Origin of the sequence: Gillisia hiemivivida (genome assembly GCF_007997295.1) — a bacterium.
GTDB classification, from domain to species: Bacteria; Bacteroidota; Bacteroidia; order Flavobacteriales; family Flavobacteriaceae; genus Gillisia; species Gillisia hiemivivida.
In genome coordinates this window covers 288357-346027 of sequence record NZ_VORY01000002.1, presented here as the reverse complement: position 1 = coordinate 346027, position 57671 = coordinate 288357, and the positions used below count along the sequence as shown (strand labels likewise).

The 57671-nt window shown below is 35.4% G+C and carries 35 protein-coding genes and 1 pseudogene (2 of these 36 cut by a window edge); 12 read left to right on the top strand and 24 right to left on the bottom strand.

The window, feature by feature from the left end; translation table 11 throughout:
* From ES724_RS03780 to ES724_RS03740, 9 genes and pseudogenes are all read left to right on the top strand, one after another.
* Positions 1 to 2953: the 3' portion of a SusC/RagA family TonB-linked outer membrane protein gene (locus ES724_RS03780; RefSeq protein WP_146929752.1), read on the top strand. 179 nt of this gene lie to the left of the window's left edge; the window shows 2953 of its 3132 coding nt (coding positions 180-3132); its start codon lies beyond the left edge, outside the window; its stop codon occupies positions 2951 to 2953.
* A gap of 15 nt (positions 2954 to 2968) precedes the next feature.
* Positions 2969 to 4627: a RagB/SusD family nutrient uptake outer membrane protein gene (locus ES724_RS03775; protein WP_146929749.1), complete on the top strand. Its 1659-nt coding sequence runs from the start codon at positions 2969 to 2971 to the stop codon at positions 4625 to 4627.
* A 244-nt stretch (positions 4628 to 4871) separates the two neighbouring features.
* Positions 4872 to 8171: a VCBS repeat-containing protein gene (locus ES724_RS03770; protein WP_146929746.1), complete on the top strand. Its 3300-nt coding sequence runs from the start codon at positions 4872 to 4874 to the stop codon at positions 8169 to 8171.
* Positions 8172 to 8177: 6 nt separating this feature from the next.
* Positions 8178 to 11534: an FG-GAP-like repeat-containing protein gene (locus ES724_RS03765; RefSeq protein WP_146929743.1), complete on the top strand. Its 3357-nt coding sequence runs from the start codon at positions 8178 to 8180 to the stop codon at positions 11532 to 11534.
* The gene (locus tag ES724_RS03760; RefSeq protein WP_246136811.1) at positions 11518 to 14796 is read left to right on the top strand and encodes a VCBS repeat-containing protein; all 3279 of its coding nucleotides are present in this window, start codon (positions 11518 to 11520) and stop codon (positions 14794 to 14796) included. Before ES724_RS03765 ends, ES724_RS03760 begins: the two co-directional genes overlap by 17 nt.
* 1 nt (position 14797) lies before the next feature.
* Positions 14798 to 16144 (top strand): vanadium-dependent haloperoxidase, encoded by a 1347-nt coding sequence (locus ES724_RS03755; protein WP_146929737.1) that lies wholly within the window; start codon positions 14798 to 14800, stop codon positions 16142 to 16144.
* 4 nt (positions 16145 to 16148) lie between these two features.
* Positions 16149 to 17072: a GyrI-like domain-containing protein gene (locus tag ES724_RS03750; protein WP_146929735.1), complete on the top strand. Its 924-nt coding sequence runs from the start codon at positions 16149 to 16151 to the stop codon at positions 17070 to 17072.
* Between the two features lie 366 nt (positions 17073 to 17438).
* Positions 17439 to 19475 (top strand): glycosyl hydrolase family 95 catalytic domain-containing protein, encoded by a 2037-nt coding sequence (locus tag ES724_RS03745; protein WP_146929732.1) that lies wholly within the window; start codon positions 17439 to 17441, stop codon positions 19473 to 19475.
* A gap of 278 nt (positions 19476 to 19753) precedes the next feature.
* Positions 19754 to 21864: pseudogene (locus ES724_RS03740) on the top strand (Tex family protein).
* A gap of 402 nt (positions 21865 to 22266) precedes the next feature.
* Here the strand turns inward: ES724_RS03740 and ES724_RS03735 are convergent.
* The 4 genes from ES724_RS03735 to ES724_RS03720 form a co-directional block, all read right to left on the bottom strand.
* Positions 22267 to 24282 (bottom strand): alpha/beta hydrolase family protein, encoded by a 2016-nt coding sequence (locus tag ES724_RS03735; protein ID WP_146929729.1) that lies wholly within the window; start codon positions 24280 to 24282, stop codon positions 22267 to 22269.
* A 38-nt stretch (positions 24283 to 24320) separates the two neighbouring features.
* Positions 24321 to 25679, bottom strand: a complete 1359-nt coding sequence (locus ES724_RS03730; protein ID WP_146929726.1) for a M28 family metallopeptidase — start codon at positions 25677 to 25679, stop codon at positions 24321 to 24323.
* Between the two features lie 137 nt (positions 25680 to 25816).
* On the bottom strand, positions 25817 to 26104 hold the full coding sequence (locus ES724_RS03725; protein WP_146929724.1) for a YtxH domain-containing protein: 288 nt from the start codon (positions 26102 to 26104) through the stop codon (positions 25817 to 25819).
* Positions 26105 to 26276: 172 nt separating this feature from the next.
* On the bottom strand, positions 26277 to 28481 hold the full coding sequence (locus ES724_RS03720) for a bifunctional alpha,alpha-trehalose-phosphate synthase (UDP-forming)/trehalose-phosphatase (protein WP_146929721.1): 2205 nt from the start codon (positions 28479 to 28481) through the stop codon (positions 26277 to 26279).
* Positions 28482 to 28577: 96 nt separating this feature from the next.
* Between ES724_RS03720 and ES724_RS03715 the strand changes: the two genes are divergently transcribed.
* Positions 28578 to 30365: a glycoside hydrolase family 15 protein gene (locus ES724_RS03715; RefSeq protein WP_146929719.1), complete on the top strand. Its 1788-nt coding sequence runs from the start codon at positions 28578 to 28580 to the stop codon at positions 30363 to 30365.
* Here the strand turns inward: ES724_RS03715 and ES724_RS03710 are convergent.
* The 9 genes from ES724_RS03710 to ES724_RS03670 all read right to left on the bottom strand — a co-directional run bounded on the left by ES724_RS03710 (position 30362) and on the right by ES724_RS03670 (position 41783).
* A complete protein-coding gene (locus ES724_RS03710) occupies positions 30362 to 31405 on the bottom strand; it encodes a mechanosensitive ion channel family protein (RefSeq protein ID WP_146929716.1) in 1044 nt (347 codons plus the stop codon). The genes ES724_RS03715 and ES724_RS03710 overlap by 4 nt on opposite strands.
* Positions 31406 to 31560: 155 nt before the next feature.
* Positions 31561 to 32616 (bottom strand): zinc metalloprotease, encoded by a 1056-nt coding sequence (locus ES724_RS03705; RefSeq protein WP_146929713.1) that lies wholly within the window; start codon positions 32614 to 32616, stop codon positions 31561 to 31563.
* Between the two features lie 428 nt (positions 32617 to 33044).
* Entirely contained in the window at positions 33045 to 34853 is a 1809-nt protein-coding gene (locus tag ES724_RS03700; RefSeq protein ID WP_146929710.1) for an acyl-CoA dehydrogenase family protein, read from the bottom strand.
* Between the two features lie 141 nt (positions 34854 to 34994).
* Positions 34995 to 35207 (bottom strand): four helix bundle protein, encoded by a 213-nt coding sequence (locus ES724_RS17055; protein WP_449404200.1) that lies wholly within the window; start codon positions 35205 to 35207, stop codon positions 34995 to 34997.
* A gap of 87 nt (positions 35208 to 35294) precedes the next feature.
* A complete protein-coding gene (locus ES724_RS03690) occupies positions 35295 to 36485 on the bottom strand; it encodes an acetyl-CoA C-acyltransferase (protein ID WP_146929708.1) in 1191 nt (396 codons plus the stop codon).
* Between the two features lie 39 nt (positions 36486 to 36524).
* Positions 36525 to 36872 carry a four helix bundle protein gene (locus ES724_RS03685; RefSeq protein WP_026838245.1) on the bottom strand — a complete coding sequence of 116 codons (348 nt, stop codon included), beginning with the start codon at positions 36870 to 36872 and terminating at the stop codon, positions 36525 to 36527.
* Positions 36873 to 36921: 49 nt separating this feature from the next.
* Positions 36922 to 39327, bottom strand: a complete 2406-nt coding sequence (locus ES724_RS03680; RefSeq protein ID WP_146929705.1) for a 3-hydroxyacyl-CoA dehydrogenase/enoyl-CoA hydratase family protein — start codon at positions 39325 to 39327, stop codon at positions 36922 to 36924.
* Positions 39328 to 39386: 59 nt separating this feature from the next.
* Positions 39387 to 39839, bottom strand: a complete 453-nt coding sequence (locus tag ES724_RS03675; RefSeq protein WP_146929702.1) for a MarR family winged helix-turn-helix transcriptional regulator — start codon at positions 39837 to 39839, stop codon at positions 39387 to 39389.
* Between the two features lie 168 nt (positions 39840 to 40007).
* On the bottom strand, positions 40008 to 41783 hold the full coding sequence (locus ES724_RS03670; protein WP_146929947.1) for an AMP-dependent synthetase/ligase: 1776 nt from the start codon (positions 41781 to 41783) through the stop codon (positions 40008 to 40010).
* Positions 41784 to 42224: 441 nt separating this feature from the next.
* Between ES724_RS03670 and ES724_RS03665 the strand changes: the two genes are divergently transcribed.
* Positions 42225 to 42716, top strand: coding sequence for a DUF4136 domain-containing protein (locus ES724_RS03665; protein ID WP_146929700.1), 492 nt, complete (start codon positions 42225 to 42227; stop codon positions 42714 to 42716).
* Between the two features lie 149 nt (positions 42717 to 42865).
* On the opposite strand, the gene purL is transcribed toward ES724_RS03665, so the two are convergent.
* The 5 genes from purL to ES724_RS03640 all read right to left on the bottom strand — a co-directional run bounded on the left by purL (position 42866) and on the right by ES724_RS03640 (position 50602).
* On the bottom strand, positions 42866 to 46534 hold the full coding sequence (gene purL / locus ES724_RS03660) for a phosphoribosylformylglycinamidine synthase (protein ID WP_146929697.1): 3669 nt from the start codon (positions 46532 to 46534) through the stop codon (positions 42866 to 42868).
* A 318-nt stretch (positions 46535 to 46852) separates the two neighbouring features.
* Entirely contained in the window at positions 46853 to 47005 is a 153-nt protein-coding gene (locus ES724_RS03655) for a YqaE/Pmp3 family membrane protein (RefSeq protein ID WP_146929694.1), read from the bottom strand.
* A gap of 22 nt (positions 47006 to 47027) precedes the next feature.
* A complete protein-coding gene (locus tag ES724_RS03650) occupies positions 47028 to 48056 on the bottom strand; it encodes a hypothetical protein (RefSeq protein ID WP_146929692.1) in 1029 nt (342 codons plus the stop codon).
* A gap of 547 nt (positions 48057 to 48603) precedes the next feature.
* A complete protein-coding gene (locus tag ES724_RS03645; RefSeq protein ID WP_146929689.1) occupies positions 48604 to 49380 on the bottom strand; it encodes an endonuclease I family protein in 777 nt (258 codons plus the stop codon).
* 10 nt (positions 49381 to 49390) lie between these two features.
* Complete coding sequence (locus ES724_RS03640) at positions 49391 to 50602, bottom strand: RsmB/NOP family class I SAM-dependent RNA methyltransferase (RefSeq protein WP_146929686.1); 1212 nt, start codon at positions 50600 to 50602, stop codon at positions 49391 to 49393.
* Between the two features lie 73 nt (positions 50603 to 50675).
* On the opposite strand from ES724_RS03640, the gene ES724_RS03635 reads away from it, so the two are divergent.
* The gene (locus tag ES724_RS03635) at positions 50676 to 51719 is read left to right on the top strand and encodes a WD40/YVTN/BNR-like repeat-containing protein (protein WP_146929684.1); all 1044 of its coding nucleotides are present in this window, start codon (positions 50676 to 50678) and stop codon (positions 51717 to 51719) included.
* Between the two features lie 75 nt (positions 51720 to 51794).
* Here ES724_RS03635 and ES724_RS03630 read toward each other — a convergent pair whose 3' ends face one another.
* The 6 genes from ES724_RS03630 to ES724_RS03605 all read right to left on the bottom strand — a co-directional run.
* Complete coding sequence (locus tag ES724_RS03630) at positions 51795 to 52247, bottom strand: hypothetical protein (protein WP_146929681.1); 453 nt, start codon at positions 52245 to 52247, stop codon at positions 51795 to 51797.
* 3 nt (positions 52248 to 52250) lie between these two features.
* Complete coding sequence (locus tag ES724_RS03625) at positions 52251 to 52760, bottom strand: hypothetical protein (RefSeq protein WP_146929678.1); 510 nt, start codon at positions 52758 to 52760, stop codon at positions 52251 to 52253.
* Between the two features lie 38 nt (positions 52761 to 52798).
* Positions 52799 to 53344, bottom strand: a complete 546-nt coding sequence (locus ES724_RS03620; protein WP_146929676.1) for an RNA polymerase sigma factor — start codon at positions 53342 to 53344, stop codon at positions 52799 to 52801.
* A gap of 370 nt (positions 53345 to 53714) precedes the next feature.
* A complete protein-coding gene (locus ES724_RS03615) occupies positions 53715 to 55538 on the bottom strand; it encodes an ABC transporter ATP-binding protein (protein ID WP_146929673.1) in 1824 nt (607 codons plus the stop codon).
* 9 nt (positions 55539 to 55547) lie between these two features.
* On the bottom strand, positions 55548 to 57278 hold the full coding sequence (locus ES724_RS03610) for a phospho-sugar mutase (RefSeq protein ID WP_146929670.1): 1731 nt from the start codon (positions 57276 to 57278) through the stop codon (positions 55548 to 55550).
* 45 nt (positions 57279 to 57323) lie between these two features.
* On the bottom strand, positions 57324 to 57671 hold the 3' portion of the coding sequence (locus ES724_RS03605) for a glycosyltransferase family 2 protein (RefSeq protein WP_146929667.1). Its footprint extends 612 nt past the window's final position; the window shows 348 of its 960 coding nt (coding positions 613-960); its start codon lies beyond the right edge, outside the window; the stop codon is at positions 57324 to 57326.

Here is a 57671-nt window from a genome sequence, read left to right as displayed (position 1 = left end):
TACTATTAATAACGTGCCGGACGGTGGAATTCTGGTATTTAGTTTTATAGGCTACGAAACCCAAGAGATTGGTGTTAATGGACGTTCTACAATTAATGTGAATTTAGCGGCTGATGCCGCTGAATTGGAGGAAGTGGTGCTTATTGGATATGGTACAACAACCATTAAAGATGCAACAGGGTCTGTGGCATCTGTAACTTCAGAAGAATTTAATAAAGGGGTGATTGCATCACCCGAACAATTAATCCAGGGTAAAACTGCCGGGGTACAGATTTCAGAAACTTCTGGAGCACCTGGTGCGGGTATTAATGTGCGTATTAGAGGGTCCAACTCTATTCGTTCTGGTAACAACCCTTTGTTCGTAGTTGATGGGGTGCCACTTTCTTCTGGCTCAGCTCCTTCATCTAGCGTTGGTGGTATAGGTACTGCTGGTGGGCAAAACCCATTGAGCTTCCTTAATCCTAACGATATTGAGAGTATTTCCATTCTAAAAGATGCTTCAGCAACGGCGATCTATGGTTCTCGTGGCGCTAACGGAGTAGTAATTATACAAACTAAAGGGGGTAGAGGTGCTTCTGAGGGTAGATTTGAGTTCAATTTTAGTCTGGGTGTTGGAACCCCGGCGAGTGAATATGACCTTTTGAACAGCGCACAATATTTAGATGCTATCGCTTCCGTAGGAAATGATCCTGATGCTTTAGACTTTGGTTTTGATTCTGATTTTCAGGAATTTTATACTCGTACATCTTATTCAGAAAACATTGACCTTAGTTACTCAAAGAGTTATAATGGAGGAAATCTTCGTGCTTCTATTGCTTACAACGATCAGGAAGGTGTAGTTAAAAGCAGTTCTTTGGAAAGGCTAACAGCTAGGGTGAATGCCACCCAGCGTTTATTTAATGATAAATTAACCTTGAGCATTCAGGCTTCTATTTCTAAAGTTGATCAGGAAAGTGCTCCTATTAATGGAGAGGCGGGATCTACCGGTGATTTGATTGGTGCTTCTATTACACAAAATCCAACAGCACCTATAGACCCAACATTCAATCCGGGAGGTAATGTTTTGAATCCGGTAAGTATATTAAATAGTTTTCAGGGTCTTTCTGAAGTTGAAAGATTTTTAGGAAATGCTTCAGCAGAATATGCTTTTACCAGTGAGCTAAGTGCTAAAGTGACCCTAGGTATCGAAAAGGCGGAAACGGAAACTACTTCCGTGTTTGGTTCAGACGTAATCGGTCTTAATGGGGTTTCCGGTATCGGTAGAGGTAGATATGATACTTTCAACCAGGAAAATTCACTTCTTGAAGCTACCCTAAATTATAAAAAAGTATTTGACAACTCTGTTCTAGATGTGGTTGGAGGATATTCTTATCAGAAATTTGACAGGAATGGTTTCGGATCTCAAGGAGCAGGTTTTAATACCACGGATCTTAGACTAATGGCAACTCAGTTAAGAGATGCCTTTAATAGTGTTTCAGGAGCTATTGACGGCCCATACACTGTATTTGGATATGGAAATGACGGAACTTACCTAAATAATCTTTTACCATCATTTACAAGCGGAGAACTTCCGGGAGATTTTGATAGGCCTATTCCTGCTTATGTGGTGGACAATAATTTTGATAATTTTGATGAATTACAGTCATATTTTATGAGAGCGAATTATACTCTTGCTGAGAAATATTTATTTACTGGTACTTTTAGAGCAGATGGTTCTTCAACATTCGGTGAAAATAATAGATATGGTTATTTTCCTTCAGGAGCAGTTGCATGGCAGATTCATAAAGAAGATTTTATGGGGGATACATTCTCTACCTTAAAACTTCGTTTAGGTGCCGGTATTGTAGGTAGCCAAGAAGGCTTAGGTTATGGACGATTTGTTCAACGAGAACGTGCTGGAGGTAGAGGAATAAGTAACGATCTTAATGTACTACCAGCACCAGGAACCTTTATTGATGGAGACCCAAATCCAGACCTTAAATGGGAAGAAACTACAGATTATAACATAGGGGTAGATTTTGGAGTAAACAATGACAGATTTAATGGAACGGTAAACGTTTATCGTAAAGAGACAAATGACTTATTACTTCCAAGACCATCTGCTGCCCCAAGTAGTGGTTCTATTGTTTTTAGTAATCTTTCGGATGGTAAAGTGATAAACGAAGGTGTAGAACTTTCATTGGACTACGATTTTGCAAATACAAATGACTTTGGTTTTTCTGCTAATTTTAATGTAGCCTATAACTTTAATGAAGTGCGGGATACTAAATTCACAATTCCAACCGGTGCAATTAGAGGTAATGGGCTAACCAACGCTTTTGCTCAGCAATTAGAGGCAGGACAACCTTTGTTTTCATATTTTATGGCAGAGTTTACTGGATTTGATCAAGATGGGAATCCTACATACCTTGATGTGGATGGAAACGGAATAGGTGATCCTGATGCTGACAAATTTTTTGTGGGTAAAGATGCACAGGCAGATTGGAATGCTGGTTTATCTTTAAATGCGAGATACAAGAATTTTGATCTCTCTACTTATTTTAGTGGACAATTCGATTTTTACGTATATAATGCTACTGAGAATGCATTTTTTACAAAAAGTGCATTGTTGATTGGTAAAAACACCATACAGGAGGCAGCAGCAAGTAACGAGAATCCGGCTTCCACGGTAGCTGTTTCGACACGATTTCTGGAAAAAGGTGATTTTGTGAGACTTTCGTCAGCTTCATTGGGTTACAATGTGCCATTGAATGAAAGCAGTAAAGTGAATTCTGTGAGAGTAAGCGTAACAGGACAAAACTTGTTCTTGATTACCGATTATAGTGGACTGGATCCTGAAGTTTCTACTAATACTGGAAACTTAAATGATTCAGGAATCCCAACCGTAGGAATAGACTATGCTGCTTACCCAAGACCGCGTACTATATCTTTTGGTCTGAATGCATCATTTTAATAAAAAAAAAGGATAATGAAAAATAAAACAATTTTTAAAACTTCAGCCAGGTTAGTGTCGGGTTCGCTTATTTTAGCGACTATTTTCATGTCTTGTACAGATTTAGAGATAGAGGGTACTGACTCTATTATAGTAGATTCTAGCGAAGCAGGTTTTCAAGGTATTAGCGATCCAGATTCTTTTTTGGATAATTCTTATAATAGCCTAAATGGGTATATAGGGGATCAGGCAAACCTTTATGCTCTGAGCGAAGTAACAACAGATGAATCTTTGGTGCCTACTAGGGGTTCTGACTGGGGAGACAATGGGATATGGAGACAATTACATCAACATGATTGGACATCCAACCATGCCTTTCTTTTGAATGTTTGGAATCAATGGAATACATTGCATTTTCAAGGAGCTCAGGTACTTTCTGAACTAACGAATAGTACACCACAACAAGAAGCGGATGCTTATTTTCTAAGAGCACTTGGAATGTGGGTTATCCTGGATAATTTTGGTCAGGTGCCCGTACGTGATCCTGATGCTCCAATATTTGAAGACCCTATCGTAATAAGCGGACAGGAAGCAGTGGATCAAATAGTATCTGATCTTAATTTGGCTATCTCAAATTTACCAACAACAGGACCGGGAGCTGGAGTAGGAACAAGTGCTTCTCCTAACACAAGAGCGAGTAAAGCGGCTGGTAGATATTTACTAGCTAAGGTTCTTCTAAATAAGCATATTTATGTTGGGGGTGAACCAAGTGGAGCAGATATGACAGAAGTTATTAGCCTAGTAGATCAAATTACTTCAGAAGGTTATGCTCTTGAAGAAGGCTATTTCGATATCTTCAGGAACACTTTGGACAGGGAAACCATATGGTTTATACCTACTGCTGTAGGGAATAGAATTTGGAATGGACTTCATTACAATATGGCACCAGATCAAGCAGGTGGTGGATGGAATGGATTTTCTACCCTTTCCGAATTTTATGATATGTTTGAAGGAGATCCCAATTCTAATAGGGGAACCGCAGAGGGAGAGCCTCTTGACGGGCAGGAAGAACGTAGAGGATACGTTCCTCCGTCTGGATTACCGGCTGGATCATTTGATGGTTCAATTGATGAAAATGACGATGGATTCGCAGACGGTTCAAGTGTTGGTTTCGGTTTTCTTATTAATCAACAGTATGACTATGATGGGACCCCGTTAGAAGATAGAGGTGGAAATCCTTTAACTTTTAAAAGACAATTTACTGATGGGTCAGGGAATGTTAGCCTTATTAATAACAGTGAGACTACTGGTATTCGTACCATAAAATATAATCCTCGCTTTGGAGCATTTACAGAACATGAAATTTTCTTCAGATATTCTGATGCCCATTTGATGAAAGCTGAAGCAATGATGAGATCTGGTGGAGATCCTTCAGCAATGGTTAACGAGTTAAGGGTTCTTAGAAAAGCTGAGCCTCTTGCTAGTGTGACAGAAAGTGATCTTCTTGAAGAAAGAGGAAGGGAATTATATATGGAATTCTGGAGAAGAAATGATATGATTCGATTTGGTGAATTTACTAGGGATTGGTCTTTAAAATCTCCTGCTGCTGTAGGTGATCAAACAAGAACCTTATTTCCAATACCTGCAAACCAATTGATATTGAATCCTAATCTTACTCAGAACCCTGGATATTAATTTAAAGTTTTAATCCCTCATTGAGGGTTTAATTCCCCGAGGCCTGCCCGAAAAGAATTTCATTCAGGCGGGCTTGCCTCGAACCTTTAAAAGGATTTTCCAATTCATACCTCGTGGGCTTGCCCCGAGGTTCTTGATTCAAAAAATAAGAGGGCGAATTCGCCCTCTTATTTTTTTTCGAAAATATTTTAATTTAAAATTGATATTTTATTATAGCTTGCCTCAAAATACAGTTAAAGAATTCATGGTAAAAAATAAAAAAATATTCTTGATTTCTTTCTTTGCCATCCTGTTTTTTCAGGCTTGTAAAAAAGAAGAGTATCTTTTTGAAAGGATAAATGCTTCGCATTCAAATCTGTACTTCTCTAATGAACTTGATTCAAATTCAGAATTAAATATATTTAATTATCTGTATTATTATAATGGCGGTGGCGTGGCTGCCGGGGATTATAACCAGGATGGCCTAATAGATTTGTATTTCACATCTAATGAGCAAGAGGATAAACTTTTTTTAAATACCGGTAATTTTAAATTTGAAGATATTACTTCGGACTCTAAAATTGATAACTCCAAAGGATGGACTACAGGAGTTAGTAATATAGATATTAACGGAGATGGTTTACTGGACCTTTATATTTGTAAAGTAAGTGGTTTTCTTAATCTGACTGGGCATAATTTGCTCTATGTTAATCAGGGACCTAATGAAGATGGGATTCCCGTTTTTGACGAACAGGCTGCAAAATATGGACTTGATTTTTCAGGTTTTTCTACTCAGTCTGTTTTCCTGGATTATGATCTGGATGGGGATCTTGATATGTTCTTATTAAATCATTCCGTATATCCTAACAGAAATTACGGAAGAGGGGAAAAAAGGCAAAGTTATGATCTAAAATCTGGGGACCGTTTGTTTAGAAACGATAATGGATTTTTTACTGATGTCTCTTCGGAATCAGGAATATTTCAGGGAGTGATTGGTTATGGACTGGGTGTGGCAGTTGGAGATCTTAATAACGATCTGTATCCTGATATCTATGTTGGGAATGATTTCTTTGAAAATGATTATTTATATATTAATCAGAAGAATGGAAGTTTCCATGAGCTTATTTCCGATAAACCGGAAAAGTTGGGCCATACTACCCATTTTTCCATGGGAAACGACATTGCCGATATAAATAATGATGGCCTTGCAGATATCTTATCTCTAGATATGCTTCCTGAAGACCTGAAGGCTTACAAAACCTCCGGACTGGAATATCCATTTCAAACTTATGCGACCTATTTAAAGAATGGGTTTTCACCACAATACATGCAGAACACCCTACACATCAATACAGGAAATCTGAATTTTTCGGAAACTGCATTTCTTAGTGGTATTTCGGCAACAGATTGGTCTTGGGGAGCCCTTATCGCCGATTTTGATAATGACAGCCACAAGGATGTTTTTATTACCAACGGAATAAAAGGCGCTACCAACGATATGGATTTTATCAAGTATATTTCAAATGAAAAAATTCAGAAACAACTAAGCCAAGGAAATTTTAAAAATTATGATGATCTTATAAAAGAGCTACCTCAAAAGAAAATATCCAATTACATATTTCAGAACCAGGGAGACAATACTTTTGCAAATCGAAAAAATGAATGGCTAAATGCGGAACCTAGCTTTAGTCACGGTGTTGTATATGCCGATCTTGATAATGACGGGGACCTGGATTTAATAGTGAACAACACAGATGAGAATGCCGGGATTTTTAAAAATAATTCAGAGAAAACTATTAAAAACAATTTTCTTAAGGTTCAGCTTAAAGGAGATAATTCCAACAAATTTGGTATTGGTGCAAAAATCATTTTATATTACGGAGATAAAATTCAGCAACAGGAACATTATTTAAGCAGGGGTTACCTTTCTTCTCTGGCTCCGGGATTGCATTTTGGTCTCGGTAGTCATTCTCTAATAGATTCATTAAAGGTAATCTGGCCGGGATTTTCAACTGAAACCAAATACAAAATTAAAACCAATAGAAGTATTGAACTCAATATAAACGATGCCGACAGCCTTATTTTCAAAAAACCTCAAATCAGTTCTATTTTTACTAGAAGGGATTCTTTGATAGATTATAAACATGTCGAACAATCTACATTGGAATTTAATCGTGAACCTCTAATTCCTTTTGGTTATGCTAATCAGAGTCCACGTGCCGCAGTAGCCGATATCAACAAAGATGGTCTTGACGATCTCGTAATTGGCGGAGGAAAAACACAGATCTTGAATTTGTGGTTGCAAAATATAGATGGGAGTTTAGAGAAATCTAAGCAAAAAATATTTGAGGAAGATGCTATATCAGAAGATACCGATCAATTGTTTCTGGATGTAGATGGTGATATGGATCAGGATTTAATAGTGGTTGGGGGGGGTAATGAATTTACTAAAGGAAAACCTTTACAACCGCGATTATACCTAAATGAAAACGGAAAATTCTGCTTGGATGATCAACAATTTAAGGGAATCACCCTAAATGCTTCGGGCGTAACCACGGTAGATTTAAATGTAGACGGCTTTCCCGACCTTTGTTTTAGTGCAAATATAGTCCCGGGGGAATACGGTAAAACTCCTGTGCAATATTTATTTTTAAACGATGGCAATGGTAACTTTACAGAAGTAACCAGTCAATATTCTGAATCCTTCAGGAATGTCGGAAATATTCAGGATATCATTTGGATCGATATAAATAAAGATAATATTGAGGATGCCATAATGGTTGGTCATTGGATGCCTGTCACTATATTTCTGAATAATGGGAGGAAGCTCAGCAAACTGGATGTCGGGCTTGAAGATACGAACGGATGGTGGAATGCGGTGATTGCAGAAGATTTTGATGGCGATGGGGATATAGATATTGTTGCAGGAAACTGGGGGCTTAATTCCAGGCTTAATGCTTCCTTAGAAAAACCTTTAAAGCTTTATCTTGGAGATTTTGATGGAAACGGATCTATAGATCCAGTAGTGAGTTATTTTTATGAAGATAAGGAAACAGCTTTTGCTTCTAAGGATGAACTTGACCACCAAATGCCATTTTTAAAAAAGAAATTTCCTAGTTACAAAGATTATGCAGATGCCGATTTTTCTGAGATTCTAACCCGGGAAAATCAGAAGAATGCGGAAGTGAAACAGGTTTTTGAATTAGCCAGTTGCTATTTTGAAAATAATGGAGATAATACTTTTACAAAGCGTGTTTTACCTTTTGAGACACAGGTTTCGGCAATCTTTGGTATAGATACACAGGATTTTAACAGTGATGGCTTTCCCGATCTTTTTTTGGTAGGAAATAACTATGAAATTAGCACTCAATTGGGTAGATTAGACGCCAGTCATGGAACTGTTCTTATCAATGATAAGAAGGGTTTTTTTCAAACTTATAAAAAGGAAATACCTGATATTTCAGGGGCTGCCCGGGATATTCAGGAAATCTGTATTAATGGTGAGTTACATCTTATTGTAACATTTAATAATAGTACTCCAACTATTTTGAAAATTAATAATTAAATAAAAATGAAAGCCCTATCATATTTGTCAATTATCAGCCTAATTCTTTTTTCAGCACTTATCTCCTGCAACAATAAGGAGAAAAAAGAAGAAAAGTTAGAGGTAAATAAAAACACACTTTTTTCTTTAATGCCATCTGAGGAGACCGGAGTATATTTTATAAATGAAGTAAAAAATAGCCCCGATTTTAATATTTTCAAGTATCGTAATTTTTATAATGGGGGTGGAGTAGCTATTGGTGATATAAATAATGATGGTTTGCCTGATATTTACTTTACCGGCAATATGAAACCCAATAAACTATATCTAAATAAGGGTGATTTTCAATTTGAAGATATTTCGGCATCTGCGGGGGTGGAAGGAAACAAGCCATGGTCTACAGGTGTTAACATGGTAGACATCAATAATGACGGGCTGCTTGATATTTATGTGAGCAATGCCGGCAATATGGAGGGGGACAATCATAATAACGAACTATATATCAACAACGGTGATCTAACATTTACCGAAAAAGCCAAAGAATATAATCTTGCCGAAACCGGTTTTAGCACCCATGCCTCTTTCTTTGATTATGATAAGGATGGCGATCTGGATGTATATATATTGAATAATAGTAATATTCCTGTGAGTAGCTTGGGATTTGCGGAACAGCGGGAAGTAAGGGCCCAGGACTGGGAAGGTATTCCAAAAATTTTTCGAGGGGTTGGAGATATGTTATTGCGCAATGATGATGGCAAATTTGTAGATGTTAGTGAAGAAGCGAATATTTATGGAAGTTTGATTGGGTTTGGTTTGGGCGTAGTGGTGAGTGATTTTAATAATGATTTGTATCCCGATATTTATGTTTCCAATGATTTTTACGAAAGGGATTATCTATATATCAATAATCAGGATGGAACTTTTACCGAAGATATTGAAAACTGGACTTCACATTTAAGTCTTTCAGCCATGGGAGTGGATATAGCAGATATTAACAATGATGGTTATGCCGATATTTTCGTTACTGATATGTTGCCCGATACTGAAGAGAGAGTAAAATCTGTTATGGAATTTGAAAGTTATAATGTTTTTAAGCTCAAACAAAGCAAGGATTTCTTTCAACAGTATATCCATAATACACTTCAGCTAAACAATGGTAATAATACATTTTCTGAAATAGCACACTTTAGTGGTGTTGAAAGTACAGACTGGAGCTGGGCGGGTTTAATTTTTGATATGGATAACGATGGAAATCGTGATATTTATGTGACCAACGGAATCAATCACGATCTTACGGATCTTGATTTTGTAGATTTTTTTGCGAATGAGATTATTCAGAAAATGGCTCTAACAGGAAAAAAAGAGGCTATAGATTCAATAATTAATAAGATGCCAATTACACCGCTTCCTAATTATGCTTTTCAGAATATGGGAAAACTTAAATTTGAAAATTCGGCGGAAAAATGGGGTTTAGGAATCCCTAGTTTATCAAATGGTAGTGCTTATGGAGATCTGGATAATGATGGGGATCTTGATCTTGTAGTGAATAATGTAAATATGGAATCCTTTATTTACAAAAATAATACAGATAAATTAAAAGACAGAAATTATTTACGAATTCAATTAAAAGGAAATCAGAAGAATAGTTTTGGGATTGGAAGTATCATCAGGCTTTATCAAGACGATGAGATCTTTATGCAGGAGCAGAATCCATCAAGAGGTTTCCAGTCGTCTATGGATTATACGATGAACATTGGTCTGGGAAAAATTAAAAAAATAGATTCTTTAAGGATTATATGGCCCGATAACTCTACACAATTGCTTGCCAATATTAAAACCAATACCACCTTAGTTCTGAATCAAAGTGAAGCGCTGGAAAAATATAATCCGAAACCGATAAAAAGACAGGCGCAGTTGTTCACCGAATTATCAGATAAAATTTTTGAAACTCATAGAGAGAATTCTTACACAGATTTTGATTATGAAGGATTGATCTATAAAAAAATGTCTCAGGAAGGACCTTCGGTTGCTGTTGCCGATATTAATGGAGATGGAAATGAGGACATATTTATTGGAGGAGCAAAGGGACAACCTGGAATTATCTATATCAATAAGGGGAACGGAAATTTAGAGAAATCTGCGCAACCGGCTCTTGATACCGACTTTCTTTTTGAAGATACTGCCGCTTCATTTTTTGATTTTGATGGTGATGGGGATCAGGATCTTATGCTTGGCTCAGGAGGCAATGAAGTAGGAGAAGAGAGTAATTACAGGGCCCGGCTATATATTAACGATGGGAAGGGAAGATTTTCGCCTTATACAGGGGTAATTCCGTCATTAAACCAAAATGTTGCGGTTATTGCCCCCTACGATTTTGATCAAGACGGTGATATGGATGTTTTTATAGGTTCCAGAAGTGTAGTCCTTAATTACGGTATAGATCCTCCGCACTTATTTTTGGAAAATACAGGGGATGGTAATTTTTCAAATGCTACGGAAAGGATCCTTTACGATGTTAAATATGCTGGTATGATCACCGATGCTATCTGGGAGGATATAGATGGAGATGGCAAAAAAGACCTCATAACGGTTTCAGATTGGGGCGCACCCAAGATTTTTAAAAATTCAGGAAGAAGACTTTCATTTTTCAAGAGTAATTTAACCGATTACACAGGCTGGTGGAATACAATAGAAGCTGCCGATATCGATAATGATGGCGACCAGGATCTAATAATTGGTAACAAAGGGTCTAATATTCCATATAAGCCTTCTATGGAACAACCTATGAAAATGTGGATCAACGATTTTGACAGCAATGGTAATATTGAACAAATTGTGACCCAGCATAAAAATGGGAAAGATTATCCTATACACATGAAAAGGGAGATGATCTCCCAGCTGGTTTTTCTGAAAAAAGAAAATTTAAAAGCATCTGAATATGCTAAAAAGTCTATAAGTGAATTAATGCCGAAAGACAAACTTGACAATGTAATTGTAAAAGATGTTGCGATTCCTGAAACAATTATCGCTATTAACGACGGCAAAGGAAATTTTAAAATCAAAATACTGCCCAGCCGCATCCAGTTTTCCAATGTAAATAGCATTTCCGTTATAGATGTGAATAACGACGGAAATCTGGATCTGGTAATGGCTGGGAATAATTACGAGTTTAAACCACAGTTTTCAAGACAGGATGTTAGCTTTGGAGATGTACTGCTTGGAGACGGTGAAATGAATTTTGATTGGCAAGAGTATTCCAAAAGCGGATTTTCTATTAAAGGGGAGGTAAAACACCTGCGCCGATTTAAAGATAAGAATGGAAGACAATTTATAATAGTGGCTATTAACGATAAAAAACCTAAAATTTTTGAAATCAATAATTAATAGGACATTAATTTTTTTGGTCCTCATCGGTTGTCTATTTGGATGTATTAAAAAGGAAGAAAAGTTTTTATCAATCCTGCCGGCAGAAACTTCGGGGATAGATTTCATTAATAAACTTACCGAAAACCGGGATCAGAATATTCTCGATTACCTCTACTACTATAACGGCGGGGGAGTAAGTTTAGGCGATATTAACAATGATGGTTTGCCGGATATCTATTTTACAGGAAATCAGGTAAAAAATCGTCTTTATCTTAATAAAGGAAATTTAAAATTCGAGGATATTACAGGAAAAGCCGGAGTTCAGGGCAACAGCACCTGGAATACAGGATCTACCATGGCTGATGTTAACGGGGATGGTCTTCTTGATATTTATATCTGTGCCGTGGTAGGAGTAAACGGTTTTATCGGTTATAATGAGCTCTATATCAATAACGGAGATCTCACATTCTCGGAAAAAGCTAAAGAATTTGGACTTGATCTGGAAAATTACTCTTCTCAGGCAGCTTTTTTTGATGCCGATAATGATGGAGATCTGGACATGTACTTACTAAATCATGCCATTCATACCAATAAATCTTTTGGTCCTGCTGAAATTAGGAATAACAGGGTTTACGAGAGTGGCGACAAATTATTTCTAAATGAAAATGGAAAATTTATAGATGTAAGTGAAGAAGCGGGGATTTATGGTGGTGCAAATAGTTACGGACTTGGTATTAGCACCGCCGATTTTAATAACGATGGTTTTACAGATATTTACGTTGGGAACGATTTTCATGAAGATGATTATTATTACCTGAATAATGGGGATGGTACTTTTACTGAAAGCCTTAAAACTAAATTTGGGCACGTGTCAAAGTTTTCCATGGGTAGTGATGTGGCCGATATTAATAATGACGGATTTATAGATCTAATTACGCTGGATATGCTGCCGGAAAATGAGAAAATCCTCAAAGTCTCTGCAGGTGAAGATGATGTAAATCTCCATAATCTAAAAATAGATCGACTGGGATACCATCCTCAATACAGCCGTAATATGCTACAGTTAAATATGAACGGGGATTATTTTGCTGAAACTGCACTTATGAGCGGAGTTGCTGCCACAGATTGGAGCTGGGGTGCCCTTTTTACAGATCTTGATCAGGACGGGCAACAGGATCTTTTTATCACAAACGGGATTCCCAAACGCCCGAATGATCTTGATTATATTAAATACACTTCCAATGAACAAATTAAGCAACAACTCGATCAAACCACATTGGTAGATAACGAAGCGCTGGAAAAAATGCCTTCGGGAGCGGTTACCAATTATGTTTTTAAAGGTAATTCCAACGGTACATTTGAAGATATGTCTGATATATGGATTGCAAATGATTCAGTGATCTCTACTGGTGTAGCCTACGCTGATCTGGATAACGATGGGGATATTGATATAGTTACCAATAATATTAATAAACCACCGAGCCTCTACATCAATAATGAACCAACCGGCAATTATCTTAAAATAAAATTAAGCGCAGGAAATGGAAACACATTTGGTATCGGGAGTAAAGCGATACTTTATACCGATAAAGGAAAACAATACCGCCAATTATATACTACAAAGGCATACCAGTCCTCTTCGGAACCAATAATTCATTTTGGAATTCCTAAAAACACCCGCATAGATTCACTTAGCATTATTTGGCCAGACCAGACTTTAAAAACGCTAACCTCAGTGAAACCAAACAGTATGCTGGAAATAAAATGGGAAGCTACTAATAAGAAAGCCGATCTTATGGAATTGTTCCAAAAAAAGAATAAATCCTGGTTTTCTAAAGCTGAATCTGATTTTGGCCTTAATTATAAACATGAGGAAAATCTTTATGAAGATTTTGATCTTCAAAAATTAATACCTCATAAGATCTCAGATCTTGGTCCCGCAGTGGAAGTAGCCGATCTAAACAATGATGGCCTGGATGATGTCCTGTTTGGGGCGTCCAGGTTTAGTCCATCAGTGGTGTTTTTTCAGGATAAAAAAGGTTTTACCATGGAGAAACCCAAAGGTATCCTTAATGATTCCCTTTACGAGGATACCGATATCGAAATTGCCGATTTTAATAATGATGGTAAAAAGGATGTTTTAATTGTTTCTGGGGGAGGAGAATCTGTAGGAAATGATAAGTGGTTACTGGACCGACTTTATTTAAATGAAGCTGGAGATTTTAGAAAAGATAGCCTTTTCCCCAAAATATACTCAAACTCTTCGGTTATAAAATCGGCTGATTATGACGGGGATGGTGATCTAGATCTTTTTATCGGTTCCAACGCTGTCAACTACAAATATGGAGAAATACCAAAGGCATATTTACTCAGGAATGAGAATGGAGCTTTTGTGATTAATGACCAATCCCGGATTTTTGAGGATCTGGGAATGATCAATGACGCAATTTGGGAAGATTTCGACAACGATGGTGATCTTGATCTTATTGTCGTGGGGGAATGGATGGCTCCTAAGTTTCTGGAGAACAGGAATGGAATTTTTGTAGATGTGACCGGTAGCTTAATTTCTCAAAAATTAAATGGCTTATGGCAGCAAATTTTGCCATTAGATATAGACAAAGATGGGGATACCGATTATCTTCTTGGAAATTGGGGGTTGAATACAAAATTTAAAGCTTCCACGGAATATCCCCTTTTGATGTACTTTAAGGATTTTGATAAGAATGGCTTACCTGAAACATTACTAGCAACTGAAAAAAATGAAAAATATTATTTCATTCACGGCTTGGATGAGCTTGCTTCCCAATTACCTGTGCTTATAAGAAAAAGGTTTGCCACCTATAAAGATTTTGCAGGTAAAACTGTCCAAGAGATTTTTAGTAAAGAAGAACTGGAAGTTGCTTCCAAGAGAGAAGTGCATACACTGGCTTCCGGGTATCTTGAAAATAACAATGGAAAATTTATTTTCAGGGAGTTTGATATGCAGTTGCAGGTGGCGCCTATAAAGGCCATGCTCAGGTATGATTTTAATAAAGACGGTAATGAAGAAGTGTTGATAGGCGGTAATTATTTTGGTGTTACTCCTTATCATGGAAGGTTTGATGCCTTTGGCGGTGCCCTTCTAATAAATGCCGATAAAATTCTGAATTCCAATGAAATTGGTTTAAATTTATCCCAAAAGTCTGTTAGAGATTTTTCCATAATTGAAATACAGCAGCAAGCTTATTTATTGATTACAATAAATGATGCCGAATCTGAATTGTATAAAATAATTGATTGATATGAAGAATTTCATTTTACTTGTTTTTTCTTCTATACTTATCTTTTCCTGTAAAAATGAGCCCCAAAAAATTGAAGTCACATCAGGAGATTTCCACGCGGCTAATGATCATCTTACCAGGGTAATGGTGCATGATATATTTTCTCCGCCTGTTGCGAGCCGTGTTTATTCATACTCTAATATAGCTGCCTACGAGGTAATGGCGCAGTTTGATAAAGATTATAAAAGTCTGGCCGGTCAATTAACAGATCTTGGACCCGCTCCTATAACTACCTCAGAACTAATTAATCCTGAAATAGCTGCCGTGGTGGCTTTTTACGAAATTGGTAAAAATCTTGTGTTTTCAGAAGAAAGACTTATAGTTAAGAGAGATAGCATTTTTAATATTTGGAAAACTAAGGACGAAGAAACTTTTAAAGCTTCTGAAGCCTATGGTTTGCAGGTTGCAAGCCATATTAGAAAATGGATGTCCAAGGATAATTATTCCGAAACACGTACCATGCCTAAGTTTTCTGTACATACAGATGAGGAGAGCCGATGGCAGCCCACCCCACCCACTTATATGGATGGTATAGAACCACACTGGAGCAAAATACGACCATTTGCCATTAATGCAGCCAATCAGTTCAAACCAGTGCCACCACCAGAGTTTTCTATGGAGCCGGGAAGTCGTTTCCACAACGAATTGATGGAAGTTTATAATATTCGTGAAGAGATTGCAAAAGACGAAGAGAATAGTGAGAAGATGGCTATTGCTAAGTTTTGGGACTGTAATCCTTATGTTTCTATCCTAAGAGGACATCTTATGTTCGCAACCAAAAAAATCACTCCTGGTGGTCATTGGATGGGGGTTACCAAAATAGCTTGTCAGAAATCCGGAGCCGATTTTAATAAATCTGTCTATGCTTACACTAAAGTTTCTGTAGCGCTTGCTGATGGTTTTATTAGCTGTTGGGAAGAGAAATATCGCAGTAATCTGGTTCGTCCCGAAACTCTGATTAATAAATACATTGACGATAGCTGGACTTCAGTATTGCAAACCCCGCCATTTCCTGAATATACTAGTGGACATTCTGTAGTTTCAGGTGCCGCGGCTATTGTGCTTACAGATATTTTTGGAGATGATTTTAGTTTTGATGATGATACTGAAGTGGATTATGGTCTTCCGGTTAGAAGTTTTAAATCATTTAAAGATGCCTCGAGGGAGGCAGCAGAGAGCAGGTTATATGGAGGAATTCATTATAGGGCCGCCATTGAAGTAGGTTTAGACCAGGGCCAAGCAATTGGGAACTATATTGTAAATAAGTTAGAAATGACCAATTCCAAAGAGAAATTAGCGGCCAAGTAATTCTATGAAAAAAATAATTTTATTATTCCTTACGTTATTGCTTTCTGGATTGATCTGGTACTTATTTATAAAAAAATATGATTATCAATTCACGATGGACGCAAAATATGGTCCAGGTAACTCATATCACGATATTTTAGAATGGAAAAGATTTAATCCTGAACTTACCGAAGATAATATTGCGGTCATCCAAGGCGAACCTTTCAAAAATCTGACACAAAAAGTAAATTCTTTTAGCAATTCCCAGATAGAATTCTATTGGGAGTTTGAAAAAAGAAACGACAGCCTTACAGAAGTTGTGCTAAATGTTAGATCTGAAGAAAATTCATTGGTTAACCGCCTAGATATCATAAACCCCTTTGTGAAAAGTAAATATATAGATAGTTTAAAACAAAATTTATTAACTTTTAGACAGAGATTGAAAAATGAACAAACGGCCTATCGTATTCAAATTACCGATAGTATAATCATTTCACCTGCTCTGGACTGTATATGTCATATTTCTGAAAATATTCCTGTAAAAGGAAAGGCCATAGAAATGGTAGGAACCATTGATATTCTGGAAGATTACATTCTAAATCGTAATCTAAAATTAACAGGAAATCCATTTGTGAAGATCATTAAATGGAATAGGGAGGAGAATATTATAGATTTTGAATTTTGTTTCCCGGTGAATCTTGTCCAGGATATAAGGCCTACAGAAGAAGTGAAATTCAGGCAATTTCCATCATCCACCGCATTAAAAGCGGTATTCAACGGAAACTATAGGTTATCTCATAAAGCCTGGTTTGACCTACTTTACACGGCCGATGAAAAGAATTTGAAAACTCAAGGACTACCATTGGAAGTTTTTTATAATAATCCAAATGTAGAAAGTACTCCATCACCTACATGGAAGGCGGTAATCTATCTACCAGTAGCGGAATGATAAATATTCTTAGATCTTCATTAAAAAGGCATAGCCATTTTTAATCCCTCATTGAGGCTTTGATTTCCCGAGGCTCTTGATTTTCTCTCTTAATATTTTTATTTCAATTTTGATCTCTTCACCTATATTTTCAATATCCACCAAATATGAACCTGGTTTTTAGAGGGAGTTGTATGTTAAAAAGAACACCCGATTATTGAATAAGCCCTATCTCAAAAAATTTCGATAGTAGTTCTTCTATAAAAAATTTGGTGGCGTAGGTTAATTTGATGTTAACGTAGATAATAATGCATTTATAAATGGTTTTCATTAATAATACATACATTGTCGATTAATTTTATTTTCAATATTTTCAAAAACACGAATATGAAAAAATCCTTCTTTGCTCTCATTCTTACATTTTTCAGCACTTTTTTATGTCAATCCCAAGACGATGGGTGGACACTGTCTACGGGAAAGGTTGAGCAATATACAGGAGTTGTTGTTGCAAATGGTAGGATTGGTATCTTACCGGAGGATAAACCTTTTGAGGTGCGTTCGGTAATATTAAATAATGTATATGAAAAAGAATCTCCTTTAGGCGTTTCCAAAATTATTTTGGGAATGAATTTTGGGAATCTCGAAATGGAAATTGACGGGGAAAAAATTACAGAAAACAATATTTCAGACTGGGTGCAAACCTTGAATATGAAGGAAGCTTCCTTTACCACTTCCTTCAACTTCAAAGACAAAGCAAAGGTAACTTATACCATATATGCCCTGCGAAACGTCCAATATTCAAGTTATATAGATTTTAAAGTCGATGCAAAAAAGGATATTCAAATAAAAGTTACCGGAAAAATATTAACTCCAGAAGTATTTCAGGATCCTACCAGCACTTTTAGAGTACTCAAGGATCTGGAAACTACAATGCCCATTTTGCAAACCTTCGCTAAAAGTCAGTATGGAAAACATATCGTTGCCACATCTGCAACTTTTATATGGCATGACATTAATTCCGTAAGAGAACATGAACGCCCTGAACTCAAGCATAATAAAGTTTCTGAGTATGATAACAGGTTGTCTTTTGAAAGAAAAGTAAGAAAGGGACAGCAAAGTGAGTTTGCCTGGACAGCAGCTGAAACCTCCACCCAGGATTTTGCAGATCCTCAAACTGAATCGGAACGTTTCGTTATTTTTAATTTATTAACTCCAAGAAAGGATTTACTCGGTGAGCATAAAAAACTTTGGGAAGAGCTTTGGGAAGGAGATATTGTGATTGAAGGCGATTTACAATCCCAGCTGGATGTGCGTTTGGCGCTATATCATTTATATGCATTCTCCAGAGGTGATTCTAATTTGAGTATTGCCCCAATGGGACTGTCTTCACAAAATTATAACGGGCATATTTTTTGGGATACAGAACTCTGGATGTTTCCCCCTCTATTAGTACTGAATCAGGATATCTCACGTTCCCTGGTAAACTACCGGTCTGACCGATTGGGGAAGGCAAAACAAAAAGCTGTTAACTTCGGTTACAAAGGCGCTATGTTTCCATGGGAAAGTGATGATACAGGGGAGGAAGCAACACCATCTTGGGCACTTACAGGAACTTTTGAACACCATATAACAGCTGATGTAGCTATAGCCTTCTGGAATTATTATCGTGTTACCAAAAATAAAGAATGGCTTGTTGAAAGAGGTTACCCTATGTTAAAAGAAATAGCCGATTATTGGGTAAGCCGTGTCTCAAAAAATGCTGATGGAAGTTATTCCATTAAAAATGTGGTGGGTGCCAATGAATTTGCCGCAAACGTTGATGATAATGCATTTACAAATGGTTCTGCAATTACAGCCTTAAATTATGCGGTCCTTGCAGCCAAAGAAGTTGACGAAACTCCAAACCCCGCCTGGAATGAAGTTGCTTCAAAAATTGTAATATTAAAATTCCCTGATGGAACTACAAAAGAAAACCAAAGCTATGAGGGAGAAATTATAAAACAGGCAGATGTGAACTTGCTGTCTTATCCTTTGGATATAATTACCGAAAGAGAAAATATTCTTAAGGATTTAAAATATTATGAGTCTAAACTTTCTCCTGAGGGCCCTGCTATGGGGCAATCAATATTTGCCATTTTGTATGCTAGATTGGGAGATTCCAAAGAAGCTTACAGGCTTTTTAAAAGAAGTTATGAGCCTAATAAGCGTGCTCCATTTGGAGCTCTGGCAGAATCGGCCACCAGTGAGAATCCATATTTTGCAACAGGTGCCGGAGGTATGCTCCAGGTTGTGCTATTTGGATTCGGCGGATTGCATATTACCGAAAATGGAATAGAGCAAAAAAATGAGATCTTACCAAAAGAATGGAAATCACTTACCTTAAAAGGTATTGGGCCAGAGAAAAAAACTTATGTGATCAAATAAATAGGGAACAGAGAGACGAGAACCAAGAACCAAGAACCAAGAACCAAGAATCAAGACAAAAGAGCCAAGAAAAAGGCTGAAAAATAGGGATAATTAACTGCGTAAATCTTCGATCCAGGTAGCTTTCAGGAGCGGGAAATTTTTCCGTTCCAGAATTAATGTTTAAAACCCTAAAGTTTCCAATTAATATTATCTAATTCTCTGGAAATATCTTTGGGTACTTATACAAATAAATTAGAATCCCGGTATCTTTGTTTTCATTACTTAAAACACAAGACTTGGAGTTAATATCATATATAAAATCTAAAATAGCCGTTCCCGAGAGATCTATTCTCAACACAGTAAGCTTATTAAATGAAGATGCTACAATCCCATTTATTGCGCGATATAGAAAAGAGTTAACGGGTAATTTAGATGAAGTTGAAATTGAAAAAATAGCAGAGCTTTTAAAATCCTATTCAGAATTAGAGCGTCGTAAAAAATCTATCATTAAAGCTATTGAAGATCAGGATTCATTGACAGATTCCTTACTGTCTAAGATTCAGGATTCAGATTCTATGGTGGAATTAGAGGATTTATATCTTCCTTTTAAAAAGAAGCGTAGAACTAAAGCTGAAGCTGCCAGAGAAGCTGGTCTGGAACCTTTAGCCAAAATACTAATGTCTCAAAATGGAGATAATTTAGAACTAGTTGCAAGTCGGTTTTTATCAAAAGATATAAAATCTCCGACCGATGCTTTAGAAGGAGCTCAACATATAATTGCAGAATGGATAAGTGAAAATCCTTATGTGAGGCAGAAGCTAAGAAAGTTATTTCAGAATAGTGCAGATATAGCTTCAAAATTAGTTAAATCTGAAAAAGAAAACCCAGCTGCGCAAAAATACAAGCAATATTTTGACTGGAATGAGCCTCTAAAAAGAATTCCTTCTCATAGATTACTCGCAATTCTTAGGGCGGAAAGTGAAGGGGTAATAAAGGTAAAGCTTGATGTAGAAAAAATGGAAGCTTTAAGATTAATAGAGAATGTTCTTAATCTGAAAAATTCTTCAGCTTCAAAATATATTAAAGAAGCAATAGAAGATTCCTACAAACGACTCTTAAAGCCATCATTTTCCAATGAAGTTTTATCTGAAGCAAAAAATAAAGCAGATGAAGATGCTATTCAGGTCTTTGCTGAGAATTTAGAACAACTTTTATTAGCGCCTCCTCTAGGTAATAAAAGGATCTTAGCCTTGGATCCTGGTTTTAAGTCTGGATGTAAATTGGTGTGTTTGGATGAAAATGGAATGTTGCTACATAATGAAACTATCCACAGAAAGAAATGACGCTTGCCATAAAGAAAATAAGATCGCTCGTAAATGCCTATAATATTGAAGCGATCTCTATTGGAAATGGAACAGCTTCCCGTGAAACGGAACAGTTTATAAAGAAAGTTCCATTTAATAAAGAGGTCGAAGTATATGTGGTGAATGAGGCGGGTGCTTCAATTTATTCGGCATCTAAAATTGCTAGAGAAGAATTTTCAGATTATGATATCACAGTAAGGGGCGCAGTTTCTATTGGGAGACGCTTAATAGATCCTTTGGCCGAATTAGTGAAAATAGATGCAAAGTCAATTGGAGTAGGGCAGTACCAACATGATGTAGACCAAACAAGACTGAAAAATAAACTGGATGCAGTGGTGATGACTTGCGTAAACCGAATAGGGATCAATGTAAACTCTGCAAGTAAAGAACTGCTTTCTTATGTCTCAGGGATTGGACCAGTACTAGCTGAAAACATTATAAACTATAGATCAGAAAAAGGTAGTATAAAAGCTAGAGAAGAGTTGCTAAAAGTCCCAAGATTAGGAGCCAAAGCTTACGAGCAATCAGCCGGTTTTTTAAGAATTAAGAATGCAAAAAATCCTTTGGACGATTCTGCAGTTCACCCGGAACGTTATGAGTTGGTAAATAAAATAGCACTCGATTATGGAACTGGAATTAACCAATTAATAGGCAATAAAGAAGTGCTTCAAAAAGTTGATTTAGAGACTTATGTCCAAAAAGATCTTGGGATACCAACGCTAAAAGATATAATTAAAGAACTGGAAAAACCAGGTTTAGATCCTAGAAGTAAGATCAAGGTTTTTCAGTTTGACGAAAATGTAAATACTATTAAAGATTTACAAACGGGGATGAAACTTCCAGGGATCGTAAATAATATCACCAATTTTGGATGCTTTGTTGATGTTGGAGTTAAAGAAAGTGGATTAATACACATCTCTAAATTGGCGAATGAATATATAAGTGATGTCAATTCTGTTGTAAAATTAGGACAGCATTTAAGGGTAACTGTTTTGGAAATTGATCTGGATCTAAAAAGGATTCAACTTTCCCTAATCGATTAATAATAAAACTGCCAATAGAATTGATTTTTATCGGTCTGTAGTTGTGTTCATATTAAGATTACAATGTATAGTAAGGATGTCAGGTTGAGACCTGTGATAAAAAAATTTATTTAGCGTAGGAAATTGACGTATGAAAGATGCTGAAACGAGTTCAGCATGACGGCAGTTAAAACAGTATCGTCACCCTGAACTAGTTTCAGGGTCTCTTATTGGGAGTAACTTTGAAAATACGTCAATGGTAGCGGAGTCGAAACCTTCTTTTTGAGCTGAAAAGTTCTCGACTGGGCTCGAACAGACAAAACAATATGATTTAATTTTTGATAGACAATAAATAATAAAAATTATATATACTTAATATCTGTATTCTATAATTCTATTGGCAGCTTTATATAAGGGATTGATTTAGTTGTCCTTATACTTTTCAAACCAAGATAGGATAGCTGCAACTTTAGCAATAAGGTTACTTGGTCTATTTGCTATTCCGTGTCCGGATCCCGGGATTCTAACCATAGCCGTTTCTACTCCTTCCAGTTTTAATGCACTGTAGAATTGCTCAGATTCAGCTATTGGAGTTCTGTAATCTTCTTCTCCAGTTAACAACATAGTTGGAGTAGTAATATTAGCCACATAGCTTAAAGGAGATCTCTTGAAATAACTTTCCGGGTCTTCCCAAGGCTTTTTGCCAAACCAATATTTAGCAAAGAAGCCTGGATTATCTGCATATAGCACAAAACTCGTCCAATTTATAACTGGTTTTGCAACTACAGCAGCTTTAAATCTATCTGTTTTTCCAACGATCCAAGCGGTTAATACACCACCTCCGCTACCTCCGGTGACAAATAAATTTTCCCTGTCTAAATATCCTTTTTCAAGAACAGCATCTACTCCAGACATCAAATCATGATAATCGTTATTGGGATAGTCGTGATGTATTAAGTTTCCGAATTCTTCCCCATAGCCAGTACTACCTCTAGGATTAGTATACAGAACTACATACCCAGCTGCAGCCATTAGCTGAATTTCTGCCGAAAATACATTTCCATAACTAGCAAAAGGCCCACCGTGGATCTCTAGAATTAACGGGTATTTTTTGTTAGGGTCAAAATCGGGCGGAGTTACAATCCAGCCTTGGATATCTCTTTGATCTACAGAAGACTTCCACCAGATCTCTTCTACTTTTCCTAGTTTTTTAAAGGAAAGTAAATCGCTATTTACATCTGTAAGCACTCGATCATTTCCTTTATTTCCAACACCTAAATCAGATAACATTGCATTTTTTCCTGAAGTAAAAGCGTAATTACCATTTTCTGCAATACTATAAGATGCAGCGTTATAAGGCCTTCCTAGGGAAAGTCCTCCCATGTTATTTGTTATTTCTTTTACTTTACCGCTCGTAGAAATGTAACCTAGTTTTGTGCTGCCTTTGTCGTTATATTGAAAATAAAGGCCATCTCCATTTTTGTCCCAGGAAATATCACTTATATCTCTATCAAAGTCTGCTGAAAGGTTCTGGATATTACTACCATCTATATTCATAATATATAACTGACTCAATTGATATCCTTGCAATCTATCATCGAAGCCTAAATATGCTATTTTCTTGCCATCTGAAGAGATTATTGGATTGCTGTCTGGTCCCTGTCTATTTGTTAAGGTTGTTATTTTTCCATCTGTAATATCTAGCTTATGGATTTCTGAATTCATAGGATCTAATTCATGATCTTCTCCAAGATTAGCTGAAAAATACAAGCTTTTACCATCCTTACCCCAAACTGGTGTTCCATGATCGAAGGGATTAAAAGTAAGTTGCCTTGGGGTATGTCCGTCTATAGAAACGACAAACAGTTGTGTGTTACCACTTTTTAAATAACCAGCTCCATCTGCCCGATAATTCATTTCGGTGATGTATTTAGGAGCCTCGTTCCAATTTGCGCCATCTGGCTTCTTTGGCATTTTGATAGGAGAAGCATTCTCTTTAATCACGAATTTAGAAAAGGCAATAAACTTGCCATCCGGAGACCAGGAAATTGATCCAGGTAGCTCATTAGAATTAGAAATTACTTGTGGCTGTTGAGAATCCAGCCATTTTAAATATAACCGCATTTCGCCATCCATGTTAGATTTGAAAAGTAATTCCCTTCCATCTGGAGACCAACGGGGAGAATTATCTACTGTGTTGCCAGTGGTTAGTGGTCTGTTTTGTGTACCATCAAAATTCACTATCCAGAGATTGGATAGATTTTTATCGGTCATGACATCCTTAAAATTCCGGACATACACCACCTGTTTTCCATCTGGAGATATCTGTGGGTCAGAAATATACTCAAGATTGAAGATATCCAATAACTCCAGCTTATCTGATTGTTGTGCTAAAAGTAACTGAGAGGATAGGAAGAAAAATAATAATATTTTTTTCATGATCAGAGATTTTAAAGTGAATTAAACAGGAAATGAACTTATCTAAAGGTCGATGAGGGAAAAGAAACTAAACTTTCATGTCCGTTTTTGCCAACAGCTACAACTCCAAATAAGAAATTATCTATTACAATTCCTTCCAACATAAATTCAGATACATCTCCTACAAACCTTGAATGTTGCCATACAGGGGAAGTAGTATCTCTCCAGTAAATTTTATATCCTGCAATTTCTCCTGAAACCTTTTCCCAACGTAGTTTGGTAGAGGGTTCAACGATTCCTCCAATCGCAACTTTTGAAGGTGCTGGCGGAGCCCAAGCCAAACTAGCTAAGTTAATCGCGTTTACAGCCGTAAGTTTTGCAGCATAATCAAAATTCACACCTTCAATTACATCTCCATATTCAATTCCATTTTCGGTTCTAATGTCCTGATGTTGTCTGTTGTAATTTTCATGGGCTTCCATTATTCTAATTCCTGCATAGCCAAGATCATTAAAAGATCTGTGATGTCCTCCACGTCCAAATCTGTCTAAACGATAAATCATCATTGGATTCATTTCTGGCATATAGGTTTCTACGGTACCATGAATGTAGCGGGCAAGCTGTCTGGAAATTCCATCTACTTCACCACCATAATATCTTCTTGCATTTCGCTCTTGCTCAGTTTCGGTTGGAGGCACAGGTTCAGAAAAAATTCTGAAACTTCGGTTATCAATTATTCCATCAACCCCTTCAATATTTCCGATCATATCATTGTTCAATATTCCAATGATCTCCCAATTGTTGTTTTTTGCATATTGAGCCAATCCTTTTCCTCCAAATAAACCTTGCTCTTCTCCGGAAAGGCCAACATAAATAATGCTGTTTTCAAATTTATATTTAGATAAAACTCTGGCGGCTTCAATAGTTCCTGCCATTCCACTGGCATTATCATTAGCTCCTGGTGCATCGGTTTCAAAATCCATGGTATCACTAGCACGAGAATCTATATCGCCACTCATAATGATATATCTATTTGGATATTTTGTTCCTTTTTGGATAGCTACAACATTAACGACCCATGCTTCTTTTGGCACACGATTTCCATCTTCCGGAGTCACTAGATCTTTTTGGTAAAAGACATTTAAACAGTTATTGCAATCTTGGGAGGTTTTATCAAATTCAGATTTGATCCATCGTCTTGCAGCTCCAATTCCACGGGTGGTTGAAACCGTATCGCTAAATGTATTTCGAGTTCCAAAACCTGCAAGTTTTCTAATATCAGATTCAATTCTATCTGCAGATACAGAATCAATTATTTTATAGATCCTAGCATCTGTATCTTGTGCATTTGTATTATTAAATAGAAGTAAAGTGAATATGAAACACGCAATACTTAATAGGGAGGAATTAATTTTCATTATTATAAATTTTATTTATTTGAGTTTTCTAAAGTAAGAAATGTTTTTCAGAATGTTTTCTGAAGATAATCCAATTCCGAAAAATAAAAAACCCCCGGAAAGAATCCGAGGGTTAATATAAAATATTTGAGTTTAGACTAGCTAGCTCTCATATCGTGAATATCTGCTTTAGTATCGTGATACTTTTCTTCAACTTTAGAACCACTAGTTGCAGCTTTAGATTTTTCTTTGATCGCTTCAACTTTTTGGTTTAAACCCTCTGAAAGATCATTGATCTTCCCTTTAGCACCTTTTAAATAGCTATCTCCAGATTCAGTAATTGATTTACGTGTATCTGCTCCTTTTTTTGGTGCAAATAATAAACCTATAGCTGCTCCTATAGCTGCTCCTGATACTAATCCTGTAATTAACTTTCCTACTTTCATAATTATGTCTTTTTTAAATATTGGTTGTATAAATTTGATATTGTAAAAGTACTTCTATTTAGAAGTTTAGAGGATTTTCTTTAGTTAAGTTTGATATAATGTTTAAGTAAAATTGCTAAGGATTTTAACAGTTTAGTTTTTTTTATTATTATCCTGCTGAAGCTTATTTCAGTTATAAAAATCCTTGCAATAACTCTCTTACTTTTTTGGTGTTATTTAAATAGTAAGTGGCACTGGTTTTCTTTAAACCTACTTTTACAGTTACTGCAGAATCTGGCAATTCCTGGAATAAATATTCATCTGTCCAATCGTCTCCAATAGCAAATATGAAATCAACCTCTTTTCTTAAAAGAAATTTTGTTGCGGCCTTACCTTTGTTAACTTCACTGCTTTTTATCTCCAGAACTTTATTACCATCTAAAACACTCAATCCATGATTAGAGATAAGATCTTTTAATACTGAAGAAAGTTCATTAGCGCGTTTTTCTCCTAGGTCTGGATCAACTTTTCTGTAGTGCCAAGCCAGCGAATAGTTCTTTTCTTCTATAAAACTTCCGGGAGTTCTATCTACAAATGCTTCAATAACAGGACGTATAGATTCCATCCAGTCATTTCTAACATTTTCATTAAGTCTCCATTCTTTATTCGGTTTTAAGGCCCAAACTCCATGCTCTGCAATTAGCTGCACATCTACTTCCTTCCACCAAGTGCCTAGAGTTTCCTTATCCCTTCCGCTAATAAGCACTACAGTAGTATTTTCCAAAGATGCTAATTGACTTATTAGAGAGATAAGTTCTTCATCTGGTTTTGCATCTTCTGGTTGATCAACAAAATCTACTAGTGTTCCATCATAGTCCAGAAATAATACTCGATTTTTAGATTTTGTGAAATCTGAATATATCGACTCTTGGATATCTTTAGATATAAGGATAGCCTTATTGCTTTGTCTGGTTTCTTGTGTTTTAGTCAAAGCTTTCATAAAGTCGTTAGCCCATTTTTCTACATCATATCGTTTAAGTCGTTTCTGAAGGATTTTATTTCTTTTAATTTGTTCTTCTTCAGACATCTTTATAGCCTGATTTATAGCATCAGCAATCTGTTCAAAATTATTAGGATTAATTAAAATTGCTTCATTCATTTCTTGAGCTGCACCGGTCATTTCACTTAAAATAAGCACTCCAGTTTGATCTTTCCTGCTTGCAATATATTCTTTTGCCACAAGGTTCATTCCGTCCCTTATAGGAGTTAGTAGGGCTATATCGCATGAAGCATATAGATCTATTAAGTTGTTAAAAGGCATTGACCTATAGAAATACCAAATAGGTGTCCAGCTTACGGTAGCGAATTTCCCATTTATTCTTCCTACTAAGGCATCAATTTCCTTTTTCAATAATTGATACTGTGGCACCTCAGATCTAGAAGGAACTGCCAGCATAACCAATCGGATTTTTTCTATATACTGAGGATATTTTTCTAAGAAATACTCAAATGCTCTTATTCTATGTGCAATCCCTTTCGTGTAATCTAACCGATCTATACTTAGGATCAACTTTGCCCCGGGTGCTCCTTTTCTATGATGATCTAATCTGCGCTGTAAATCTGATTGACTTTCCAGAGTATTTTCAAAGTGATTTTGCGCAGCCTTTTCAAACTTGTTATAATCTATACCCATAGGAAAAGAATCTACTTTAACCATTCTCTCTGGGAGGCTCACTTCATTAAAATTGACTTGATACCTGAGAATACGGCTTACAGAACTTAAAAAATGTCTTTCATAGTCGTAGGTGTGAAAGCCAATAAGATCTGCACCCAGTAAACCTTTAAGAATTTCCTCTCTCCAAGGCATGGTTCTAAAGACTTCATAGGAAGGAAATGGGATATGATTGAAGAAACCAATGGTAGCATTAGGAGATTGTTCCCGAACCATATTTGGTACTAAAAGAAGTTGATAATCATGAATCCAGATCTTATCACCTTCCTTGTACTTTTCCAGAATGGCATCCGCATATTTTTGATTTACACTTTTGTAGGTTTTCCAATGCCAAGTTTCCCATTCTGTGAATTCCATAAAGTAGTGGAAGAGAGGCCAAATACTTCTGTTACTAAAGCCATAGTAAAAGCCTTCAATTTCCTTTTCAGTAAAATTTAACGCAATACAGGCCTGATCTTTTGCTTTCTGAGAAACTTCATTCATTAAATTTTCAGGAAGCTCTTCAGTAGTTAAACCACTCCAGCCTATCCAGACACTATCTCCATCTCTGTGAAAGGATTTTAAACCTGTAGCTAAGCCTCCCACACTAGGAGTAACGTCCAATTTTCCTTTTTTTATAGAAATTTGAAGTGGCAATCTATTGGATATAATGATTGTTTTACTCATAATTTATTCTGAATTCTACGATAAAGTTTTAGTATTTTACTTAATTTCCGAAAATACATTTGATCTACCATCATTTTCAACAAACTTTATGATTATATGAAGAATTTAGACTACGGAATTATAGGAAATTGTAAAAGTGCTGCACTTGTCTCAAAAACAGGCTCATTGGAATGGTGTTGCTTGCCAAATTTTGACTCAGCAGCTGTTTTTGCAAAATTATTAGATGAAAATAAAGGCGGAAGCTTTGAGATAGAAGTTACCGAAGATTATGAAATCTCTCAAGAATATCTTTGGGGTACCAATATATTAAGTACCGGGTTTGATAATGGTACTGATGCATTTCAGCTAATAGATTTTATGCCCCGCTATCAGCGAGAGGATAGCTCATACTATTCCGCTCCAGATGTAATTCGGTTTCTTCGACTTATAAAAGGGAAGCCAGCTTTTAAAGTATTATATAATCCTCGTTTGGATTTTGCTAGAGAGAAAACCTTTAATGAAAATAAAGGCAATTATATAAAGAGCTATACGACCGAAGGGAAATTTGAAACTCTATTTCTCTATTCAAGTTTTGATCTTGATGCTATTTTAGAGCAAAAGGAAATTGAATTAACAGGAAATGGGTATTTCTTAATGGGCTATCATGAAAAATTGGTTGAACAGTCCTTGGATAGGTCCTATCTTAAATACCAACGTACCAAGACCTATTGGATGAACTGGAGTGAATACACCACGAAATATAAATACTATAACGAAGAAATATTGCGAAGTGCTTTGGTACTTAAGGCTTTAACCTTTAAGAAGTCGGGTGCTGTACTTGCTGCTGCCACTACATCACTTCCAGAGACTATAGGTGAAGAGCGCAATTGGGATTATAGATTTTGTTGGATTAGAGATGCCTCCATGGTTATCAAAGTAATGGCAGGATTAGGGCATGATAAATCGGCTAAAGATTTCCTCCAGTTCATTCTTAATCTGATACCACATAAGGATGAAAAGATTCAGATCATGTATGGTATCAATGGAGAGAAGAATTTAACTGAGCACATATTAGATCACTTAGATGGGTATCAAGGTTCCAAGCCTGTGCGCACAGGAAACGCAGCCTATATTCAAAAGCAGAACGATATATATGGAATATTGATGGAGGTGATCTACCAGCAATTTGTTCAGTTTGAGACAAATCTGGAAAACAGTGAAGAATTGTGGACAGTAACTAGAGGAATTGTAAAAATTGTAGAATCGCACTGGAAAGAACCTGATAAAGGAATATGGGAACTGCGGACAGAAGAAAGGCATTTTGTTTCCTCTAAACTCTTATGTTGGGTTGCCATAGATAGAGCTGTAAAAATAGGAGAGATCCTCAGAAAGGGAATAAATGAATCTAAATGGGTTTCTTTAAGGACTGAAATTTATGATGATATCCATAAAAATGGATGGAATGAAGAGGTGCAGGCATATACCCAATCCTATGGTTCAAAAGATTTAGATGCGTCCACACTTTTAATGGAGAACTATGGATTTATAGATGCAAAAGATCCTAGATATATTAGTACCGTAAAAGCTACCGAAAAAGAACTTTCCCGGGATGGTTTGCTCTACCGTTATAAGAATAAAGATGATTTTGGCTTGCCTACTTCCTCATTTACAATATGTACCTTTTGGTTTATTAATAGCTTGTATAAAATAGGAGAAAAGGAAAAATCTAAAAAATTATTCGATCAGCTTTTAACTTATAGTAATCAATTAGGATTGTTTAGTGAAGATATTGATTTTGAGACGAAGCGCTTATTAGGGAATTTTCCGCAAGCCTATTCTCATTTGGCATTAATAGAAGCAGCTACAAACTTTAGTAAAATTTATGCTTCAGAAGAAAACATTTAATTTTGATCAGTTTTTAAACTTACCCTGGATTTCGGAAGACTTTCAGGGTAATTTTCTTTGATAAAAACTATCAGTTGCTCTCTAATATATACTCTAAGGTCCCAAGCTGTTGGAGAATCTTTTGCGCTCATCAAAGCTCTAATTTCTACAGATCTGTCAGTAGCATCAGTAACTTGTAATACATTTGTTTTTCTATCCCATAATGAAGAACCCTCTAGAAGTCTGCTAAGTTCTTCTCTCAATTTTTGAAAAGGAATCTCATAATCTGTATAGATAAAAACAGTTCCTAATATTTCTGAAGAATTTCTAGTCCAGTTTTGAAAGGTGTTTTCAATAAAGTAGGTAGTAGGAACTACAAGTCTTCTTTTATCCCAAATTCTAACTACTACATAGGTAAGGGTGATTTCTTCAATCCAACCCCATTCTCCATCTATAATGACAACATCTTCTATTCGGATTGGTTGAGTAAGGGCTATTTGAATACCAGCCAATAAAGTTCCAATAGCCTTTTGTGCTGCTAGACCTATAATAATCCCGGCAATTCCGGCTGAGGTAAGAAGACTGACACCAATAGACCTAATGCTATCAAAACTCATTAAAACTATACCTACGGCTAGTACTATGATAATAAAGATGATTATATTCTCTAAGATCATGAACTGTGTATAAACCTTCCTTGCTTTTAAATTATCTGAAGTTGAAAGATCATATTTTCTAAGAATACGAGCCTTAAATATCTTAAGAAGTACAATAAGAAACCAAGCAGTGCTTAAGATGATTCCCATGGTACTTAAATGCCCTACTATAGTATATGTGTAATCATACCTGAATAACTTAGCTATTATAGCTATTTGACAGAATAACGAAACCAAGAAAATAAGTAAAGGAATCCATATTCTATTGGCGAAATTTAAAGGAAGTATATTTCTAGGATCTTTGCCTATTTTCTTTAAGGCATAGTATGCGAGCGTAAAGCAAATTATTAATACAATTATGCCTAAAATTAAATAATTGATTAGTTCTTGATTGATTGAAACCATAAATGTTCTGAAAAATATCTTCTTGTAATACTACTAAAAATAAGGCTTTTGCATTAAACTGTTACTTGCTTTTCGGAAATATTAACCTACAAGGATTTCGTAGAAATAAGAAAGCCACCTGATTAGGGTGGCTTTTAAATATTATAAAATGAAAATTAAGGAGCCATAGCTGCTCTTGGTCCTGAACTTGCAAAAACAGTTCTCAAACGAGATTTTTGTCCCGATGAAAACATGTACATGCAGTTATCATTAGTGTAATCCATATAATTCATTGTCATATCTGTAGATCTACAGTTTGTAGTTGGATAAGAAGGACATCCGTAGTTTGGTCCATCTGATGATGGAGTGTCTGCTACGAAATCATCTTGTTGACATCTTCCATCACCCCAAATGTGACGTAAGTTTAAGTAGTGACCCACTTCATGCGTTACAGTTCTACCTTTATCAAATGGAGCAGATACATATCCTGTATTACCAAAATAATTTGGTCCTACAACAACTCCATCAGTTGCGGCCGGGCCACCAGGAAATTGTGCATAGCCTAAAATTCCACCACCTATATTACAAACCCAAATATTGAGAGTTGTTGCTGGAGTTTCTGGAGGATATTGACCTTTAACAGCATCGTTAGTTCCCCATTGAGTAGTAGCATTACTGTAACGACGTACACCAGCTAGAGTGAATTGTACTTCAGAATCTGCTACTACACTTGCAAATTCAGAAGGAGTATTGGAAGCATCAGAATTTTGAGCTCTAAAATCGGCATTTAAAACAGCGATTTGAGAGTTGATTTGTGCTTCTGAAATGTTTTCTTGTGAGTTGCTGTAAACCACAGTCACAACAACAGGAATAGTAACAATACCTATATTATCTGTTGGAGGAGGAGTAGTTCCACCATCGCCAGATCCTGGTTTACCTTTGTTTGCATTTGAACTTTTTGCAAGGATAGATCTGGTATTTTTTTCAATATCATACATTTTTCTATAAAGCTTATCATCTTCTTTCAACAGTCGATTTAAGTTTTTCATAGAATAACAATTCTTCCCATTTTGTGCTGCTTTGCCATCTTCATCATTGTAGTCGGTGTGCACATAGAAATCGCTCATATCTACACTTTCTTGAGCTAATTCATTAACATTTTCAGGTTGATCTTTTTCACAGGAAGTGAACAGTAGGGCTAATGCAGCCATTCCCATAATTAATTTTTTCATGTAATAAGTTTTAATGGTTATAAAGGCGCAATATATACTTTTCTTAAAAAGAGTTTAACTATTCTTTAATTTTTTTATTAAGGTTTTAGTTAATTAACATATTAAACTATGAAAACTTAATAATATTGGGATGTAATAACCAGAATGTAATGAAAACAATATTTGAAAAACTGATTTTTAAACAATAATCAATATTTTGTGTAATTCCCACTAAATTTTATACGAAATGAAACTTTTCTATGAGATAATAGTCTAAGATTAATAGGACAATTGAAATATTTATTTCTGGACTTATAAAGTGTTCTCTGAAGTTTACTAGATAAAAAGAGCTTTCAATAGTATATTTTAATTTTTAAAATAAAAAAAGCCAATTCTATTTAAGAATTGGCTTTTACATTTCTAGTATTAAGTACTAAATATGAGATTTATTAAAAACAGTAGTTATTCTCTGAGGTTAATTTTTCTGCGATTGTATTTCTAAGCTCAATAACATTAGGATGATTATCGTATTTAGTGAAACGTTTTAATCCCATTAACATCATGCGTTGTTCATCACCTTCAGCAAAAGATACAATTCCTTCTTTGGCTTTTTGGTTTATAGTATCTACAGCATGATATAAATATAACTTAGACATTGCAATTTGTTCTTTTTGCTCGTCTTCTCCGAATCTATTTACATTTTTCTCGGTTCTTAAAAGGGCAGATTCTGCCATATAGATTTCAATTAAGATATCTGCAGAAGCTAAAAGTAATTGTTGATGCTCTTCGAGTTTTGGTCCAAATTTTTGAACAGCACTACCTGCAACCATTAAAAATACTTTTTTCAATCTTTTTAATAAGTCTTTTTCTTCAGCAAATAATACTGAGAAGTCTGGTTTGTCAAAAGATGGAATTCCAGTAAGTTCTTCCCCAACTTTCGTTGCAGGTCCTAAAAGATCTACATGACCTTTCATCGCTTTCTTAACAAGCATTCCAACCGCTAACATTCTGTTTATTTCGTTGGTTCCTTCATAGATCCTAGAAATACGTGCATCTCTCCAAGCAGATTCCATTGGGGTATCAGCTGAGAAGCCCATTCCTCCAAACACCTGGATACCTTCATCACTACAGTTTTGGATGTCTTCTGAACATGCAACTTTTAAAATAGAACATTCAATTGCATATTCTTCTACACCTTTTAATTCAGCTTCAGAATGCGAATTTCCTTCTTCTAATCTTTTGTTGATTCTGTCTTCAATATTTTTAGCAGCTCTGTATGAAGCAGATTCCCCAGCATATGCTGATGTAGCCATTTCTGCCAGTTTAGATTTAATAGCTCCAAATTCTGCGATAGGCGTATTGAATTGTACTCTATCATTAGCGTATTTCACTGCTAAATCTGTAACTCTACGTTGCGCATCTAAACACGCAGCAGCCAGCTTAATTCTACCAATATTCAATGCATTCATGGCTATTTTAAAACCATCACCACGTTCTGCTAGCAAGTTTTCTACAGGTACTTTGGTTTCATTAAAGAAAACCTGACGAGTAGAAGAGGAGTGTATCCCTAATTTTTTTTCTTCTTCACCAAAAGTGATGCCGTTAGAAGTATCATTTTCAACGATGAAACCTGTAATGTTCTTGTCGTCTTCAATTCGAGCAAAAACTATAAATACATTTGCAAATCCGGCATTGGAGATCCACATTTTCTGTCCACTAATACTGTAAGATTTTCCATCTTCAGAAAGAACAGCTTTTGTTTTACCTGAGTTAGCATCACTTCCTGCTCCTGGTTCGGTAAGGCAGTAAGCTCCAAACCATTCACCTGTAGCTAATTTTGGCACATATTTTTTCTTTTGCTCTTCGGTACCATATAAAGTTATTGGCATAGTTCCAATCCCTGTATGTGCACCAAAGGCCGTTGCAACAGATCCTGTCGCGCCACTAATGTAGTCGCAAACAAGCATAGTAGAAACAAACCCCATTCCCATACCATCATATTCTTCTGGAACAGAGATGCCAAGAAAACCAAGTTCTCCAGCCTTACGCATTATCTCTTCAGTTAAAGCATAGTTGTTTTTCTCAAATTCTTCCTTTTTCGGCCAGATCTCACGATCTACAAATTCCTGAACTGAATCTTTCATCATTCTCTGCTCCTCGGTAAAGTCTTCTGGTGTAAAAACATCTTCACTCAACGTTTCTTTCACCAAAAACTGACCTCCACGAAGTAATTCTTTATTTTTTGTTTCTGTGCTCATTTTTTTTAGTTTTAAGAATCAAGATGTTAGAAACAAGACGACTATTTTTTAAGTCCATCTATAAATCCTGATATCATTTTTTGTATTTGTTGAACTTTATTTTCTAATTCCAAAAATTTATCTTCTGAAATATATTTTTCATTATATGCGATTATTATGTGTTTCCCATTCGAATGCAGAGCCTAAACTAATTTCTAAAAATGTTATAAAATGCTTTGAGGTACTTTTACTAGTTCCTTCTGCGATATTAGAGGGTATAGAAACAGCACACCTTATTAATTGCGTGACTAAACTGAATTTTTCATAATCCGGAAAACCTTTAGTTAAAGAATATGTTTCTTTGACTAGACTCATACTTTCCTGCCAAATCTTCAATTTTTTGAAATTGTGCCTTTGCATGGTCTTGTTTCCTGATTCTTGTCTCTAACTTCTTAAAAAAAATTATGATAAGAACTCATAAACTCCGGCAGCTCCTTGTCCTGTACCCACACACATAGTTACCATTCCGTATTTATTTTTAAGATCACGTTTGCGCATCTCATCGAATAATTGAACAGATAATTTTGCACCGGTACAACCTAAAGGGTGTCCCATAGAAATGGCTCCACCATTTACATTTACTCTCTCTGGGTCTAAACCTAAAGTTCTAACTACTGCTAAAGATTGAGAAGCAAAAGCTTCGTTCAATTCAATTAGCTCAAGGTCTTTTTGTTGAAGTCCAGCCTGTTTCAATGCTTTTGGAATTGCAGTAATAGGAGCAACCCCCATAATCCTTGGCTCGATCCCTACAGCGGTATAACTTACTAATCTTGCGATAGGTTCCAGATTTAATTCCTTTACCATTTCTTCACTCATGATCAATGCAAATGCAGCACCATCACTCATTTGAGATGAGTTTCCAGCTGTTACACTTCCACCATCTGCAAATACAGGTCTTAATTTAGCCAGCACTTCCTTAGAAGTATCTGCTCTAGGTCCTTCATCCTTATTTACTGTATAGGATCTGGTTTGTTTTTTTCCATTCTCATCAACATAAGTTTCATCAACTTTAATTGGAACTATTTGATCCTGAAATCTATCTTCCTTTAACGCTTTCAATGATTTTTGATGCGAATTAAATGCAAATTCATCTTGATCTTCTCTGCTTACTTTATAATCATTTGCAACTGCTTCAGCAGTTAGTCCCATTCCCCAGTAATAATCTTCAAGACCTCGTGCCGCAAGCTTATAATCTGGAACTGGCTTATAACCCCCCATTGGAATATAACTCATACTTTCTGCTCCACCCGCAATAATACAATCTGCCATTCCTGTTTGAATTTTTGCAGAAGCCATTGCAATAGTTTCAAGTCCTGAAGCGCAATATCGATTCACAGTAACCCCAGGAACTTTAACGGTATCCAATCCCATTAATGATATAAACCTACCCACATTTAGGCCCTGCTCAGCTTCCGGCATTGCATTACCTACAATAACATCGTCTATTCTGTCCTTATCAAAATTTGGAAGTTTTTCCATCATGTACTGGATGGTTTCAGCAGCTAATTCATCAGGTCTTTTAAATCTGAATACTCCACGAGGTGCTTTCCCTACTGCTGTTCTGTATGCTTTTACTATATATGCTGTTTTCATTTTATTAGTATTTAGATTTTAGTACTTAGTATTGAGATTTCATAAAGATTTTTGAAATCCGTAATTCATTTTTTGTATCTCAATAATATTTTCAAGTATTGGTTTTATTTTTTCTTCTGAAATTAATTTAAGTTCCATTGAAAGCATTAGCTGAGTTTGTAATTCATAGGAAGAACCATTGGCAATAGATAGAAAGTGAGCGAATTCTTTTTTTGAATTTCTTCCAGCACCTTCAGCAATATTTGAAGGGATTGAAACCGCACATCTCTTTATCTGAGATATAAGTCCGAATCGTTCATCGGAAGGTAATTCAGTACAAATTTTATAAACTGATTTAGTCAATTCCATTGATTTCTTCCAGATTTTCAAGTCTTCAATTTTATGCATTTACTTTAAAATATCTCATTACTCATTACTCACTACTCACTACTCACATCTAGTTTCTAAGTGGCTTCCCTTTTTTAATCATGTGTTCTAAGCGTTCTAACGTTTTGCGCTCTCCCGTAAGAGAAAGGAATGCTTCACGTTCTAGATCTAATAAATATTGCTCGCTTACATAGTTAGCATCAGAAAGATCTCCACCAGCCATAACATAGGCCAATTTATTAGCGATCTTCTTATCATGCTCGCTTATATACTTTCCAGCATACATTTGGTCTGTTCCAACATAGAAAGTTCCCAGTGCTTGTTTCCCTAAAACTTTAATATCTGTTCTCTCAATTGGTTGCGTATAACCTGTTTCAGCCATTATTAACGCATGCTTCTTCGCAATAGCTAACTGTCTGTCTGGATTCACTACCACTATATCTTTTCCTTTCTGAAGAATATTTGTATCAAAAGCTTCGTAAGCAGAAGTTGAAACTTTAGCCATTGCAATGGTTAGAAAGTTTTCTCTTAATCTGTTCAGTTCTACATCATCCTTATGGTATGTGTCTGAAGCTCTAAGAGTCATCTCTTTGGAACCACCACCACCTGGAATAACACCTACACCAAATTCTACCAATCCAATATAAGTTTCTGCTGCTGCGACTACTTTATCTGCATGCAATGATAATTCACATCCACCACCCAAAGACATAGCATGAGGAGCTGCTACGGTTGGAATAGAAGAATATCTCATTCTCATCATAGTATCCTGGAAATGTTTAATAGCCATGTTAAGCTCATCATATTCCTGCTCTACAGCCATCATAAATATCATTCCGATATTTGCCCCAACAGAGAAATTAGCTCCGTTGTTTGCAACTACCAATCCTTGGTAATCTTTTTCAGCAATATCTAATGCTCTGTTCAAGCCATCTAAAACATCACCTCCAATAGAATTCATTTTACTTCTGAATTCTACATTCAAGATTCCATCACCAAGATCTTCAACCACAACTCCGCTATTTTTAAATACTTCTTTGGATTCACGAATGTTATCTAAAATGATAAAAGCATCCTGTCCAGGTACTTTTACTTGTTCTTTCTTCGGGATATCATAATAATAAGTGTTTCCTTCTTTTACAGTATAGAAACTCTTACTACCAGATTCTAACATTTCTTTTACCCACGCAGCTGGTTTTTCACCTTCTGCCTTCATCATCTCAATTCCTTTTTCTACACCTACAGCATCCCATATTTGGAAAGGGCCATGTTGCCAACCAAAACCAGCTTTCATGGCATCATCTATTTTATATAGTTCGTCTGTGATTTCTGGAATTCTGTTAGAAACATACGCGAAAAGAGCAGAAAAATTCTTACGATAAAATTCTCCAGCTTTATCTTTTCCACCAACTAATACTTTGAATCTGTCTTCAACATTGTCTATAGATTTAGTTTGTTCCAGAGTTGCGAAAGATGCTTTTTTAGCGGCTCTATATTCAAGAGTCTCAAGGTCTAATGAAAGGATCTCGCTAGAACCATCATCCCCCTTAATTTTTTTGTAAAATCCTTGGCCACTTTTGCTTCCCAACCATTTTTTCTCCATCATAGAGTCAATATAGTTTGGTAAGGCAAAAAAATCGTGTTTTTCATCATTTGGAACACCTTCATGTAGCCCATTTGCAACATGAACCAAGGTGTCTAAACCAACAACATCTACCGTTCTAAAAGTTGCAGATTTAGGTCTTCCGATAACGGGGCCTGTTAGTTTATCCACTTCTTCAATCGTCATACCTGATTCCTCAACCATGTGGAAAAGACTCATAATACTGAAGATCCCTATTCGGTTCCCAATGAAAGCTGCAGTATCTTTAGCTACTACAGATTTTTTTCCTAGAAATTTCTCTCCATATTCATTCATGAAATCTAATACTTCTTCCGAAGTTTCTGGGCCAGGAATAATTTCAAATAATCTTAAATATCGCACCGGGTTAAAGAAGTGAGTTCCACAGAAATGTTTCTGGAAATCTTCGCTTCGTCCTTCACTCATTAATTTTATTGGAATACCTGAGGTATTGGAAGAAATTAAAGTTCCTTTTTTACGATGATTATCTAATTGTTCAAAAACCTTCTTTTTTATGTCCAGTCTTTCTACAACAACTTCTATGATCCAATCTACTTCTGAAACTTTAGCAATATCATCCTCCAGATTTCCAGTGTTAATTCTACTAGCAAAAGATTGACTATATATAGGAGAAGGCTTAGATTTTAATGAGGCCTGTAAAGAATCGTTCACAAGTCTGTTTCTAACTACTTTATCCTCTAAAGTTAATCCTTTGCTTTTTTCTTTATCTGTAAGTTCACGAGGAACTATGTCTAATAGCAATACTTCAACGCCAATATTTGCGAAATGACATGCAATCCCGCTTCCCATGATTCCGGAACCTACGATTGCAACTTTATTAATTCTTCTTTTCATATTTAAATTTTAATTAGAATAAATTTCGGGCAATTCCTGAAATTTATCTTTTGTTATAATTATTTTAAACTTATCTCTTTATTATAGATTTTCTTATTAGAAATTAAATCCGATATAGAATTGGCTACTTTTATAAAGGTTTTAAGATCTTCTTCACTTACATTTTCCTTTACAGCTTCATCAAACTTTAAAACTACCCCTTTAGAGAATTCTCTCATTTCTTTTCCGAAAGTGGTAAGGTGGAGCAAGACGCTTCTACCATCGTTTGGATTTTTTTTACGGATTATTAGTCCTTTTTCTTCCATCGATTTCAAAATCCGGGATAAACTAGTAGCTTCCATACCCATTTTTGGGCCTAGTGAGGTAGAGGGGGTTCCTTTTTCTGGATCTATACTTAAAAGGGCAAAACCTGTAGCCATAGTGCTTCCAGCTTTTCCGGCTTCTTCATTATACATTTTTGAAACGGCAATCCAAGTTGCCCGCAAAACGTAATCAATGGTTTTTTCCTTCATGTTTATATTAGAATGAATCCAAAGTTAATAAAATTTATTATGCATGCATAATAAATAGCTCTTTTTTTTTCATCTATTTAATAAACAGCCTAAATTTACTTTAAATACATAAAAAAACTCCCCTAAATAGGAGAGTTTAACAATAACTTAATGATATAGGTGCTAAATCTACCTTTCGTAGATAGAATTGTATAGGTCCATATATCTTTCTTTAATATTTCTTCTTTTTAATTTCATTGTAGGGGTAAGCTGATCATTTTCTATACTCCATACCTCAGGAGTAAGTTCGAACTTCTTGATCTTCTCCCAACTACCAAATTTTTCATTATAGAAATCTACTTCTTCCTGAATCCGTGCTTTCACATCTTGGTTTTTAACAATCTCTTCATTAGATTTCCCAATATCAAGATTTTTACGGTTTGCCCATTCCTCTACAAACTCAAAGTTTGGTTGAATCAATGCTGCAGGCATTTTTTCGCCTTCACCAATAACCATGATCTGTTCTATAAAGCGAGATTGTTTCATGGTATTCTCGATTAACTGTGGAGCTACATATTTACCCCCGGAAGTTTTGAACATTTCCTTTTTTCTATCGGTGATTTTCAAGAAACCTTCTGAATCAATTTCACCTATATCTCCAGTATGGAACCACCCCTCAGAATTTATGGCCTCATCTGTTTTTTCTTTATCCTTAAAGTATCCAATCATTAAATTGGGCCCTTTTGTTAAGATTTCCCCATCCTCAGCGATCTTAACCTCTACATTATCTATCACTCTACCTACAGTACCAATTTTGAATCCGCCATTACGTTCATCATTTACTGCTACAACTGGGGAAGTTTCTGTTAATCCATAGCCTTCCATTACCGGGATTCCAGCAGCAGCAAATACCCTAGTTAGCCTGGGTTGTAAAGCCGCACTACCAGAGACTATTAATTCTATATTTCCTCCAAGACCTTCTTTCCATTTAGAAAATATCAGTTTTCTAGCAAGGCTTAGTCGTGTTTCGTACCACCAGCCATTCGCGCCGTAAGGCTCGTACTGTAAACCTAATTCTACTGCCCAATAAAATAATTTTTGTTTAACTCCACCTAATGCAGTCCCTTTTGCAATAATTTTATCGTATACTTTTTCAAGTAGTCTTGGTACAGCAGTTATTACATGTGGTTGTACTTCCTTAAGATTGTCACTTATTTTTTCTATAGATTCAGCAAAATAAATTGAAACACTATAGTACTGATAGAGGTAAGAGATCATTCTCTCGAAAATATGGCAGATAGGCAAGAAACTTAATCCTACGTATTTACCTGTTTCAAACGGCACGCGATGTGCACTATTTAAAACATCACTTACTATATTCTTGTGAGAAAGCATAACTCCTTTAGGTCTTCCGGTGGTCCCGGAAGTATAAATTAAAGTAGCAAGATCATCTTCTGAGACCGCATCTTTAAGAGCATCCACTTCCTGTTGATTACTTTCATCTTTACCCTGCTCTACAATTTCTGTCCAGTTTTTACAGGTATCGATTTTGTCAAAACAATAAACTTCCTTTAGCTGGGTATTATGTTTTATTGCATTTACCTTTTCTAAAACTTCTTGGTCTGATACAAAACAGTAGGTTGCACCACTATGGTTTAAAACATATTCATAATCTTCCTGAGAAATTGTTGGATAAATAGGCACGTTTTGAGCTCCTATTTGTAGGATCCCAATATCCATAATATGCCACTCTGTTCTATTGCTAGAGGAGATAATAGCTATTTTATCGTTGGGTTTTACTCCTAAGCGCAATAAACCTCTACTTACTGCATTCGCTTTATCTATATATTGTTGAGTACTTAGGGATTCCCATTTACCGTTATATTTAGTAACTAATGCTTTCTCTAAGGGGTGATTTTCTAATTGAAAGTAAGGAAAATCAAATAGTCGTTTAATTTCGATCATGTGGTTGGATAATGTTTTCATTGCAAAATACTAAAATGCATGTCTATATCAAATCTATTTTGAATAAAAAGAAATAATATTATTTAATAATTCTTAAAATTTTAAGAGCGACTCCTATTATTTTATATTCTCCATTGTATATACTTTATCTAATTAGCAAATCACCGGTTTCCGTGATTAATAAAATTAGTACGGAATCTTAATCAGATAATTGGTCTCACCGTTTAATTCCCAACTTTTATTAAAATTCCGAAACCTAAGTTAAAAGAATTGTAAAGTGTTTAATATTAAACTTTTAGTTAGTGTTTTTTTTATTTTAGGTAGCGTTATTATAAAAATTAAAAAATGAAAACCATAAAAACAATTTTACTTTTTTCAATTCTAATACTCATCTTTAGTTGCGGACCAAGCGTTACTACAACGAATCCTTAAGGAACAAATTTGAGCAATTACAATACCTTTGCATATTTACCAAATACAAATGCGGAGGTAGAAGGAGATATGTATAATGAGGAAAACATAAACACCGGAATAGTGGAAGCTGTGAAAACAAACTTAACTCAGAATGGATTTGAACTTGAAAGGAACAATCCTGATTTGCTGGTATTATTAAGTAAAGCGACAGATAGAGAAGTTGCAACAACTACAGAGCCTGTATATGCTTCTTATCCATATACTACAGGAGTAACAACTGTAAGTTCTTACTATAATCCTTATTACTATTATGGTTACGGAGGTTATAATAATGTAATTGGTTGTGATACCGATACCTATTCTTATAAAGAAGGAACTCTTGTTATTAATCTTATAGATCGTAAAACAAAAAATACCGTCTGGAAAGGAGTAGCAACAGATGCCATATATAAACAAATTTCCCCGGGTGCCATCCGACAAATGGTAAATGACATTTTCGAAAAATTTCCAGGTAAATAATCTGATGAGCAGATTGTTAAATTAAGAATCTTGAATTAGCCACAAGGTAAAAAATCGAAAATATTTTTAAATATTTAAGGATGCCTTGGAAATTGAACCCTCAATGAGGGATTAAAAAAAGCCGAAGATTTTATTCTTCGGCTTTACTTTTATTCTTTTTCTTCAAGCCACTCTCTGGCATTTACAAAAGCCTGAATCCAGGGAGTAACTTCATCTTTTCTTCCCTTAGGATAATGTGCCCAGTTCCAAGAAAAAGTAGATCTCTCCAAGTGAGGCATCATTACTAAATGTCTTCCAGTAGTATCGGTTAACATTGCAGTATTAAAATGCGATCCGTTGGGATTGGCAGGATATTCCTCATAGCCATATTTCCCAACAATATTATATTTGCTTTCTTCGTAAGGAAAACTGAATTTCCCCTCTCCGTGTGCAGCCCAAATCCCCAACTTGCTCCCTGCAAGACCTGAAAGCATTATAGAGTTATTCTCCTGAATTTCTACGGAAGTAAAATTACATTCAAACTTATGAGATCTGTTATGAAGCATTTTTGGTTTCTGCTCATGATCAGGATTTATAAGTCCTAACTCAATGAATAATTGACAGCCATTACATACTCCTAGAGATAACGTATCGTCTCTTTTGAAGAAGTTGTCTAAGGCAGCTTTTGCTTTTTCATTATATAAAAATGCTCCGGCCCAACCTTTTGCACTTCCCAATACATCTGAATTTGAGAAACCACCAACGGTGGCAATAAATTGAATTTCTTCCAAATTCTCGCGTCCCGAAATTAGATCGGTCATGTGTACATCTTTTACGTCGAAACCAGCAAGATACATGGCACGAGCCATTTCCCGTTCACTATTAGAACCTTTTTCACGAATGATCGCAGCTTTTATTCTTGGTTTTCCTTCGGAAATAACAGGAAGTTTTCCAGTGAAATTCTCTGGAAACTTAAATTCTAATGGCTGATTCTTATAGTTGTTGAAACGTCGTGTTGCGTGATCTATTCCACTTTGTTTTCTATCTAGCATAAAAGAAGTTTTATACCAAACGTCTCTATATGTAGGAATATCAAAATCAAAAGAATCGCTTCCATTAACTACTGAAACTATATTTCCTTCAGTAGGAGTTCCGATTTTGTGGAATTCTATATTATTTTCATTTAAAACTGCTTCAACTGAAGTATCCTTTGCTTGAAAAACAATTCCGCAGTTCTCATTAAAAAGTAACTTAACCGAATCTTCTTCATTAAGTGACGAGAGATCTAATTTAGCACCTCTTTTAACTTCAGAAAAACACATTTCTAATAAAGTAGTAATCAAACCACCTGAAGCAACATCATGCCCTGCGAGAATTTTACCTTCAGAAATTAAATTTTGAATTGTATTAAAGGTGTTTACAAAGTTCTCTGAATTTTTTATAGTAGGAACTTCTGTACCTATTTTATTATGAGTTTGGGCAAATGAGCTTCCGCCCAATTTGAAGGTGTCTTGAGAGATATTGATGTAATAAATAGCCCCTTCTGGCTGTAAAACAGGTTCTACAACTTTGGTTATATCCTTACAATGTCCCGCAGCAGAAATAATAACAGTTCCCGGAGAGATCACCTCACTACCATCGTCATTATATTTTTGCTTCATAGATAGAGAATCCTTACCAGTTGGCACATTTATTCCCAACTCTATGGCAAAATCTGAGACTCCTTGAACAGCCTCATATAGTCTGGCATCTTCTCCTTCATTATTACAAGGCCACATCCAGTTTGCAGACAAGGAAACAGATTTTAAACCTTGTTCTAATGGCGCCCAAATAAGATTAGTTAAAGATTCAGCAATAGAATTTCTGGAACCTGCCACAGGATCTACCAAGGCCGAAATAGGGGAATGCCCTAAAGAGGTTGCAACACCTTCTTTTCCATTATAATCTAGTGCCATTACCCCACAATTATTAAGTGGTAATTGCAATGCTCCTGCAGTTTGCTGTTTTGCAACTCTACCAGTAACACATCTATCTACTTTGTTTGTTAACCAGTCTTTACAGGCAACAGCTTCTAGTTGAAGCACCTGCTCTAAATAATTATGAATTTTATCCTGAGAATAACTTAGTTCCTTATACTTTCTATGCACAGTTTTATCTGTCATGATCGTCTTTGGAGAACTTCCGAACATATCTTCCATTTTAAGATCCATCGGTTTTTCTCCAGTGGTCTTACTTTTAAAGATAAAATTATGATCTTCGGTTACTTCCCCTACATCATACATTGGAGCTCTTTCCCGTTCAGAAACACGTTTTAAGACACCCATATCTTTTTCAGGAATAATCAAGCCCATTCTTTCCTGAGACTCATTCCCAATAATTTCTTTAGCTGAAAGAGTAGGATCTCCAACTGGTAAATTATCTAGATCTATATTTCCACCAGTTTCTTCAACCAGTTCACTCAAACAGTTCAGGTGTCCACCTGCACCATGATCATGGATAGAAACTATAGGGTTTGTTTCACTTTCTACCATACCTCTTATGGCATTGGCAGCACGTTTTTGCATTTCTGGATTGGCACGTTGTACAGCATTTAGTTCTATCCCACTGCTAAATTCTCCGGTATCTGCGGAAGAAACTGCGGCACCACCCATTCCAATTCGGTAATTATCACCACCAAGAACAACAATTTTATCACCTTTTTTAGGCACATCTTTAATTGCCTGATCTGCTTTTCCGTATCCAATTCCACCAGCAAGCATAATCACTTTATCATAGCCTAAAAAGCGATTTTCTTCAGCATGCTCGAATGTTAGTACAGAACCAGTAATTAAAGGCTGTCCGAACTTATTCCCAAAATCTGAAGCTCCGTTGGATGCTTTTATAAGAATATCCATGGGAGTTTGATACAACCATTTACGTTCTTCATTGGCTTTTTCCCATTCTTTAGTTTCATCTAAACGAGAGTAAGAGGTCATATAAACTGCAGTTCCGGCTAAAGGAAGAGATCCTTTACCACCAGCTAATCTATCTCTTATTTCTCCACCGCTTCCTGTAGCAGCGCCATTAAAAGGCTCCACGGTTGTTGGGAAATTATGAGTTTCAGCTTTTATGGATATAACAGAATCAAAATCTGTATTCTGATAAAAATCTGGTTTATCTGGAGTTTTTGGTGCAAATTGCTCCACTCTTGGTCCTTTTACAAAGGCTACATTATCTTTATATGCCGAAACGATACCGTTAGGATTCACTTCTGAGGTCTTTCTGATCATTTTGAAAAGAGAAAAAGGTTTCTCTTTTCCATCTATCACAAATGTTCCATTAAAGATCTTATGACGGCAATGTTCTGAATTCACCTGTGAGAATCCGAATACTTCAGAATCTGTTAAGGATCTTTCAAGCTTGGTAGACAATTCTTCTAAATATTTTACTTCTTCCTCATTAAGAGCCAAGCCTTCCTGTTTATTAAAAGCATTGACATCTTTGATTTCCAAAACCGCTTGTGGTTTTGTGTTTACTGTAAATATCTCCTGATCTAAACCTTCAAATTTTTGAGAAAGCATAGGATCAAAATCATGAAAATGAGCGTCTACTTTTAAAAACTCTTCAATTCTAATTATTCCAGGAATGCCCATGGTTTGTGTTATTTCTACTGCATTGGTACTCCAAGGAGAAACCATAGTGGCGCGGGGACCAACAAAAAAATCTGCCAGTGCAGATTTGTTCAGTAGTTGAGCCTCGCCAAAAAGCCAGTCTAATTTTGAAATGTTTTGGGCAGAGAGGGAAGAGTGCGTTTGCACAGCATAAACCTTTGAGGTTTGGGTTCCGAAGAATAGGATCATTCTAAGCTATTTTATGTGTTGTTGTGTAAGCGCAAAAATAACTTTTTTAGACATAAATATCTGTTTAAATCTGAATTATTGCATCAACGGATTTGCGGTTTCTGGAATAATTAATTTTTGAATTTGATTTTAGTTTTTACAAATCAAGAACCTTGGGGCAGGCCCACGAGGTATGAATTGGAAAATACTTTTAAAAATTCGAGGCAACCCTCGGGGAATTAAACCCTCAATGAGGGATTAAAAAAGCAGGGTAATTCTATTATTTCTTAGAATTACCCTGCTTGTGAGTGTTATGGATTAATTGTAAAGGCTAATTAATTAATCGTTAACAATAAATGCGTGTATTACCCCTGGTATCCAACCAATAATTGTAAGTATTATGCTAATTATTAAAGCTGATCCTACACCGTGTTTCATAAAAACAGCTAAAGGCGGTAATAATATATTGAGTATAATTGTTAGTGGTGACATATATAATATTTTTTAGAAATGATTAATCATATTTTTCTTCTTTTCTTTCTTCAGAAACAGTAAGCAGTGGAGAACCAGTGGCTCCTCCAAAAAACGCAGCAAGAGCACCAAAAAAGAATATCAGAAATGCTGCAATACTTAGTTTTCCTATGGCATCAGCTGCTTTGTCACTATATACAATTGCTTTTTGTTTTGCTTTTGCATAGAAACTTTCTGCTTTGTTTACAGCTTTTTCGATGTTCTTATCCCATTTATTTACTAGACCATCGATTTCTGCCTTGGACAATTCGGTGTTCTCAACCAAATAAACCTTCATATCCTCTTTGTTTAAATAGTCTTGATTTCCATCAACAGTAATATTTAAATCTCCATTGTCATCTAGGTCAAAAGACAGATCATTAAAGAACTGATCTATATTTTCGTCTAAATTAAGTTTGTTGTAAGCCTCTTGAGTTTCACTTTCAACTTCATTAATTGTTTCCCTTGCCTCTCCAGAAGCGTCTTCAGGGAGTATATCATATTTCTCGGCTTTATTGATTAGTTGGAAGGCTTCGGTTTTAATCTTTTCGTAGGAAAAACTCACATCATTTTTTCCTTTGTTTTGAGCTTCATCCATTTGTACAACGATTTTTTCTGATTGAGAATTCCCAAACAATCCTGAAATTGCACTTGACATTCCATTTACCATTGTACCAATTGTAGATGTAATTAGATATATAGAGATCAATGCAAATAGTGCCCAAGCTAAAAAGCCATGAAGACCCCCGTCTGAATTTGATGGAAGTCCAGACATCCGCCCAGCAACGAGACCACCCACAAAAAGTGCCACGAGGTTAGATATTCCCATCCATATAAGAGCACCTGTGCCTAAGCCCTTTAATGGGTCTGCTTCTGTCATTGGATCAATTGTGGTCAACCCAATTCCAAGTCCAAGAAGGTTAAGCATTAAAACTACTGCTAAAGCCGTTAATGTTCCTGCAAATATTGCACCCCAAGATATTCTTGAAACTTTATTTGCTAAATTTTCGAATGTTGTTCGAGTGTATGCCATTTGTTGGTTTTTTAATGTTAAACATATGAATATAACAGTTTCGAATTATTATTTAAAAAATTTGGCATAATTATAACATCTTAGTTATTAGAGCATATTGTGATTTTAATCTTAGGAAATTAACTATAGTGATGAGATTTTAAAACTCTTTATTGCAAAAAAATCTAATTTAGGTTTAGCTTTAAGGTTTTAATATCAGTCAATTTCAAATCTTGAAAGAGAACACTAAAATTATTTCTTGATTTAATTAGCGTTGTGAAAAAGTTTGGATATTGAAGAACCGATCAAATTCTAATATTTAAAAATAATACTTCAAGGAAAAGTTAGTATTTCGCCATTTGGAGCAGGTTAATTTGGAAAAACCTCTATCTCATACTTTTTAGGGTTCCAATCAGTTTTCGGAAATACTCAAATGCAGATTATTTTGAGCTTTGTAAGCTTTAATCCCTCATTGAGGGTTTAATTCCCCGAGGCTTGCCTCGAATTTTTAAAAGTATTTTCCAATTCATATCTCGTGGGCTTGCCCCGAGGTTCTTGATTGAAATATTTACCACCTATTTTGGGCTTTAGAGCCGCCCCAAATTAATGATGCTAAATATGGGTTGTCTATAAATGGGTTTCGGTTTCCCTGAGCTTTGAAAATAATTTCGTTTCGCTGAATTTCAATTGCAGAAACCGGATCTTGTGCATTCCATTTCAAGAACAGTTCAAGCTTTCCAACAGATTTGAAGTCTTCGTTATACCTTAAATTTAAATAAAAGATCATTCGGGAAACATCTCCTACCCATTTCTCTCCGGGATACCAAGAATTATTGGAGATCAATTTGTATTTTCCGCTTCCAGATGTAAAGTGATAGTTCCTTCTTTGAGCATTAATTTTTATATCTGCAGTTCTCAAATGATGAAGATCTGCTTCTGCATTATTATCTATATAGGAACGAGGATAAATATGCTCTGTATTGAAGGTTTGAGGTTGATGTTTATTGCTGCTGGAATAAAACTCCCTTTTATCTCGACTTTCTCCTGAGTAGATCAATAAAACATTTTTAGAATTCGAGGGATCTTCATCTGCCAAATACAAAAACTGATGTCTTTCGTAATATTCTAAAAATCGGCTGTGCTTGGCAATAGTAGTAATTGCCAAATCTTCTTTTAGGTCATTTCCCTGAAGACAAAAATCTATATTTTTATAATAGGAAATAAGCTCAGTAGGAATATTGAGTTCTTCTGCATTCTCAAGTGCAATTTCTGAATTTCTATTTTCAGATTTACATCCTGAAAGCATTAGAAAGGAAAATATTATAAATAAAACCCTAATTCCCATTACTTAGGCCTTAGTTTTTCTGAAGAATTGCCATGTAAAAACCATCATATCCAGATTCTGATGATAATAATTTCTTGTCTTTAATCAACTTAAAATCTTTCCCATGTTCACTGGCAAGAAACTTTTCTACTTGTCCTTGGTTTTCTGAAGGTAAAATAGAGCAAGTTGCATATACCAATTTCCCGCCATCCTTTACAATTCTAGAATAGGTGTTTAAGATTTCGGCCTGAGTAATTTTGATTTTCTCTATAAACTCTGGCTGAAGCTTCCATTTAGCATCTGGGTTTCTACTTAGAACACCTAATCCGCTACAAGGAGCATCAATAAGAACACGGTCTGCAGTTCCATAGAGCTTTTTGATAACCTTGGTAGATTCTATAGATCTAGGGTCTATATTGTGCGCATGAGCTCTTTTTGCTCTTCTTTTTAGTTCCTTTAATTTATTCTCATAAATATCAGTTGCTATTATTTGCCCTTTATTTTCCATTAAAGCAGCAATATGAAGAGTTTTCCCTCCTGCACCTGCGCAAGTATCTACGACTCTCATTCCTGGTTTAACATCTAGAAATTCTGCTACTAATTGAGAATTCGCATCTTGAACTTCGAAAAATCCCTTTTTAAAGGCTTCAGTCCTAAAAACATTAGATCGCTCCTCTAGTTGTAAAGCATAAGGATATCCTTTGACAGGCTCTGCTTTAATTCCTTCGTCATTTAATACACTTCGCAAATTATCTCTTGTAGTATTTAAAGTGTTTACTCTAAGTACAACAGGAGCCTGTTCATTTAATGCGTGGATTTCTTTTTCCCATACCTTTTCGCCTAATTCTTTTACGCCTAGTTCATCCATCCAATCTGGAACAGATTCTCTATACTTTCTAATTCTAGAAAGCTCATCAAACTTTCCTTTGATCTTTCGGCTTGGAGTAGGCTCAATTTGTTTCCAATCTGGTAGCGTAACCCCTCGCAAAGTTGCCCAAACAGCAAATACTCTAAATAAGTTCTCTCTGGAATATGGAGCTTTTACTTCAGCAATTTCAGTATATAATCGTTTCCAACGTACAATTTCGTAAACGGTTTCTGCAATAAAACTTCTATCACGGGAACCCCAACGCTTATCGCGTTTTAGTGTTTTTTCAATAACTTTATCGGCATAGTTTCCTTCATTGAAGATATCTGATAATGCATCGATGGTTGCAAATACTAAATTTCGGTGTAAACGCATAGTTTAATTTTAAGGTGGCAAAGGTACTCAATTTTGACGTCGATTATTTTATATTTGAATCAAATTCTTATTGATGAAACTATTCTACCTTATTAGCCTGTTATTAATTATTAGTTGCAATTCCAAAGAGAAGAAATCTACCCCTTCTTTTTTTACTTCCGTAGAGGTTGAAACAATTTTAGAAGACTCCATTAGTGTCAGAGCTATTGAGTTAATGGGAAATAACATTGCTTTTGCGGCAAACAATGGTATGTACGGAATGTACGATTCTCAGAAAAAAATCTGGAAAACGAATATTCAGAGATATGATACACTTGCTCCAGAGTTTCGTGCGGTGGCTAGTACAAATTCAGATTTCTTTATGTTAAGTGTTGGAAATCCTGCTTTATTGTATAAAACAGGAGATTCAGGAAGCATGGAATTAGTATATAAAGAGGAGAATGAAAATGTGTTTTATGATTCTATGGCTTTTTGGAATGATTCTGAAGGCATTGCTATGGGAGATCCCGTAGATAATTGTCTCTCTATAATTATAACCAGTGATGGAGGGAAAACTTGGAGTAAAATTTCATGTGAGAATTTGCCAGCTTCTGCAGAAGGAGAAGCTGCATTTGCAGCCAGTAACTCCAATATTGCTATTCAAGGTAATAAAACCTGGATCTTATCTGGAGGAATGAGATCTCGTATATTTTTCTCTCCAGATAAAGGAGAAACATGGGAGGTATTTGAAACTCCAATTATTCAAGGCACTGCTACGCAAGGAGGATACAGCTTAGACTTTTATGATGAGAATAAAGGTTTCATTATAGGAGGAGATTATACTAAGCCAGATGAAAATCTAGCTAACAAAGCAGTTACTAAAGATGGTGGAAAGACCTGGGAATTAGTTGCAATAGGGCAGGAGCCGGGATATAAAAGTAGTGTGAGATATGTACCGGGAAAAAATGGATATGAATTGGTTGCTGTTGGTTTTACAGGGATATCCTATTCTAAGGATACCGGAAAAAGTTGGAATAATTTGTCTTCAGATGGATTTTATACTATTCGCTTTGTTAATGACTCTACGGCTTATGCAGCTGGAAAGAATAGAATTGCAAAACTGAAGTTTAGAAAATAAGTCTAAAATCGAAAATCCGGATCGCGAGACCCGGAAATTCTAACTAACCAACCAAAACTTATTTTTATATTCTATCTAATTTCGTTTACGTTCTGCATCTTTGCGGTCTCTATATTCCTTCCAAAGTTTTTTATTAAAATCTGACTCTAACTTTTGAAGTTTAATGATTTCTTTTGCTGAGATGATCTTTTTGAGATCTGAAAACAAGGCTTTTTTAATTTGATATTCTTCATTCTCAATTTCCTGATATTCTTGGATCAATTTCTCGGCCTCTTGCTCAGAGAGTGTTTCAATATTTTTAATTTCACCATGCTCTCTTCTATGCAACTCCTTTTTTTTGCATTCATACCTATTGTAAATAGGCCAGAATTTTTGAGCCAGAGCTGCATCCATTTGCATTTCCTGAGTTATAAACGCTACTTTCATAGCTTTTATTTGTTCTCTGTGTTCTTCTTTGTTTTTATCTTCTTGGGCCTGAACTCCAAAAAAGCTTATAAAAAGTATAATTATTAGTGTAATTTTTTTCATTTATTATTCTATTATTAATCCTGAGTCTTCAACATTTTCGCTTAAATAATCGAAAATGGCTTCTTCATTAAAATTGGAGGCATTTAAACTTTCTATTATATATCCATCTTCATAAATAAGATTGGAAATATCGTAATAATCTAAATCTTCTTCATTTATATATTCCTCCAAAGCTGCATATTCTATTGTATTTATGGAATTGCTATCTGGAGAATTAAATAAAAATGTACTAAGCATCACAATAAATATTGCGGCTACTGCAGAGGCATAGTATAATCTCTTCTTTGAAAATAAATTTATAATCTTCCCTTTTGAACTATCCGAAGCTACTTTGGAAAGTATCCGGCTCTCTAAAGTACTAAAATAATCCTGTGGTACTTGAAATCCAGATTTACTCTCTTTGTCATTTTCAGAAGAGATTTCCAGTTTTTCAAATAAATTAGCTTCAAAATTCTCCATATAATTATTTGGGATCTTAAAACCAGATTTGTTTTTATATTTTTCTAAATCCATTTTCATCTAATTATTAGACTCTTAATACATAGCAAGGTTTAATCCAATTTTAAATATTCTTCAATCTTTTTAACGGCAATATGATAGGATGACTTGAGTGCACCTTCACTTGTGCCCAAAATATCAGCCATTTCCCGATATTTTAATTCCTGAAAATATTTCATATTAAATACTAATTGTTGCTTTTCGGGTAGAATTGCAATAGCTTTTTGAAGTTTAAGCTGAATTTCATCTCCTTCAAAATAAACATCACTTTCTAAATTTTCAATTAAATTCTTCTGAAGTTCTTCTGAATTTAAATGAATCCGTTTAGACTTATTATTTAAAAACGTGAGAGATTCATTAGTTGCAATACGGTACATCCAGGAGTAGAGTTGGCTGTCCCCTTTAAAGCTATGGATATTCTTAAAGATCTTAATAAAAGTGTTCTGAAGAATGTCATCTGTATCGTCATGATCTTTTACCATATTTCTTATATGCCAATACAATCGTTCATTATATAGCCTAACTAACTCCCCAAAAGCATTTTTAAGAGTTTTGGGGTCTTGGAGCCTTTTTAGTAAAATTTCTTCCTTTAGTTTCAAATATTAAAATTAGTTAACATTAATGTATTAAGAAATGTAGACTTAATAACCTCTATAAAAGCATTTTTGTAGGAATATTGTAGGAAAAAAAGTTTTATAGACGATTAAATACATTTATTTTAGATTAAATACATAATTTATTTGGAGAAGCCAATTATTCTTATATCTTTGAAGTGTTAATATTATTTAATCTTTTTTTGCCCCAAAGATTATGAATTGAATTAAACCTAAATTTTCATTTACCCCAAGATGAAAATTACTTTAAAAAAAGGATGAACCTACTTCATCCTTTTTTTTATTCCAAAAAAGCAGGTTTAAGATAAAAGCTTGTCTCAATTAATAAAGTGGTTTCGTATACATATAACCAAGATTATTCGAAAGATTGCATTTCTACTAGCCTCCTATAAGTTCCATCCTTAAGGAGTAATTCATTATGTTTACCTTGCTCTACGATCTCTCCTTTTTGCATTACTACAATTAGATCTGCATTCTGAATAGTCGATAGCCTGTGTGCAATTACTATAGAAGTTCGATTCTTCATCATATTTTCTAATGCTTTCTGAACCAATTTTTCACTCTCAGTATCTAATGCTGAAGTTGCTTCATCCAAGATCATGATAGGTGGATTCTTAAGAACCGCTCTGGCTATAGAAAGGCGCTGCTTTTGGCCACCACTTAATTTATTTCCGCTATCTCCAATATTAGTATCCAAGGCTTTAGGTAAGTCTTTTACAAATTCCCAAGCGTTTGCTATTTTTAAAGCTTCAATAATCTCCTCTTCTGTAGCATTGGTTTTCCCTAATGCCACATTATCTCTGATAGAATCATTGAATAAAATAGAATCTTGAGTCACCAATCCCATAAGGTCTCGTAGCGATCTCTTTGTGATCTCACGAATATCTACTCCATCTACTTTTATACTTCCAGAGTTCACATCGTAAAAGCGTGTAACAAGATTCGCAATAGTAGATTTTCCGCTACCAGATTGTCCCACTAAAGCAACAGTACTTCCTTTTGGAACATTTAAGCTGAAATTCTTTAAGACCAATTCATCTTCATACTTAAAATCTATATTTTCAATTTGAACCGTTGATTTGAAGTCGGTTGCAATAACTGCATTCTTAGAATCTACAATAGTTGAAGGGGTTTCCAAAACATCAATAATTCTTTCTGCAGCTGCATTTCCTTTTTTTACCGAATAGGTAGCTTTAGAAATTTGCTTTGCTGGAGTTAATATATTGTATGCTAAACCTAGAAAGGCAATAAAAGCTGCTGGATTTAAGCTTTCTTCAATTAAAACCATATTCCCACCAAACCATAGAATAATTACAATTACAAAGATCCCCAGAAATTCACTGGTTGGAGATGCTAAGTTCTGTCTATTAACAAGACTATTTAAAATATCATTTAGCTTATTGGTAGATTCCTGAAATTTGTTTTGAAACTTATCTTCAGCATTAAAACCCTTTACAATTTTTAAACTAGATAAAGTTTCCTCTACAATAGATAAGAAATTCCCATTTTCCTCCTGCGCTCTTAAAGACTGACTTTTTAATTTTTTCCCAATCAATGAAATTATAAATCCAGAGATGGGTAAAAATATAAATACAAAAATGGTAAGCTTAGCGCTTATCACTAACATGGCAATAATAGTAAAGATAATAGTTAGTGGTTCTCTAACAATAAGTTCCAGAATGGAAAGGAAAGATGTTTGTACTTCATTAACATCGGCAGTAATCCTGGAAATAGTATCTCCTTTTTTCTTTTCCGAGAAATATGAAATGGGTAGGTGAAGTATTTTATTATACAAAGCATTTCTAACATCACGGAGTACTCCATTTCTAAGAAATGTAATGAAAAATGCCGCTAGGTATCCAAACAAATTTTTTAGAAAGAAAAGCAAAACAACAATTCCGCATATAAAAATCAATGCTGATACTTCATCTTCGATCACTCGTTGAGTAACCTGGTAATTAAAATAGTCTACTAAATAGTCTTTGGCACTAGAAAACCCTTCATAATTTGGTTTTATAGCAACTCTTTTACTTTTATCAAAAAGAATATCGATAACAGGAATTAGTGCGATAAAAGAAAGCGTGCTAAAAAGCGCATAAAAAATATTACAAACAATATTTAAAACTGCGAACCGCTTATATGGCCTCGCATATTCAAGGATTTTTCTAAAATAGGTCATTCGTTAATTTTAATCTACCTGAAGATCTGCTCTAATTCCGGCAATTTTTTGTTGTAGTAATTTTTGTGCTTTTTCAAAATCTTCAGAAGATTTTAATTCTTCGTTGACGCTGATATAAAACTTTATCTTTGGCTCAGTACCACTAGGCCTAGCAGCTATTTTAGAACCTTCTTCAGTATAATAGATTAAAACATTAGATTTTGGAAGATCTATTAGGGTTTCCGAATGATCTTGCATGTTTTTGGAGATTGAAGCCTGATAATCTTCTATAAGAACTACTTTTTCTCCATTGATCTCTTTTAAAGGATTCTCTCTAAGATCTACCATCATTTGTTTGATCTGTAATTCTCCTTCAATTCCTTTTTTTACAAGAGAGATCAATTCTTCTTTATAATAGCCAAATTCTTTATAAAGTTCTATTAATTGCTTATAAAAAGAACTTCCATTTTCTTTCATTTGGGCTGCGATTTCGCAAGCGAGTAGGGTAGCGGTAGTAGCATCCTTGTCACGAACAAACTCGCCAACCATAAATCCAAAACTCTCTTCACCACCACCAACAAAGTCCATCTCTGGATGATCTTTTATCATTTTAGCAATCCACTTGAATCCAGTTAAAACTTCATGATATTGTGCACCATAAGCTTGAGTGATATTTTTTAGCATTGGAGTAGAAACTATTGTAGAGGCTACAAAAGAATTTTTGTCTAATTCATTTTTCTTTCTCCATTGCTCTAATAAGAACCACGTCATTACTACCATGGTTTGGTTCCCATTAAGTAACAAAAGGTCATTATTTAGATCTCTTACAGCGATTCCTAAACGATCTCCATCAGGATCTGTTCCTATTACAATATCTGCATTTTCCTTTTCTGCTAGTTTTAAAGCCATTTTTAAGGCTTCAGGTTCTTCTGGGTTTGGAGATTTTACAGTAGGAAAATTGGGATTCGGTTCTGCCTGTTCTTCAACTAAATAAACATTCTCATAACCAGCTTTCTTTAAAACTTGAGGAGTTGCAGTAGAGGAAGCTCCATGTAAAGAGGTGAAAACTATTTTTAAATTTTCTTTTGCTGAAGAAGAAGTGCCAAAACTTCCGTTTTTTACTGAAGCAGCTTGAAAAGCTTCATCTACTTCTTTATCTATAAATTCAATTAATGATGGGTTTGCCTCAAATTTTATTTCAGAGTAATCTAAAGACTCAATTTCTTCAATGATCTTATTATCTTGTGGCGGTACTAATTGCCCACCGTCTTGCCAGTATACTTTATAACCATTGTATTCAGGAGGATTGTGACTTGCAGTAAGTACAATTCCGCAGTGACAATCCAAGTGTTTTACTGCAAAGGATAATTCTGGAGTTGGTCTTAGTTCAGAAAACAGAAAGACTTTTATTCCGTTTGCTGAAAAAATATTTGCAACTATTTGTGCAAATTCCTTACTGTTTTTTCTACAATCGTATGCGATTACGGCCCGAATTTCTTCTCCTTCAAACTCCCTTTTAAGGTAATTGGAGAGACCTTGTGTGTTTTTGCCTAAAGTATATTTATTGATCCTGTTTGGACCTGCACCCATAACCCCACGCATTCCTCCAGTTCCAAAAGCCATATTTTTATAAAAGCTTTCCTCCAGTTCTTGTGGATTATTTTCTATAAGATTAGTTACCTGCGTGTGTGTGTCTTCGTCAAAAGTATCGGTTAGCCAAAGTTTGGCTTTAGATAGGATATCGGTTTTAATTTGAGTCATGAGATCAAAATTTTAATCAAAAATAACGAATAATGCGGAAAGAGCTTATTGGATTCCGGTAGTTTTACTTATTAAGTATCTTTCGGTATCACGGCTACTTCTTAAAATAAGTTCTCCTAAAAATCCGGCAAGGAAGAACTGAGTTCCTATCACCATCAAAATTAGAGAGATAAAAAACCAGGGATTTTGTGTAACCAATATATTTGGTAATTGGTGGTACAACTTATAAAGTTTAGAAACACCAATCCATGCAGCGGCCGAAAACCCAAGAAAGAACATTAGAACTCCTAAGGCACCAAATAAATGCATAGGTCTTTTGCCGAATTTAGATAAGAACCATATGCTTATAAGGTCTAGAAATCCGTTAATAAACCGATCCATTCCAAACTTGGT

What these genes read in the sequence shown, in the direction of transcription:
- purL (WP_146929697.1), bottom strand. Translation starts at nt 46,534, where the DNA reads ATGATCCTATTCTTCGGAACCCAAACCTCAAAGGTTTATGCTGTGCAA.
- ES724_RS03680 (WP_146929705.1), bottom strand. Translation starts at nt 39,327, where the DNA reads ATGAAAAGAAGAATTAATAAAGTTGCAATCGTAGGTTCCGGAATCATG.
- ES724_RS03685 (WP_026838245.1), bottom strand. Translation starts at nt 36,872, where the DNA reads ATGCATAAAATTGAAGACTTGAAAATCTGGAAGAAATCAATGGAATTG.
- ES724_RS03670 (WP_146929947.1), bottom strand. Translation starts at nt 41,783, where the DNA reads ATGATCGAAATTAAACGACTATTTGATTTTCCTTACTTTCAATTAGAA.
- ES724_RS03630 (WP_146929681.1), bottom strand. Translation starts at nt 52,247, where the DNA reads ATGAAAAAAATTACACTAATAATTATACTTTTTATAAGCTTTTTTGGA.
- ES724_RS03675 (WP_146929702.1), bottom strand. Translation starts at nt 39,839, where the DNA reads ATGAAGGAAAAAACCATTGATTACGTTTTGCGGGCAACTTGGATTGCC.
- ES724_RS03610 (WP_146929670.1), bottom strand. Translation starts at nt 57,278, where the DNA reads ATGACTCAAATTAAAACCGATATCCTATCTAAAGCCAAACTTTGGCTA.
- ES724_RS03750 (WP_146929735.1), top strand. Translation starts at nt 16,149, where the DNA reads ATGAAAAAAATAATTTTATTATTCCTTACGTTATTGCTTTCTGGATTG.
- ES724_RS17055 (WP_449404200.1), bottom strand. Translation starts at nt 35,207, where the DNA reads ATGAGTCTAGTCAAAGAAACATATTCTTTAACTAAAGGTTTTCCGGAT.
- ES724_RS03710 (WP_146929716.1), bottom strand. Translation starts at nt 31,405, where the DNA reads ATGGTTTCAATCAATCAAGAACTAATCAATTATTTAATTTTAGGCATA.
- ES724_RS03755 (WP_146929737.1), top strand. Translation starts at nt 14,798, where the DNA reads ATGAAGAATTTCATTTTACTTGTTTTTTCTTCTATACTTATCTTTTCC.
- ES724_RS03720 (WP_146929721.1), bottom strand. Translation starts at nt 28,481, where the DNA reads ATGAGTAAAACAATCATTATATCCAATAGATTGCCACTTCAAATTTCT.
- ES724_RS03650 (WP_146929692.1), bottom strand. Translation starts at nt 48,056, where the DNA reads ATGGCATACACTCGAACAACATTCGAAAATTTAGCAAATAAAGTTTCA.
- ES724_RS03645 (WP_146929689.1), bottom strand. Translation starts at nt 49,380, where the DNA reads ATGGGAATTAGGGTTTTATTTATAATATTTTCCTTTCTAATGCTTTCA.
- ES724_RS03765 (WP_146929743.1), top strand. Translation starts at nt 8,178, where the DNA reads ATGAAAGCCCTATCATATTTGTCAATTATCAGCCTAATTCTTTTTTCA.
- ES724_RS03655 (WP_146929694.1), bottom strand. Translation starts at nt 47,005, where the DNA reads ATGTCACCACTAACAATTATACTCAATATATTATTACCGCCTTTAGCT.
- ES724_RS03735 (WP_146929729.1), bottom strand. Translation starts at nt 24,282, where the DNA reads ATGAAAAAAATATTATTATTTTTCTTCCTATCCTCTCAGTTACTTTTA.
- ES724_RS03690 (WP_146929708.1), bottom strand. Translation starts at nt 36,485, where the DNA reads ATGAAAACAGCATATATAGTAAAAGCATACAGAACAGCAGTAGGGAAA.
- ES724_RS03615 (WP_146929673.1), bottom strand. Translation starts at nt 55,538, where the DNA reads ATGACCTATTTTAGAAAAATCCTTGAATATGCGAGGCCATATAAGCGG.
- ES724_RS03745 (WP_146929732.1), top strand. Translation starts at nt 17,439, where the DNA reads ATGAAAAAATCCTTCTTTGCTCTCATTCTTACATTTTTCAGCACTTTT.
- ES724_RS03705 (WP_146929713.1), bottom strand. Translation starts at nt 32,616, where the DNA reads ATGAAAAAATTAATTATGGGAATGGCTGCATTAGCCCTACTGTTCACT.
- ES724_RS03635 (WP_146929684.1), top strand. Translation starts at nt 50,676, where the DNA reads ATGAAACTATTCTACCTTATTAGCCTGTTATTAATTATTAGTTGCAAT.
- ES724_RS03775 (WP_146929749.1), top strand. Translation starts at nt 2,969, where the DNA reads ATGAAAAATAAAACAATTTTTAAAACTTCAGCCAGGTTAGTGTCGGGT.
- ES724_RS03715 (WP_146929719.1), top strand. Translation starts at nt 28,578, where the DNA reads ATGAAGAATTTAGACTACGGAATTATAGGAAATTGTAAAAGTGCTGCA.
- ES724_RS03625 (WP_146929678.1), bottom strand. Translation starts at nt 52,760, where the DNA reads ATGGATTTAGAAAAATATAAAAACAAATCTGGTTTTAAGATCCCAAAT.
- ES724_RS03770 (WP_146929746.1), top strand. Translation starts at nt 4,872, where the DNA reads ATGGTAAAAAATAAAAAAATATTCTTGATTTCTTTCTTTGCCATCCTG.
- ES724_RS03640 (WP_146929686.1), bottom strand. Translation starts at nt 50,602, where the DNA reads ATGCGTTTACACCGAAATTTAGTATTTGCAACCATCGATGCATTATCA.
- ES724_RS03700 (WP_146929710.1), bottom strand. Translation starts at nt 34,853, where the DNA reads ATGAGCACAGAAACAAAAAATAAAGAATTACTTCGTGGAGGTCAGTTT.
- ES724_RS03730 (WP_146929726.1), bottom strand. Translation starts at nt 25,679, where the DNA reads ATGAAAATTAATTCCTCCCTATTAAGTATTGCGTGTTTCATATTCACT.
- ES724_RS03725 (WP_146929724.1), bottom strand. Translation starts at nt 26,104, where the DNA reads ATGAAAGTAGGAAAGTTAATTACAGGATTAGTATCAGGAGCAGCTATA.